The following is a 57,671-nucleotide window of genomic DNA, read 5'->3' as shown; positions in this document are numbered from 1 at the left end:
CCCGGAGTGGCTGGCCGAGAAGACCAAGGCGCCCACTGTCGAAGCAGGTCCGACCGACCTCGTGATCGATCCGACCAATCTGTGGCTCACGATCCACGAATCCATCGGACACGCCACCGAATACGACCGCGCGATCGGCTACGAAGCGGCCTACGCCGGTACGTCGTTCGCGACGCCGGACAAGCTGGGAACGCTGAAATACGGAACGCCACTCATGCACGTGACCGCCGATCGTAACGAAGAGCACGGCCTGGCCAGCGTCGGATTCGACGACGACGGCGTCGCCTCTCAACGGTGGGATCTGGTGGCAGACGGAACACTGGTCGGGTATCAACTAGACCGCGTGTTCGCGCCGAGGCTGTGGCTGACGCGTTCCAACGGCTGCTCGTACGCCGACTCCGCACATCACGTTCCCATCCAGCGAATGGCCAACGTCTCGCTCTCCCCCGACCCTTCTACGGACACCTCGACCGCAGACCTGATCTCGCGAGTCGAGAACGGCATCTACGTCGTCGGTGACAAGTCCTGGTCGATCGACATGCAGCGCTACAACTTCCAGTTCACCGGTCAGCGGTTCTTCAAGATCCGTGACGGAAAACTCGACGGTCAGGTGCGTGACGTGGCGTATCAGGCGACGACGACGGATTTCTGGGGCTCGATGGAAGCCGTTGGCGGTGAGTCGACCTGGCGCCTGCAGGGCGCGTTCAACTGCGGCAAGGCGCAACCCGGTCAGGTTGCGGCGGTCAGCCACGGCTGCCCGTCCGCTCTGTTCCGCGGAGTCAACATCCTCAATACTCGTTCGGAGGCTCAGCAGTGATCGATCCGCAGCAGGTCGTCGAGCGTGCATTGGCCGCGAGGACGGTAGACGAATCGTTGGTGATCGTGACCGATGCGAGTGAGGCGTCGCTGCGGTGGGCCAACAATTCGATGACCACCAACGGAGTTTCGCTGTCCCGGACGTGGACGGTGATCTCGATCGTGCGCGAGGGTGACATCGCGAAGGTGGGCACTGTCAGTTCCAGCAGTGTCGATCCGGAGCAGATTTCCGCACTCGTACAGGCAAGCGAAGAAGCTGCGCGCACAGCCACTCCGGCTGACGATGCGTCCGACCTGATCACGCAGTCGGCGGCAGAGACCGACTGGGACCTGCCGGCCGCCCTGACCGACATCGGTGTCTTTGCGCAGTTGGCTGCCGACCTGTCCACGGCCTTCGACAGTGACGACCAGTTGTTCGGCTTCGCTCACCACCAGTTGCACACCACCTGGCTCGGAACTTCGACGGGCGTGCGACGTAGAACGGCTCAGGCCACCGGCTCCGTGGAGATCAACGGCAAGCGCGGCGACGCCAGCGCCTGGGTCGGATCCGGAACTGTCGATTTCACTGACATTTCAGTGCCGAATCTTTTGTCGCAGTTGACCACTCGGCTCGACTGGGCGGAGAATTCGGTCAGTCTGCCTGCCGGCCGCTACGAGACGATTCTTCCGCCTTCTGCTGTCGCGGACCTGATGATCTATCTGATGTGGACCATGGAGGGTCGCGGCGCCGAAGAGGGCCACACCGCACTTTCCACCACCGGTGGTACCCGGATCGGCGAGAAGCTCGGATTGCCACTGACACTCACCTCCGACCCCGGCGCCGAGGGCTTGCAGTCCGCGCCGTTCGTGATCACGACGTCGTCGAGTGAATCCGTCTCACTGTTCGACAACGGTATGGAGATCGAACCCGTCGACTGGGTCCGAGACGGCGTCGTCAATGCGCTGGCGTACCCGCGCCACGCTGCACGAGAATTCGGTCGACCTGTCGCAGTTCCCGGCGACAATCTCATCCTGACCGGTGGTGACGACACCTCGATCGAGGACATGATCGCAGGTACCGAGAAGGGTCTACTGCTCACAACCCTCTGGTACATCCGTGAGGTGGATCCGACGACGCTGCTGTTGACCGGACTCACCCGTGACGGGGTGTATTTGATCGAGGACGGCAAGATCGTCGGCGCCGTCAACAACTTCCGTTTCAACGAGAGCCCGCTCGATCTCCTGCGGCGGGTCACCGAGGCTGGACGCACCGAGATCACGCTTCCCCGCGAGTGGAAAGACTGGTTCACCCGCACGGCCATGCCGCCCATGCGGATTCCCGACTTCCACATGTCCTCGGTCAGCCAGGCGCAGTGATGACGAAGGTCGTGATCGCCGGCGGCACCGGCGCTCTCGGCCGCCGAATCAGCGACGATCTCGCCGACCGTGGGTATGACGTCGTGGTCCTGACTCGGTCACCGAAACCCGGCGGGCACAGGCAGGTTCAGTGGGACGGTGTCACGGTCGGCGACTGGGCAGGAGAACTCGACGGCGCCGCGGTGATCAATCTGGCCGGCGAGTTGGTCGATCGCCGACCCACCCCGGCAAACATCGCACTGCTCACCAACTCCCGAGTCGATCCGACCCGCGCGCTGGTCGAAGCGTCGAAACTACTGGCGCACCCTGTTCCGGTGTGGATCCAAGCGAGCACGCTCGCAATCTACGGCGACGCCGGAGAGACCCGACTCGACGAGGCTTCCCCACTCGCTGACGGACCACCTCAGATGACCGACGTCGCAAAGGACTGGGAGGCAGCGGTCGAGGGAGCAAACACGTCACGAGTAGTGATCCTGCGAACCAGCGTCGTATTGGAGAAGGGCACACCGGCGCTAGAGCGACTCCTGTTGCTCGTACGTCTCGGTCTGGGCGGACGCGTTGCGTCAGGTCGACAATGGACAAGTTGGATTCACATCGACGACTGGCTGTCGATCGTTCGTTGGACCCTCGAACCCGATTCGGCTGCCTCGGGCGTGGTCATCGCGACTGCCCCGGATCCCGTCCGCAATTCAGAACTGATGGCCGGGCTGCGCAAGCACCTTCACCGGCCACCTGCGCCGCCGACGCCCGCTGTCATGGTCAGATTCGGCGCGTTCCTGCTGCGCAGCGACGCTGCCTTGGGCCTGACGGGTCGTCACGCCGTGTCGAAAGTGCTGACGGACAACGGCTTCCCCTTCACCTATCCGCGGTTCGATTCAGCGTTGGACGATCTGCTCGGCAACTGACGCGGTCAAGCTGCAGTGATGGCAAGTCCGATCGTTCCGGTCTTGCCGCGGCGCAGGAGACTGCCTTTCATGGTGATCCAGCCAAGGATTCCGTAGCGACGCGCGATCGCGTCGCGAGCATGATCGGTGCCCGGCGCGTCGAGGATCTCGGCGACGGCGGCAACCGGTTCACCCTTCGGATTTCCCCGCGCGTCACACGCGGCGACTGTGACCGAGGGGTTTCGCCTGATGCGCTTGACCTTGTAGGAATCGGTGACGGTCCACATCAGGAGCTTGTCGCCGTCCGGCGCGGCCCAGAGCGGCGTCGCCACCGGCGTTCCGTCCTTGCGGAAGGTCGTGAGTAGGACGTACTTGGCCTCGGAGACGCGCTTGAAGTCGGAGTTCACTCCTCGAGGATAGGGGCGGGAACCGCTCACTGGACACCGATGAGCCTCGGCGACTATCCGGCGACCTTCCGCAATCGGCTGAAGCATGCCACTTATGCACGTTTTATCCGGTTTCTGTGCGCATTCAACATGCCGTTTCGTCCCCAAACTCCATCTCGAGTTATTCTGAGGCAAATCGTCGAACTGGGGAGTCGAACAAACACATGCAGCGTCGTGACATGCAGCGTCGTGACTTTTTCAAAGCGGCCGGAGTGGGGGCAGCAGTTGCAGCCGCGACACCGCTCATGTCGACCTCGATCAGCCACGCCGCCCCCGCGCCTCTGCGTGCGCTACCGATGGGTGCCGATCACTACCGCGCACTCGTCCCCGAGTTGTTCGTACCCTCGCCCACTCCCCCGGAACATTCCGAAGCCATCGTCATCGGGTCAGGTTTCGGCGCCAGCGCGACCGCTCTCCGGTTGGCGCAGAGCGGCACCCAGGTCACCATCCTCGAACGCGGACTCCGATGGCCGCATGATCCGCAGCGGGAGATTCACACCTCCGACATGCTGGCCGACGGCCGCGGAGTTTTCCGGCGCACATCGTTCACCAACCTCACCGGACTCCCGGTGGTGTGCGACTACTTCAGCGGCGTCCTCGATGCCACCGACTACGAACACATCTCGGTCTGGCGCGGCGCTGCAGTCGGCGGTGGTTCCATCATCTTCACCGGCGTGATGATCGCGCCCGAGCGCCGATTCTTCGACGCAGTCTTCGGCAACTCCCTCGACTACGACGAGATGGCGTCCACCTGGTACCCCAAGGTGCGCCAGATGCTGCGTCTGAGCCCGTTGCCCGAAGATATTTACCAAACCCCGAATTTCGGCCACTCGCGTCGTTGGGATCAGGACGCTCGTCGTGCCGGATTCGATCCGCAGCGGATCGACGGGATCTGGAACTGGGACGTGGTGCGCTCAGAACTCGACGGCCGAACCCGAGCCTCGGCCACTGTCGGTGACAGCAACATGGGTAACTCCAACGGCGCGAAGTTCGACCTCACGCAGAACTACATTCCCGCCGCCGAAGCCACCGGACGAGCCACCGTCTGTTACGGACATCAGGTGCTCGCGATCAGTCGCGAACGTGATGGACGCTACGTCGTCGACGTCGAATCGACGGATCCGACGGGTGGCGTTCTGGCCCGGAAGACTCTTACCTGTGACCGTCTGTTCCTCGGCGCCGGTTCGATCGGCACGTCCGAACTGTTGGTACGTGCCCAGGCGACGGGCGCGCTGCCGAACCTCAACGAACACGTCGGTAAGGGCTGGGGAACGAACGGCGACGCCGGGATGGTGCGCTCGTTCGGCTTCAGTGACGGCACCGAGCAAGCCGCACCGTCGGCATCACGGATCGTCGACGAGTCGGGAATGCCCCTCTCCCTGGAAAACTGGTACGTCCCCGGGCTACCCGTCAACATCGGCATGCTCGGAACCTTGGGTATGACCCTCGATTCGCAGCGCGCCGACTTCGCCTACGACGGCGGCTCCGATCGGGTGGTGCTGAACTGGCCGAAGAACGGCAACGACGCCACCGTCGAGGCCCTGCGCGCCGTCCAGAACAAGATGGCCTTTGCCGGCACCACGCTGCCGTCCGCCTTGCCGTTCGCGAAGGACGTCAATTCCTCGTTCACCGCGCATCCCCTCGGCGGTGCGGTTCTGGGAAAGGCCACTGACGGCTACGGGCGAGTCAAGGGCTACGACGGCCTGTACGTGATGGACGGCGCTGCCATTCCGGGCAGCACCGGCACCGTCAATCCGTCACTGACCATCACTGCTCTGGCGGAGCGGAACATCGCTCAGATCATCAAGTCCGGACGCTGAAACACTTCAGCGCCCGGACCTGCCGGTGATTCTCGAGGTTTACTCCCCCTCGAGTTCGCCTTCGGTTTCGAGGTACACCTGACGCAAGCCGTCGAGTGTCTTCTGCTCGGGGTGCTCCCACATGTTGCGCTCGGCGGCTTCGAGGAGCCGCTCGGCGATTCCGTGCAGGGCCCACGGGTTGGATTGCGTCATGAACTTCTGGTTCTGCTCGTCCAGAACGTAGGTCTCGGCGAGCTTTTCGTACATCCAGTCCGCGACCACGTTGGTGGTGGCGTCGTACCCGAAGAGGTAGTCGACCGTGGCCGCCATCTCGAAGGCACCCTTGTACCCGTGACGGCGCATCGCGTCGAGCCAGCGGGGATTGACCACGCGCGCCCGGAAGACACGTGCGGTCTCTTCCGAAAGTGTGCGTGTGCGAACCGATTCCGGCCTAGTGCTGTCGCCGATATATGCCTCGGGCGACTTTCCGGTCAGCGCGCGCACGGTGGCAACCATGCCGCCGTGGTACTGGAAGTAGTCGTCCGAATCGGCGATGTCGTGCTCACGTGTGTCGGTGTTCTTGGCCGCCACGTTGATTCGACGGTAAGCACTGCGCATGTCGTCGGCTGCCGGGATTCCGTCGAGCCCACGGCCGTACGCGAAGCCGCCCCAGTTGGTGTACACCTCGGCGAGGTCGTCGTCACCGCGCCAGGTCTTGGAGTCGATGAGTTGCAGCAGTCCGGCGCCGTAGGTTCCGGGCTTCGAACCGAAGATACGGGTGGTCGCACGCCTGGCGTCGCCGTGCTCGGCAAGGTCGGCCTGTGAGTGGGCGCGCACGTAGTTCTGCTCGTCCGTCTCGTCCAGTGCCGCGACCAGCTGAACGGCGTCGTCGAGCAGTGCGAGCACGTGCGGGAACGCATCACGGAAGAATCCGGAGATGCGGACGGTGACGTCGATGCGCGGGCGGCCGAGTTCTTCGAGATCGATGACTTCGAGGTTGACGACGCGTCGGCTTGCTTCGTCCCAGACGGGGCGAACACCGAGGAGCGCGAACACTTCGGCGATGTCATCGCCGGAGGTACGCATGGCGGCGGTTCCCCACACCGACAGACCCACCGAGCGCGGGTATTCGCCGTGATCGGCGAGATAGCGAGCGGCGAGCGACTCGGCCATCGCCTGACCGGTCTCCCATGCCAAGCGTGAAGGAACTGCCTTGGGGTCGACGGAGTAGAAGTTACGACCAGTGGGAAGAACGTTGATCAGGCCGCGGAGCGGTGACCCACTCGGACCCGCGGCGATGAATCCGCCGTCGAGCGCGTGCAGGACCTGCTTGATCTCGTTGTCGGTCTGCCGAAGACGCGGAACCACTTCGGTGGCCGCGAACTGCAGGATCTTCACGACGGTCTCGTCGTCGCTGAGTTGTTCTGCCGCAGCGGGGTTCCAATCGGCGTCGTACATGCCGCGAACCAGTGCGTGCGCCTTTTCCTCGACGTCGTCGACACGGCTGCGCGACTCGTCGCCGTCTTCGCTGAGCCCGAGTGCTTCACGCAAACCGGGGACGCTCTGTTCGCCGCCCCACATCTGACGGGCACGCAGCATGGCGAGGACCAGTTCGATTTCGGCGTCGCCCTGGGGTGCACGGCCGAGAATGTGCAGACCGTCGCGGATCTGGACGTCCTTGATCTCGCACAGCCAACCGTCGACGTGCAGGAGCATGTCGTCGAACACGTCTTCTTCAGGCCGCTCGGCGAGGCCGAGGTCGTGGTCCATCTTGGCGGCACGCATCAGTGTCCAGATCTGCTGGCGAATAGCCGGGAGCTTGGACGGATCGAGTGCGGAAATGTTGGAGTGCTCGTCGAGCAGTTGCTCGAGGCGGGAGATGTCGCCGTAGCTTTCGGCACGGGCCATCGGCGGGATCAGGTGATCGACGAGCGTCGCGTGAGCACGACGCTTGGCCTGTGTTCCTTCGCCCGGGTCGTTGACCAGGAACGGGTAGATCAGCGGCAGGTCGCCGAGCGCTGCGTCGGTGCCGCAGTTGCTGGACATGCCGAGTGTCTTGCCCGGCAACCATTCGAGGTTGCCGTGCTTGCCGAGGTGCACAACGGCGTCGGCGCCGAATCCGCCGTTGTCCGGGGTGGCAGCGATCCAGCGGTAGGCCGCGAGGTAGTGGTGGCTCGGCGGCAGATCCGGGTCGTGGTAGATCGCGACAGGCTTTTCACCGAATCCCCGTGGCGGCTGGACCATGAGGACGATGTTGTTGAATCGCAGTGCCGCGATGACGATTTCGCCGTCCGGATCCTGCGAGCGATCGACGTACAACTCGCCGGGCGCTGTGCCCCAGTGTTCTTCGACTCCGCTGCGCAGTTCCTCGGGCAGGGTGGCGAACCAGTCGCGGTACTTCGCTGCCGAGATGCGGATCGGATTGCCCTCGAGCTGCTCGGCAGTGAGCCAGTCGGGATCCTGTCCGCCGGCCGCGATCAGGGCGTGGATCAGCGCATCGCCGTCCTTGGCCGCCAGGCCGGGAACTGCGTCAGGGCCGTCGACCGGACCGAGGTCGTAACCGGCAGAACGCATTTCGGTGAGCAGATCGATTGCGCTCGCCGGAGTGTCGAGGCCGACGGCGTTGCCGATACGGGCGTGCTTGGTCGGGTACGCCGAGAGCATCAGAGCAACGCGACGCTGGGTGGTCGGAATGTGACGAAGCTTGCCGTGACGGACTGCGATGCCGGCGACACGGGCAGCGCGCTCGACATCGGGGACGTACGTGGACAGCCCGTCGGAGTCGATTTCCTTGAAGGAGAACGGGACGGTGATGATGCGACCGTCGAACTCCGGCACCGCCACCTGCGTCGCGACGTCGAGAGGCGACAGTCCGTCGTCGTTCTCGTCCCAGGTGGCGCGGCTACTGGTCAGGCACAGCCCCTGCAGGATCGGGACGTCGAGTGCAGCGAGTGCGGCGACGTCCCAGGCTTCGTCGTCCCCACCAGCGGACGCGGTGGCGGGCTTGGTGCCGCCGGCAGCAAGAACTGTCACGACCATAGCGTCGGCGCGGCGGAGCGTGCTCAAAAGTTCGGCTTCTGCGGTTCGCAGAGATGCGCAGTAGATCGGGAGCGCGGTGCCACCGGCCTCGGCGACCGCGTCGCACAACGCCTGGATATACCGGGTGTTTCCGGCCAAATGCTGGGCGCGGTAGTACAGAACTGCGATGACCGGACCGCTCGCCGAGTCGAGATCGGGCGCGAAATCAGCGATGCCCCAGGAAGGCAGGTGAGCCGGCGGCTCGAAACCGTGGCCGGTGAGCAGGACGGTGTCGGAGAGGAAGTGGTGCAACTGTGCCAGATTCTGTGCGCCACCCTCGGCCAGGTAGTTGTGCGCCTCGGCAGCAACACCGGCGGAGACCGTCGAGCACTCCATGAGGTCGGCATCCGGCGCGTGCTCGCCGCCGAGAACGACTACGGGCAGTCCGGAGGCGAGGACCATCTCCAAGCCGTCTTCCCAACTGCGACGGCTGCCGAGAATACGAACGATCACGAGGTCGACGCCGTCGAGCAAGGGCGGCAAGTCCTCCGAGACCAGCAAGCGTGAGGGGTTGGCCCAGCGATAGGAGACGCCGTCGCCGGCTTCCTGGCTGGCGCGGGCGCTCAGCAGATCGGTGTCGGACGTGGAGAGCAGAAGAATCACGGGTGAAGCCTTCCTGGGGTTTCGCGCCCCGTGGCACAGATCTGTCATCGACGGCGGTTGAGGGTCTGACTTGTGTTTCCGAGCGGAAACACGTCCCGCTCGAGCAACACTCACAGTGGCGCGACCGCACCGGACTTTCACCGGTTTCCTCAACTGCCGTCACTGGTGGTGGTGATGCTACCGGTCCGCAGAAGGCACTCATGACAGGTCGTACCCTGGAGCCATGCCCACGGACCGTTCACAGCCAGACGCGTGCCCGGGTGCACTGCAAGTTCACCACGCCGCCGACGGCGCGCTGGCACGCGTGCGCCTACCCGGCGGACTCCTCACCCCGGTCCAATTGCAGACGCTCGCCGACGCAGCGCGCGATCTCGGCAACGGGCAGATGGAACTCACCTCGAGGGGCAACGTCCAACTGCGCTCGGTCTCGGACCCCGAAGCCTTCGCGGCGCGAATCGCGTCGGCCGGCCTGCTGCCGTCCGCGACGCACGAGCGAGTGCGCAACATCCTCGCGTCCCCACTGTCCGGCCGTATCGGGGGCGTAGCCGACATTCGTGAACTGGTCCACCGTCTCGATTCGGCGATCCAAGCGGATCAAGCATTGGCGGATCTGCCAGGGCGAACCCTGTTCACCCTCGACGACGGGCGCGGAGACATCACCGGGCTACGGGGCGATTTCGGACTCCATGCGCGCAGCGCCACCGAGCATTCACTGGTGCTCGCCGGTCACCACACCACTCATCTCGTCCAGGCGGACGACGCCGTCGAATTGCTCCTCGAGGCGGCTCGATCATTCCTCGACGTCCGCGACAAGCACTGGCGCCTGGCCGAGGTTCCGGACGGAATCGAACGCACCCTCGAGCAGCTGGGTCTGAGCGCCGAGTCCACCGGTGCTGCGGACCTCACGCCGGATGCACGGCCCACCATCGGCTGGCTCGAGCAGCGCGACGGGACCGTAGCCCTGGGCGGAGGCTTGCGATTCGGGCTGCTCGACGCTCGGCTGGCCGAGTTCCTGGCCGCCGTCGACAAGCCCGTTGTCGTGACGCCGTGGCGATCGGTGCACATCTTCGACCTCGACGAATGGGCTGCCGAGCAGGTAGTCCGGGTGTTGGCGCCGATGGGGTTGATCTTCGACGAGAACTCACCGTGGCTCGACGTCACCGCCTGCACCGGAAGCCCGGGATGCGAGAAGTCGCTCGCCGATGTGCGCGCCGACGCGATCACCGCGGTCGAGCAGGCAGAACTTCCGGTTGTCGGGCGCCAGCACTGGGCCGGGTGCGACCGCAGCTGCGGACGTCCCCGCGGGGACGTAGCGGATGTGATCGCGACGGGTGACGGTTACCGGGTGAATCCGCCCGATCGGTGATGCCTCTATCGTGTGGCACATGATCGAGTACATCCGTGACGGCGCGGAAATCTATCGCCAGTCCTTTGCCACCATTCGGGCCGAAGCCGACCTGAGCCGTTTCCCGGCGGATGTCTCGCAAGCTGTAGTGCGCATGATTCATGCAAGTGGCCAGGTCGATCTCGTCGACGACGTCGCCTTCACACCCGGTGTCGTCTCGGCTGCGCGCGCAGCTCTGCGCGACGGCGCGCCGATCTTCTGCGACGCCCAGATGGTGGCTGCCGGCATCACGCGCAAGCGTCTGCCCGCCGGCAACGACGTCATCTGCACCCTCGGCGATCCGCGGGTTCCCGTGCTGGCGTCGACCATCGACAACACTCGCTCGGCGGCTGCTCTCGAACTGTGGGGAGCCAAGCTCGAGGGCGCTGTTGTCGCGATCGGAAACGCACCCACCGCACTGTTCCATCTCCTGAACCTCATCGAAGCCGGCGCACCCCGTCCGGCCGCCATCGTCGGAGGTCCGGTCGGCTTCATCGGCGCTGCCGAGTCGAAGGAAGCCCTCATCGAACACGCCAGCGGGATCGATCATCTCGTTCTCCGCGGCCGACGCGGCGGCAGCGCGATCACCGCCGCCGTCGTCAATGCGATTGCGAGCGAAGTCGAATGAGTGCAGGCAAGCTCTGGGGTGTCGGTATCGGCCCCGGCGATCCCGAATTGGTGACCGTCAAGGCTGCCCGCGTCATCGGCGAGGCCGATGTGGTTGCGTTCCACTCCGCGCGGCACGGCAAGAGCATCTCCCGCGGAGTTGCAGCGCCGTACATGCGCGAAGGACAGATCGAAGAACACCTCGTCTACCCCGTGACCACCGAGACCGTTGATCATCCCGGCGGATACCAGGGCGCGATGGACGAGTTCTACGAAGCAGCTGCCGAACGGCTGGCAGTTCACCTCGCGGCCGGTCGAACCGTCGCGTTGCTCGCCGCCGGCGATCCGCTCTTCTACAGCTCCTACATGCACATGCACAAGAGACTGGCCGATCGCTTCGACGCCGAAGTGATTCCCGGCGTCACCTCCGTCAGCGCGGCATCTGCTGCACTCGGAAAGCCGCTGGTCGAGGGTGAAGAGATCCTCACGATCCTGCCCGGAACGTTGCCGCAGGCCGAGCTGACCAGGCGGCTCAAGGAAACCGACGCCGCGGCCATCCTCAAGCTCGGACGTACCTTCCCACCGGTCCTCCAATCGCTCGAGGATTCCGGTCGCCTCGGCGAGGCCCACTACGTCGAGCGCGCGAGCACCACACGTCAACGCGTCGAATCCGCTGCGGAGGTCGACCCGGACGGAGTTCCGTACTTCTCGATCGCCATCGTTCCGAGCCCGTCGAACAACCCTCGACCTGCGACCGAGTCTCGCGGCGAGGTGGTCGTGGTCGGACTCGGGCCGGGCGACACCGCCTGGACCACACCCGAAGTGGCGCATGAGCTTTCGTTGGCCACCGACCTCGTCGGCTACGGCCCGTACGTCGATCGCGTGCCGACGCGTCCGGGCCAGCGTCGCCATTCCAGCGACAACCGCGTCGAAGCGGAACGCGCCGCGATGGCGTTGGACCTGGCGAAGAACGGCGCCCGTGTAGCTGTCGTCTCCTCGGGTGATCCCGGCGTATTCGCCATGGCTGCAGCAGTTCTCGAAGTTGCCGCCGAAGACCAGTGGCGCGGGGTGCCGGTCCGCATCCTTCCCGGCATGACGGCGGCAAACGCTGTCGCCAGTCGCGTCGGCGCTCCCCTCGGGCACGACTACGCGGTGCTCTCGTTGTCTGATCGCCTCAAGCCGTGGGATGTCGTCGCGCGCCGTATCTCGGCAGTTGCAGCCGCAGACATGGCATTTGCGGTCTACAACCCGGCGTCGAAGTCCCGGACGTGGCAGGTCCAAGCCATGAAGGACCTCGTGCTCGAGCACCGCTCCCCCGAGACTCCCGTCGTCATCGGCCGCGATGTTGCCGGTGCCGAGGAATCAGTTCGCGTCGTGACCCTCGGCGAGCTCGAGCCTTCCGAGATCGACATGCGAACTCTGCTGATCGTCGGCTCCTCGATGACGACGGTCGTCGAAACCGGTTCGGGCCGTCAGGTGTTCACCCCGCGGCGCTACCCGGAGTGAACATCGCACAGCGATAGCATGGCCTCATGCCCGTCAACCGGACCCGGAAAGCCAGATACGCGCGTAGGCGCAAACGCCGAATGGATCTGATGGAGCACGACCTGTCCGTCGAGCAGTGGTCCGCGCTCAAAGCGGCCTGGGGTGGCTGCGCGTACTGCGGCGAGCCGGACGAGTCGCCGCAGCGTGACTGTGTGCTGGCGATCTCCCGCGGTGGGCGCTACACGCTCGACAACATCGCACCGGCTTGCCGCTCGTGCAATGCGAGCAAATGCAACAGCGAGGTCACTCTCTGGTTGCGGCGCAAGGGTTATGACGAGAAGGCCTTCCTCCTGCGCCACGCGGAGATAGGGATCGAGATGAGGGCGCAGTTCTCGGAGCAGTCGTGACGGCCCCGGACGAGTTGCGCCTGATTCTCGACGAGCTCATGGAGTTCGAACCTCTGTTTCACCGAACTCGAGTAGCGATGTCAAGCGCCGAGTTCGATGCGGTCGTCGACCCGGAGTTCCGGGAGATCGGAGCCTCCGGCGCTCGATACACCCGCGACTACGTGCAGTCGGCAGTCGCGAGCCGGCGACTCCGCGGCGAGGTGAACGACGCCGCCGAACTCGGGTGGAGGGTTGACCGACCCGCGCTGAGCCGGATTGCACCTGACACGTATCTGGTGACTTACCGGCTGGTGCAAGCGCAACGAGTTACCGAGCGATCATCCATCTGGCGGTTCACCGAGAATCGATGGAGCGTGTTGTTTCATCAAGGCACAGTCGTCGAAAGTGGTTTGGAAGCGTGAACAGCTCCCGACTCCGCCTCGGGAGAGAGAATTGCACGGTGTGGGCACTTACACCTTGCGCACTCCGCTGACCCACGGTGATACTAGATGCAGTATCAATATTGCATGGGGAAGAGAGACAAGCTGCTCGCGCAAATGCGGACCGCGCCGCAGAACGTCACCTACGACGAACTGTTCGCACTCTGCATCGATGTCTTCGGTCAGGCCAGGCAGAACGCCGGGTCTCACGCCAAGTTCCAGACGCCGTGGCCGGGACCACGCATCAACATTCAAAAGGGTTCGGGCGGTAAGGCCAAGCAGTACCAGGTAGGGCAAGTTCTGGCAGCAATCGAACGCATGGAAGGAGAATCGCGGTGATCCCCGCAGTGGAGCACTACACATACCGAGTCGAGTGGTACGAACCCGACGGAGAGTTCCTGGGAACCTGCACGGAGTTCCCTGGCCTGTCGTGGCTCGCGGATACTCAAGCAGCCGCCCTCGACGGCATCCGTACAGCGGTGGCCGAGACGCTCGCGGACATGGCAGAGACAGGTGAGCGGATCCCCGAACCGCTGAGCGAGCGCGGATATTCGGGCAAGTTCCAGGTCCGGATCACCCCGACTTTGCACCGCAAGCTGGCACGCGCCGCCGCCGAGGAAGGGGTTTCCCTCAACGCGTTGATCTCCGAACGTCTCGCGTCCGCGTGATCGACGGGGTACCGAGGGAAGGTCGATCTCGCACTAAGCCCAAGCGCTGGAGCGTGTTGTTCCAATCAAGTCACAGCGGTTGAAAGGGATTTGTAAGCGTGAACGAATCGATCCACAACCCCACCATTCCGCTTTGGGTGGACATCACCTTCACCGTCTTCGTTCTTGCCTGGATCTTCATCACGATTAGCGCGCTCGTGGCGATCGTGCGCACCGACTTCGACCGCTCGGGCGGCAAATTCTGGTGGTCGGCACTGGTGATCGCGGTGCCTGTACTCGGTGCGCTCGTCTGGTTGCTGTTCGGTCGACCCCCGCGTGACTCCAGGTCCCGAACCTGATCTACACCGACGGCCCGGCAGTAGTCTGAGTACGGTCCGGTGCTGTCACTCTGCGCGTATCAGGGGAGAACAACGAGATGAGACCACTTCGATACTCGATCAACGTCACCCTCGACGGCTGCTGCCATCACGAGGCGGGGCTCCCACCCGACGAGGAGTCGATGCGCTACTGGACCGCTCAGATGGAACGCGCCGATGCTTTGCTGTTCGGCCGGGTGACCTACGAGATGATGGAGTCGGCGTGGCGGAAGCCTGCAACGGGCGCGTGGCCTGACTGGATGGACGAGTGGGAGATCCCGTTCGCCGAGGCAATGGACCGGGCGAAGAAGTACGTCGTGTCGAACACGCTGAGCGGGGTCGATTGGAATGCCGAACTCGTGCAAGGCGACTTGGGGCCAGCAGTTCAGCGACTCAAGGAGCAGCCCGGCGAAGGCCTGTGGGTTGGCGGCGTGACACTCCCCCTGGCATTGGCAGACCTGGGACTGATCGACGAGTACGAGTTCGTTGTGCAACCGGTCCTTGCCGGACACGGACCGACGTTGCTCGCCGGTCTGCACGAGCGCATCCGACTCGAACTCGTCGATCGCCACGAGTTCCAGTCGGGTGCAGTCGCCGTGCGATATCGGCCCACTCAAATACCGCCCCCGGGTCAGGTATCGGACGGGTAGTCGACGCATGGCTGGACATGCGCGGTTGAAACACATGTCGTCGCCTCAGTTCGGACGCGAGAAGAGTTTCCAGTCTTGTTCGGTGTTCGGTATTGACCGGATACTCGGCACATCACGAGCATTAGCCACCGAAGTTCTCCGGACAATCCTCGACGAGATCGAAGCATCGAACTGGATCACGAACAAGGTCGTTCCGCCCGGCGGACCGTAAGGACCACTCGTCGCTATCGAACACTCTGGCCCCTTATTCCACGGGCACTGCACCTCGAGCTGTAAGCACCCCCGGTCGAGGGCCATGCTAGCGCGCACCCTCGCGCGCCTCAGTAAAAATGGCCAAGCTGGACGGCTACCGGCGAGCGAAGGATCGAAATCGCATCGGCGTCCGACACAGGCCGGCCGCCGATACGTGGTCACGTCAGCTCACAGGAGCGCTACCGCTCCCGCCGAGGTGGCGGGCGAAGAACCGAGCCGAACTGTCTCGCTCGTAGTCGGGCACGGGATAGTGCCTGCCCGAGTAGGCGTGCAGCGTCTTCTCCTTCGAACCGAAGGCATCGAACAACGCGACCCCTGACGTGCGGTCGTAATCCTTGTCGTCCCAAGGGATCCGGTACTCGACCGGGACCGTGAGCTTTCGTGCCGCTTCGATGAGGGAGTCGTCCACAAAAACTCCCCCGAAGCTCACGGCAGCGATCCTGGATTCGACCGGACCCAACATGAGCCCGGTCACGACCCCTAGCGACACGCCGCCGAAGCCGATCGGAGCGTCGGCGTTGACGTCGGGCAGCGTTTGCAGAGCGTCGATGGTCGCCTGCCATTCCGGCACTGCACGCTCCGCCAACGATCGGTTGTACTCGACGACGATCGGGGCGATCGGCTCGTGGGCCGCCCTAGCCTGGTGGATCGCCTCGACCCACTGTTCGTCCTGTGTGTTCCGCGGCCGGTCGCCGTGTCCGGGCGCGTCGATCGCGGCGACTGTGAACCCGTGGGAGCTCACACTGTGGAGTGCGCTGGCAACCAGTCCTGGTGCCTTCTTGTGCATGCCGCCGGAGTGCCCGGACAGCAGAAGGGGTGATTCGACAGATCCGGACGCGGGTGACCAGAGCACACCGGTGATGTCGTCCAGAGTGAAATGGCGTTCGACGACCCCGTTCAACGTCGTCTCGGAAGTGAATTCGATGGTCTGAGAATTGGATTGCATGGTGTTACCTTTCGGGATGCCTACTCGAGGCGCTCCCGGCGACACCTACGTCAATCGCCGATCCGTGAACACGAGTGGGAGCACCCACATGGTTACAGCGTTCATGGGTCTCACCTCCTGGCGTGTTGTCACGGTCTCGCACAAGCTATCAATCCGAACCGAAGCTCGTCCAATCATTTTTCCAGCGCGCCCGACAGCGGTCAAACCCGCGATCGGTCGACGCTCGCGCGGACGGCACGGATGTAGCGGCGCGTCACAAACGCCTGAACTCGACGTCCGATCGGAGCGCCGAGACGTACCCACCACGTTCCAGGCTTGGAGAATGCGACGATCTCGATACGAACCGCTTGGCTGGTCTCGTCGAAATGGACGACAAACAATTCCTCCCCGCATTCGGGGTGGCCTGCGCGGGTTCCGTACGCGAAGCCCTTGCGATTGGCGTCGTCGACGACATAGACGATCCGAACCGGGATAGCCACCGGGCCGAGTCCGAAAGTCGCATCCTGACCTGCCACCGCGGTCGGGGCTGCCGTACGGACGGTAAGACCGGCTCCGCGGTGCATTCCCCATTCCAGGACGGTACGAGCTGCAACCGCGAAATCTTCACGTCCGGATCCGACCGTCGCGATCTCGTGAACGTGGTGATAACCGGCGGGGAGAACGCCTGACGTCGCGCCCACCTCGAGGTACGTCAGTCCGCCCGGGCCGGACGCCATCACTGCTCGCGTCGGTGGCTGAGGATGTTGATCACGTGACCGTCGGGGTCGGTGGCGAAGAACCTGCGCACACCCCACGGCTCCTCGGTGACGGGATAGACGATCGTGTCGCCGCGTTGCACTGCGGCCTCGTACGCCGCATCGAGATCGTCCACCTCGACGGAGACGTCCGGCACGACGGGCGCATGAGCGTCGTGCGTCATGACGCTGATCTGCAAGGACGGATCCGTCGGCGAAGCCAACGTCACGATCCACCCGTGATCCATGACAACTTCGAGGCCCAGCACTTCGGTGTAGAAGCGCTGCGCGGCCTCGAGCGAACTACTCGACAGATCCGAAACTATCCGCGTAACGGCCATGTCCCGCAGGCTACGCCGCCGCCGGAGTCCACCGCGACTTGACGAGGCGCTCGATGTCACCGGAAAGTTCGTCGCTGACGATTCCCGGAAGCAGGATCTGCCACATCTCGTCGACACGATCCGGAAGGTCCGAGCGTCGGGTGAGTACGTTCGAAACCAGCTGTACTCCGGTGAATGCCGAGGGCATGAACCTGCCGAACGATTCTGCACTGACCGATTTTCGGATTTCACCTTCCGCCTGAGCTCTGGCGGTGAGATCGGTGATTGCCGAGATCCATTCGGCGTACGGTTCCACCGGCCCCTCGTACGTACTCAGTTCCAGCGTGAGGCGAATGCCCGCGCGAACGATCGGCTCATCAACGATCTGGCGTGCCATTTCGTGCGTGAGCATGATCATCTGTTCCAACGGGTCCTTGCCCGTCGCGGAAATCGCCTGCACCGATTCGATCGAGAGCCGATGCTGTTCGGCAATGATGAATTGCGCGAGCTCGTCCTTCGACGCGAAATGGAAGTACAACGCGCCCTTGGTAGTACCGGCCCCCGAGACTATGTCGGCCATGCTGGTGCTGCCGTAACCAGTCTTCTCGAACTGCGCGGCCGCGCCGGCAACGATTTGCTGCCGAGTCAGCTCGGCGCGTGCTTGCTTGACCACTGAATCCCTCTCGTCCTCCAAAGGCCCCCGCCCAGCAAACCCCACGGTTCGCGCCACACTCCAGCTATACCCAAAAACTTCACAATTGCCCCACATTACCAGCGCTCCTTCCATTGCTTCAATTACGAATGCAACAAAGGCGCTGGTCAGACGTCCGATTTAGAGGGAATCTCCTCTCCCCAACGTGCTTTCGTCAACCCGCGCACGGTCCACCAACTCTCCGACGAGGAGCGTCAACTCCATCATCTGGTCCGTGATTTCCTCACGCAACTGCGTTGCATCTGCCTCGGAAATCGCGCCGGACTTGGTATCGAAAGACATCAACAACTCGATATTGGTGCGAAGTGCAGTCAACGGAGCCAGAAGGTCCTGGCCCGCTTCGGTGATCAGACTTCTCTGGCGCGCCCGCGATTCCGACAACGTCCCGAGCATCCGATTGAAACTGACTGTCAACGACGCCAACTCGTCGTCGCCGGTCACCGGAATCGGCGCAAGATCATCCGTTTCGGCAACCCGCCGCGTTGCCGCAGTGAGTCGCGCAATTGGTCGTAATCCTGTGCGTGCCACAGCATCTCCGGCCGCGTAAGCGAGTGCGATACCGGCCGCCCCGAGTGCCGCCAACACCACTGCGAGTCGCTTGAGGACCGAACGTGTCGGCCCCAAGGATTGCGCGACAACCAAAGTTTGGCCCGCAACCGAGGGCTCGACAAGAATTCGATACGCATCGACGGTTGCGATCGTCTGCGACGAATTGCCGTCTGCGATCGACCTGATGGCGTCTGCGCTGGTGCTGAACGGCGGCAGACCGGGAGTCGCCGTCACCAATGCGCCGTCGGCAGTGAGAAGCCCCACCGCCTGGATGACCGCTGTATCCGCGCCGGCCGTCAATCCCAGAACCGGTGTGACACCGCCGAAATTGACGGTGTCGGTGATCGCGTCACTCGTGCGCTCGAGTTGTCGATCGACGTTGCCTTGCAAATACGCGTTGAACACGATGTACACCGCCGACGCCGACACGATCACCGCGATCGCCACCAGGCCTGCAGTCAGCAATTTCACGCGCGCATGGAGCGTCCGCACGTGAATTCCCGATGGTTTTCGACGGCTCATTCCGGGAACCGACACTCTCATGCGCGGTCCCGCAGTGCGGCGTCGAAAGATCCCAACATCCCTACAGGCCCCGGCTTCGGTGTCGAATGCCGGGGCGGTCGCCGGGATCGGTGGTCGTTCGACGACGATCACCGGGATCGACAATTTCCTGGCGGCGACGATCTTTGCGTACGTCTGCTCGCCGCCGCTGTTCTTGGTGATCACGACGTCGATGCCGTGAGTTCTCATCAGATCGACTTCCGCTTCGACGTCGAATGGGCCACGTGCGAGCAGCAATTGCGAGTGAGGTGGCAATGTCCCTGAAGGCGGATCGATGGAACGCACGAGAAACGAGACGTCCTTCACACGGTCGAACGCCGAAACTCCTTGCCTCCCGATCGTCAGAAAAGCACGTGAGCCGACCGTCGGCACCAATTCTGCGGCGTGATCGAGATTGCGTACCGGAAGCCAGGTGTCGCCGGGTTGCTCGCGCCACGGGGGGCGTCGGTACATGGCGTACGGAACGGAATTCGCGCGGCACGCGTCAAATGCATTTTTGGTGATGCGAGCGGCAAACGGATGGGTGGCGTCCAGCACTGCACGAATATCGTTGGCCGACAACCACTCCGAGAGCCCTTCGGCTCCCCCGAACCCACCGATGCGCACTTCCCCCTCCGGCCATCGAGGATCACGAACCCGGCCGGCCAGCGATGTGACAACTTCGAGGTCGGCTGAATCGGCCAACCGAGAAGCGATCACTCGACCTTCACCCGTGCCGCCGAGCAAGAGCACGCGACGACGAGTACCCGTCGGGGTCAGTGTGTGCTTCTCTCACGCGCCGCCGAGTAGAGATAGCTGTCCGGGAATCCTTCAGCAGTCAACACTCGGCCCACGATCACAACGGCCGTCTTCGTGATGCCGACTGCATGAACAAGTTCGACGATCGTCTTCAAAGTGCCTCGAACAACGATCTCCTCGGGCCGCGAGGCGAAGGCGACGACCGCCACAGGGCAGTCCTCGCCGTAATTGTCGGCCAACTCGGATGCGATCTGTTCGATGCGATGAGCGCCGAGGTGAACCACCATCGTTGCGCCGCTGCGGCCCAGGGACCGCAGATCCTCGCCCTCCGGCATTGCCGTCGACAAGGTGGAGACTCGGGTGAGAACAATGGTCTGCGAGACGCCTGGGACGGTCAGCTCACGCCTCAGCGCTGCGGCGGCCGCGGTAAATGCAGGAACACCGGGAATCATGTCGAAATCGACACCCGCGGCGTCCAGGCGACGAGCCTGCTCGGCTACCGCGCTGAAGATCGATGGATCACCGGAATGCAGACGCGCGACGTCCAGCCCGGCCGAATGCGCTTCGACAAGGATCGCGGTGATCTCGTCCAGGCTCAGGCGAGCAGTGTCCACGACCTGCGCCCCGACCGGGCACCACTCGAGCAACTCCGCTGGGACAAGGCTGCCGGCGTACAAGCACACAGGGCTCGCAGCGATGATGCGTTGCGCGCGGACAGTGATCAGATCTGCCGCACCGGGACCCGCACCGATGAAATGAACGGTCATTGTGTGGATTCCTCCGGCGTATCTGTGCCTGCGCCTGCAGACGGCTGACTTTTTGTGACGGACCATTGGACCACCGGAAGTTGCGGTCGCCAAACGTTGAACGCGCCCAAAGGCTCGGCGCGCTGCACCTGAAAGCGTCGCAGCGTCCCACCCTGGCGACTCATCCAGCCGAGCAGCAACGATTCGGACTCGGCGGTCACGGCGTTGGCAACCAGACGCCCGCCCACGCTCAACTGCTCCCAGCACGCTTCGAGCATTCCCGGTTGCGTGACGCCGCCGCCGACGAACACCGCATCGGGACGCCGAACCTCTTCCGCAAACGCCTCGGGCGCGGTCCCTTTCACTGCCAACGCAGGCACGCCGAGATTGAGTGCATTGGCACCGATCTGCGATACCCGGCTCGCCACTTTCTCGAATGCTGTTGCAGTGCAACGCGGGTGGGTTCTCATCCACTCGATGGCGACGGTGCCCGACCCTCCGCCGACGTCCCAGAGGTGTTCTCCCGGCGCCGGTGCGAGTGCACACAACGTCAATGCGCGGATCTCCTGCTTGGTCATCTGACCGTCGCCGACAAACGCAGCATCCGGTAGACCCGGGATTCGAGTCAGCCGCAACGGATGATCGACCGAGATGCACTCGACGGCCAGAACGTTCAACGCGTCCACGTCCTCGTCCGCGTGATCCCACTCGTCCGCCACCGTGACGGTCCGCGATTCCTCGGCCCCGCCCAGCTGGGCCAGTACAGTCAGAGTCGATCGTCCGAAGCCCGCGCCGGCCAACAGACGTGCCACCTCCCCCGGTGTCGAGCGCCCGTTGCTCAGAACCAAGAGGCGCGCGCCATCGACCACTGCCGCCAAGACGGTCGCCGAGTCTCGGTTCACCAGGCTCACGATGTCGACCTCGGCCGATGCCCATCCCATTCGCGCGCTCGCCAACGCCACCGACGACGGGTGCGAGATCACTCGCACGTTGTCCGCGCCGAGCAGCCGGACCAACGTGACGCCGAGGCCGTGGAACATCGGGTCACCGCTGGCGAGCACACATACTTTGCGGTCCGCGTTCTCGGCGAACATCGACGGCAACGCCGGAATCATCGGAGACGGCCAGGTGAGCCTGGTGGGCGCACGCCGTGCCCCGAGATGTGCCGCCGGGACCAAGTCCAGCTGGCGCGGCGACCCCATCAGGACCTCCGCACCGAGGATTGCACCCTGCGCGCTCTCGGACAGCCCTTCCCAGCCGTCGGCGCCGATGCCGACGATCACCACCGGGTGTGCGGTCATCGCGGCATCCGGCGCCAGATCGTCTGAGGCAGAAGCCGCATGACGAAGAACACCGGCTGCAGAATTCGCGGAACCCACACCCGAGTCGCCCCGGAGTTCAGTCCCCGTACGACGGCGTCGGCGACCTGCGACGGAGTGCTCGACATCGGGGCAGGCGACATTCCCTCGGTCATCTTCCCGATGACGAACCCTGGCCGTACCAGCATCAACTGCACGCCCGAACCGTGCAGCGCGTCGCCCAGACCGCTGGCAAAACCGTCCAAGCCGGCCTTTGCGCTCCCGTAGACGTAGTTGGCGCGGCGAACCCGAACGCCGGCGACGGACGAGAACACCACGATCTTTCCGGTTCCCTGTCGGCGCATGATCTCCGCGAGGTGCGTGAGGATGCTGATCTGCGCCACGTAGTCGGTGTGCACCACCGCGACCGCATGCGCCGCGTCGGTTTCGGCACGCGCCTGATCGCCGAGAATTCCGAAGGCCAGCACTGCAACCGAAATCCGACCGTGCTCGGCGACTACGGCCTCCAGGAGGTCTCCGTGCGTGTCGACGGCGTCGGCGTCGAACTCGACGGTGGAGACGCCGACCGCTCCGGCGTTCCTGAGCATCTGCTCCTGCTCCGACAGCTCGCCGCTGCGTCTGGCAGCCAGAACGATGTTGCGGCCCGGCGCGAGCCTGACCGCGATCTCGAGGCCGATCTCACTTCGTCCGCCGAGGAGCAGTACCGTCTCGATGTCATTCACGTTCGCACCCGCAGTCACCGCTCCAGTGTCCTGGATTACCGTCGTGGCATGACGCTCACCCCCTCCACCACGCCATCGGCACAGCAGACTCTCACCGAAGACGGGCTGAAGTTCGTCGGTGAATACCACCTCGCGACACTCACGACGTTGCGTCCGAACGGCACCCCACACGTCGTGGCCGTCGGGTTCACCTGGGACCAGGAAGCCGGAAAGGCGCGCGTGATCACCAGCGGTGGTTCACAGAAGGCGATAAACGCAGCGCGTGGCGGATACGCCGCAGTCAGTTCGGTCGACGGTGGTCGTTGGCTCACGCTCGAAGGGCCGGCACGCGTGCTCGCCGACGAGGACTCCGTGGCCGACGCCGTTCGGCGCTATGCCGAGCGGTACCGCCAGCCACGGGTCAACCCAGCGCGCGTGGTCATCGAAATCGACGTCACACGCATCCTCGGGTCCGCGGCGTTCAAGGAAAGCTGATCAGCCGAGGACAGTCAGGCCGTGCGGACGGTTGTTGAACGACTCGCAACCGTCGGCGGTCACGACAACGATGTCCTCGATACGGGCACCCCAACTGCCGCGGAAGTAGATTCCCGGTTCGATGCTGAAGGCCATACCTTCGACGAGTTCGATGGTGTTGCCCTCGACGATGTACGGCTCCTCGTGCACGGACAGCCCGATACCGTGACCGGTGCGGTGAACGAAGACCTCCGCAAGACCTTGTGCGGCAAGCACTTCGCGGGCGGCAACGTCGACGGATTCTGCGGATACTCCTGGCCGCACCGAATCGACGGCAGCCTGCTGTGCCGCTTCGAGTACCGCGAACTGCGCTGATACCTCGGCGGACGGCTGCCCCATGCTGTACGTGCGGGTGGAATCCGAGTTGTAGCCGGGCTCGACCGGTCCGCCGATGTCGATCACCACGATATCGCCGCTCTCAATCACCCGGTCCGAAACCTCGTGATGCGGATCGGCGCCGTGCGGGCCTGATCCGACGATCACAAACGCGGCCTCGGTGTGCCCCTCTTCGAGAATCGCCTCCGAAATTGCCTCGCCCACTTCGGCTTCCGTACGGCCGACGATCAAGAACTCGGCCATGCGGGCGTGAACACGGTCGATCGCCGCACCGGCCCGTCGCAACGCCTCGATCTCGGCGTCGTCCTTGACCATCCGCAATTCACGCAATACGCCGGTAGCGAGGATCGGCAACGCGCCCAAGGTGTCTGCGAGCGGGATCAGGTGCAATGCAGGCATCGCATCCGTCACCGCAACCTTGGCGCCGGTCGGGAGTTGCGCCGCCACAATCGCATACGGGTCGACACCGTCGACCCAGTCGAGGACGGTCAGCCCGAGATCGCCCACCGCCGATTCCTTCAACGACGCCAACTCCAAGCGAGGAAGCACGACAGACGCCTTCGCCGTGTCCGCAGCGATGACCAACGCGGTCAAGCGCTCGAACGAGTCGGCCCGAGAACCCGTCAGGTACCGCAGATCCGGGCCTGGAGTCACCACCAGACCGTCGAGTCCTGCTGATCGAGCCAACTCCGCGGCGCGAGCGATACGTGCGCCGTAGACGGCGCTGGAGAATCGGGAATCCTGTTCGGCTGGAGACGTCATGGCTTACAGGTTAGTGCCGACTGGCAGGATGGTGACCATGAGTGGGCCATTGCTTCTCCTCGACGGTGCCAGCCTGTGGTTTCGTGCGTTCTACGCGCTGCCCGAGTCATTCGTCGACCCCGACGGAAGACCTGTCAACGCCGTGCGCGGTTTCACTGACATGGTGGCTTCCCTGATCACCAAACACCAGCCGAGTCGTCTCGCGGTGTGCCTGGACTTGGATTGGCGACCGCAGTTCCGCGTCGATGCAGTCCCGACGTACAAAGCGCATCGCGTCGAAGAAGGCTCTGACGGTTCGTCCGAAGAAGTTCCGGACACGTTGACGCCTCAGGTCGACATGATCATGGACGTGCTCGCAGCAGCAGGAATCGCGACGGCGGGTGCCGTCGGACTCGAAGCCGACGACGTGCTGGGAACGCTTGCCGCCACCGAGCGCGAAGATCTCACCGTCGTCGTCAGTGGTGACCGAGACCTTCTGCAGGTCGTCACCGACGAGTACGTGCCCGTTCGTGTCCTCTACGTGGGCCGTGGCTTGTCCAAGGCAGAACTCTTCGGACCGGTCGAGGTTGCCGAGAAGTACGGAGTACCCGGTGATCGTGCGGGCGAGGCATACGCCGAACTCGCGGTACTGCGCGGAGACGCCTCCGACGGTCTACCCGGCATCAAGGGTGTCGGTGAGAAGACTGCGTCGACGCTGATGCTGCGCTACGGCTCGTTGGCCGGACTTCGCGCGGCCGCAGCTGATCCGGAATCCGACATGGCCAAGGGAATTCGCGCAAAACTCACCTCACCAGAGGCCATCGCTTACCTTGATGCTGCGTTGCCGGTAGTACGAGTGGTTCGCGACGCGGACGTTCAGTTCTCGAAGGACGACCAACTCCCGGCGACCCCCGCCGATCCCGCACGCTTCGAGGAAGTAGCGGCCTCGCTGAACATCGAGCGCTCGGCCGGACGGCTTGCCGCCGCGCTCGAGGCTGCGGCGGCAGGCCGTTCCGACCAGTAGAGCGTCAGCTCGGGCGGCTGACCTCGTACGTGCCGTTGTCGTCGACAAAAGTCACAGTCACGTTCGACTTCACACCCGCGATCGAAAGCGTGCAGGTGAACTTGTTGCCTGACTTGACTTCCTGGTCCGCGGGGCACTGAACGTTGCTCACGTTCTTTGCCCCGTAGGACTCGGTGACGATCTTCTCGACGCCGGCCTGAGCCGCGCTCTGATCGAGTGTGTTCTTGCCGAAGACACCGAACACCAGGGCCACCACGACAGCAGCAAGTACGACGAGAACACCGATCGCACCGAAGATCAAGGGCTTCTTCGACTTACCCGACTGGTTTCCGGGCGCACCGGGACTCGGGAACGGCTGAGCCTGGTTCCACTGATTCTGCTGTCCCGGCGCTTGGCCGGGAGCCGCGGCGCCCCATGCCTGCTGAGGTGCGGCAGCAGGCGGCTGACCCCAGGCCTGGGTCGCGTCAGGTGCCTGCTGTTGCCCGGGCTGACCCCACGGCTGAGCGGGAGGCTGCTGCTGGGGTTGTCCCCACGGCTGTTGCTGGCCGGGTTGTCCTTGTCCAGGTTGCTGCGGCTGACCGTACGCAGGCTGACCACCAGGCTGCCCGGGCTGGCCGTAGGCAGGTTGTCCCCACGGCTGTTGCTGGCCGGGTTGTTGACCGGGCTGCGGTGTTTGACCAGGCTGACCCCACGGCTGCTGCTGGCCGGGCTGCTGGCCGGGCTGCTGACCAGGCTGCTGACCAGGCTGCTGCTGACCGCCCGGCTGCTGAGGATTCTGCCCCCACTGCTGCTCGTTCGGCTGCTGCTGATCACCAGGACCCCATTGCCGATTCGGATCGTTCGGTCCGTAAGGCCCGCTCATGTTCGCCTCCCACTCGAAATACCAGTCTGCGAATCAAACCACATAGTTGCGGTCATGCTGCGTCGACAGCAACTACCCCGCGACGAATTGCAGCTACCGCCCGCGCCGCAGTCTTCGCGACGTCGGCATCCGTCGATGTCAGGCGGACCTGATCGAGGAGATCGATCACCTGACGACACCAACGTACAAAGTCACCCGCAGACAGCGCACGGCCTTGCACTCCGGCCGCGATCAGTGCGTCGACAAGCGAGTTCTCACTCGCCCAGTGATAAACGGCGGTGACGAATCCGAGATCCGGTTCCCGCGTCGGCGGCAGCTTGTGGCGAATCTCGTCCGACCGCAGTTCGCTCCACAATCGTTGAGTGTCGTTGAGGGCGTGACGAAGCGCCGCTGTCGGCACCCGATCAACGGTGTCGCCGTCCCGACGTGATTCGTAGACCACCGAGGAGACGACGGCCGCCAACTCGGCCGGGCTGAGACCTGTCCACGCCCCGGTCCGCAGGCACTCGGCGACCAGGAGGTCGCTTTCCGAGTAGATGCGGCTGAGTCGTCGTCCGGATTCGGTGACTTCGGGCGCTGCTTCGGCAGTCATGTATTCACGCTCTTTGAGTAGCGCAATGATGCGGTCGAACGTCCGCGCCAACGAGTTGGTCGTGGCCGCTGCCTTTTCCCTCATCGACTGCGTTTCCCGGGCCAGCCGGTTGTAGCGCTCACCGATCCGGCTCAGATGTTCACGATCGGGCCAGCTGTGGCACGGATGCGAGCGAATAGCGCGTCGCAAAGTAGCGACCTCGGCGTCATCGGACGCGCCCGCCTTGTGGCGCTTCTTCCGCCGGGGGGCACTGATCCCGGTACTACGCAACGCCGAGGCCAGATCGCGCCGGATCCTTGCGGTGTGGTGATCGACATGCTTGGGCAGGCGCATCTTTCCCAGAACGTCGGCTGCTTCCGGGAAATCACCCGAGGAGAGTCGGCCGGCCCACTGATCGGCAGTCAGAACCAGCGGACGCGGGTCCTTCGGATCGTTGTCCGGGACGAGGACCACTGCCACCCCGGAATGACGACCGATGGGAATTGCGATCACATCACCGCGGGCGAGTGCACGGAGGGACTCCACCGCATCTCCGCGTCGGTCTTCGCGGCCCTTACGTTCGAGCGCGCGCTCGCGCGCACTGAGCCGCTCACGCAACGACGCGTATTCGAAGTATTCGCCGTCCGCACCGCCGAGTTTCTCCTGCAAACCCTTCAGTGCTTCTTCGTTTCGCTCGATGCCACGCACCAGGCCGACCACCGAGCGATCCGCTTGGAACTGTGCGAAGGAACGCTCGAGCAGCTTCCGTGAATCGGCCGCGCCCATGCGTTCGACGAGGTTGATCGACATGTTGTACGAGGGGCGGAACGAACTGCGGAGCGGGAAAGTCCGGGTCGACGCCAAGCCGGCGACATCCGTGGGCTCGACCCCTGGCTGCCACAGGACCACAGCGTGCCCTTCGACGTCGATGCCGCGTCGGCCTGCCCGACCGGTCAGCTGCGTGTACTCCCCCGGTGTCAGTTCGGCATGCGATTCACCGTTGTACTTGACCAGACGTTCGAGGACCACCGTGCGTGCCGGCATGTTGATGCCGAGGGCCAGCGTCTCGGTCGCGAAGACCGCCCGCACGAGACCTTTGACGAACAGTTCCTCGACTGTCTGGCGAAATGCCGGCAACATGCCGGCATGGTGAGAGGCCAGTCCGCGTCGCAGTGCCTTGCACCAGTCCCGATATCCGAGAACTTCGAGATCCTCCTCGGGTAGTTCCCCGGTGTGTTTCTCGATGATGGTGTCGATCTCGCGAACCTGCTCCGGAGAAGTCAGATCCAGTCGGGACCGCAGGCACTGTGCAAGAGCCGCATCACAACCGGCGCGGCTGAAGATGAAGGTGATGGCCGGGAGCAGTCCGGACTGGTCCAGCTGCGCGATGACGTCAGGTCGTGGCAAGGGTCGGAAATCGTTGGAACTCTGGTAGCTGCCACGACGCCCGCGGCCACGCGGCTGCCAGCTCTCGACGCGTTCGAGAGCCTGACGCTGCTTGACGTGGCGAACCAGATCCTGATCGACGAGCACGGTCTTCGGCCCAGCCGCAGGATGACTGCGGCTGTCGAAGAGATCGAAGATCCGTCGACCGACCATGATGTGCTGCCACAGCGGGATCGGCCGCGTCTCGTCGACGACCACGGTGGTGTCGCCGCGGACGGTTTCCATCCAGGAGCCGAATTCTTCGGCATTGCTCACGGTCGCCGACAAACTCACCAGCCGAACATCCTCGGACAGGTGCAGGATCACTTCCTCCCACACCGCACCACGGAACCGGTCCGCCAGGTAGTGCACTTCGTCCATGACTACGTGCGAAAGCCCGCGCAGTGCCTCGGAATTTGCGTAGAGCATGTTCCGCAGGACTTCAGTGGTCATGACGACCACCGGTGCGTCGGAGTTGATACTCGAATCACCCGTCAGCAGGCCGACCTCGCTCGGGCCGTACCGCTCGACGAGTTCTGCGTACTTCTGATTACTCAACGCCTTGATCGGCGTCGTGTAGAAACACTTGCGGCCCGCCGCGAGAGCCAGGTGGACAGCGAACTCGCCGACCACGGTCTTGCCTGCGCCGGTCGGCGCGCAGACAAGGACTCCGTGGCCCGCTTCGAGCGCAACGCATGCCTTCACCTGGAATGGATCGAGTTCGAACTTCAGGCTGGACGCAAACGTGCTCAGTTCACTCTTGTTCATAACCACCTCGTCAGGGTTTCACACGCCGCCGACGTGGTGGCACGGCGCTCAGAGGGTGTCAGTGAAATCCTGACCGGGCGCGTTGTCGCCGCCGGTGTCGGATTTCTCCGCAACCGGAGCCTTGGACTTGGACTTACGTCCGAACAATCCACTCGATTCGGCCTTGGGTTTGGTCGGATTGTCGAAAGCCTCGTTCAGATCGGACGGAGACGAGATGGAGGACGCTTCCTCGTCGGACAGTGCGCCCCAGTCTTCACCGGCTCGCTTGGCCTTACGTTTGTCGTTGAGGCGAGCGATCTGAACAGCGACCTCGAAGAGAAGCGTCAGGGCCAGCGCGAGCGCCAGCATCGAGAACGGATCCGAACCCGGCGTGGCGACTGCAGCAAATACGAAAAGCCCGAAGATCAATCCTCGACGCCAGGCCTTCAAACGCTCGTACGTCAGAATGCCGGCAAAGTTCAGCACGACGACGAGCAGTGGAATTTCGAAGCTGACACCGAAGATGAGCAGCAGGTTGATGATGAAGCCGAAGTACTCCGAACCACTGAGCGCGGTGATCTGGACGTTGTCACCGATGGTCAGGAGGAAGTGCAAAGCCTTCGCCACGACGAGGTACGCCAGGATCGCGCCGAGAATGAAGAGAGCGGCACCGGCGGTGACGAATCCGACCGCGTATCGACGTTCTTTGGCGTAGAGGCCCGGGGTGATGAATGCCCACAATTGGTAAAGCCACACCGGGCAGGCAAGAACGATGCCGGCGGTGAGCGCCACTTTGAATCGCAGCATGAACTGCTCGAACGGCCCGGTCGCCAGCAATCGGCACGCGTCGTCGGTGCTGAGGTTGGCGCGACTCTCGGACGGAAGCTCGCAGTACGGTCCACGAAGCAGATCGCCCAGACTCTCGAGACCGAGTATCGAGTGTGAGTACCAGAAGAAGCCGAACGCCGTGGTGATGATCACGCCGAGGAATGCGAACAACAAACGAGTCCGCAATTCGTACAGGTGGTCGACCAACGACATGGTGCCGTCTGGGTTGACCTTCCGCTTGCGGTTACGCGGATCTAACGGAATACGCACTGTGCATCCTGGTCTTGGTCAGCAGACAACCGGGGTGAACGAATATTTCACCCCGGCTAGAACGCAGTGTGTACTAGAGCGGCTTGACTTCGGTCGGCTGCGCAACAGGTGCTGCTGCACCGTTTGCGACCACCGCGGTGTTGGCCGTCGGCAACTGTGCCGGAGCAGGCTGTGCGACCGGCGCGCTTGCGGGCGCCGCATCGTCGTTCTGCATTTCCTTGACTTCGCTCTTGAAGATGCGGAGTGAACGACCCAGACCGCGTGCTGCATCGGGAAGCTTCTTCGACCCGAACAGAATTACGACGACAACAGCGACAATCAGCCAATGCATCGGCTGCATTGCACCCATAACGACCTCCCATGATCAGATTCCTCGATGCTACCGGACACAACCGGCGCTCGGAGGTGTCAAAGCACTTACTTCAGCTACCTTTTACCTGTTTGTTTCCTGCGAACCCACTGAACGCGGAGTTTCCCCAACTTTTACGAACCGATTACGTCGTAGGCGTCGAGTGCCGCAACGGCCCTATCATGGACTTCGGAGACCAGTTCCGGCGGATGAAGGGCCCGAACTCCCTCACCGAATCCCAACACCAGCCTTGCCATCCATTCGAGTGTGCCGAAACTCATCGTCGCCTCGACCGACCCGTCGTCGTTCACGTGCTCGACGTCCATCGGGTAGTAGTCGAGCATCCACACCCACTCTTTGGTGATGAACAACCGTGCTTCCGGAAGGGAACCGTCGCCGCTGAACAACTCGAGATTCGAATCCTCCTCGAGGGCCTGCGGCGGCGGGTCGGCCGGCTCGTCGAGTTGGACGGCGGCATCGATCCGATCGAATCGGAACAACCGCACACCCTCGGCCTGACGGCACCAGGCCTGGAGGTAGCTGTAGTTGTCGACCAACACGATACGAACGGGATCGACGATGCGCTCGGAGACCGCGTCACGCGAGGCCGAGTAATACGTCAATCGCAGGGCGGTCTTGTCTGCGAGCGCGGCTCTGACCGTCGCGGCGATCGGGTCTTCGGCGATGTCCGGCGCCGGCGATGTATCCCGGCCCTGACCGATAGCTCGTGCCGCGGCCGAGCCTGCTGCGTCCTCGATCTTCGCGATAGCGCGCTGGGCCGACGACGGATCGACCATGCCCGGCATTTCCACCAACGACCGAAGCGCGATCAGCAATGCCGTCGCTTCGGTAGAGGTGAGGCGCAGCGGGCGATCGATCCCGGCCGAGAACGTGACCTCGATACTTTCCTCGGAGAAGGACAGGTCGATGAGATCGCCGGGACCGTACCCGGGCAGTCCGCACACCCACAGCTGATTCAGATCGGTCATCAGTTGAGTCGTGCTGACGCCGAGTTCCTCGGCGGCCTCGGCGGGACTGATGCCCGGATTCGCGATGAAGTACGGCACGAGGTTGAGCAGCCGTGCCAACCGCGATGACAGTCGATTGCTCATCAGTTGTCCCCCTGTCCGTCATTGCTGGTGGCCGGGCTCGCCGCGGCGGCGCGAAGCTTCGCGACGACCTCAGCACGCAAATCCGGTGGGTCCAACACCAGTGCATCCAAACCGTGACCGGCGATCAACCGAGCGGTCCATTCCCAGGATCGGACGGGAATGGCCAGCACGCTGCCATCACGATCGGTCAGCCGCCGATCGGACGACGACGTCGCAAGCCGCCGAAGCTCATGTGCGCGGCCGTCTGCGACCCAGACCGTGGCGGTTCCGGTGACGACTCCCGATCCGGTCACGCGGTCGACGACCTCGCGAAGATCAACACCTTCGGGTTTGTGAACCGAACCGGCCGGGCCGAACTCCCTGACATCGTCACCGATCCGGGAGAGCCGGAAGGTCCTCACCGCATCACGGTCGACGTCGTGCCCGACCAGATACCACTTGCCGTTGTGCGTGACGACGCCCCACGGCTCGACGGTGCGCTCGGTGAACGGTTCGTTCAATGCGCCGCGGTGCTGAAAATGAACTGCTCGTCCGGCGTCGACGGCTGCAAGCAGCTTGCCGAGCGCGGGCTCCGAACCCCGGGTGCGCGCGGGAATCGCCGTGACCGGCGCGGCACTGACTTCTGAGTCGACCTGGACGCCGGCCGCTCGGAGTTTGAGTAGTGCACTCTGGGCTGCCGAAATCAGTTCCGGCGACTCCCACAACTGCACTGCGACAGCAACCGCAGCAGATTCCTCGCTGGTGAGGTCAACGTCCGGAAGCTCATAGGCATTGCGATTGATCCGATACCCCTCGACCGTCGAGAACCGTCCTGCCAGACCGGTTTCCAACGGGACACCCAGGTCACGAAGTTCGTTCTTGTCGCGTTCGAACATGCGACTGAACGCTTCGTAGTTCGCGGAATCGTTGTACCCGGCCACACTGTCGCGGATTTTCTCCGCCGTGAGGAACTGTCTGGTGGACAGCAATGCGATCACCAGGTTCATCAACCGCTCGATTTTTGATGTCGCCACGCCGAAATCCTAGTGGCTATCCGATAACCGAACGCGCGCGGACACTTTCGTGCCCGGCGCGTCGCCGCAAAACAGACCTGCCGTGTTGTAAATCGTGAAAATGGGTGACCTACATCGAAGCGATCAAACGCTCGACACGCTCGTCGACGGAACGGAACGGATCCTTGCACAGCACCGTTCTCTGCGCCTGATCGTTGAGCTTGAGGTGAACCCAGTCGACCGTGAAGTCCCTGCCTGCGGCCTGGGCTGCAGTGATGAAGTCGCCTCGCAATTTAGCGCGCGTGGTCTGCGGCGGATTCTCGACGGCATCGTCGATCGTCTCGTCCTCGGTGACCCGCTTGACCAAGCCCTTGCGCTGCAGCACGTCGAAGACACCCCGGCCGCGTTTGATGTCGTGGTACGCCAAGTCGAGCTGCGCGATCTTGGGATCGGACAGGTCGAAACCGTGACGGTCCTGGTAACGCTGGAACAGCTTGCGCTTGATGACCCAGTCGATCTCCGTGTCGACCTTCGCAAAATCCTGAGCTTCGACGGCATCGAGGGTGCGACCCCACAGGTCGACTACCTGCTCGACCTGCGGGTCCGGTTCGCGGTTACGCAGGTGTTCGACTGCCTTGGCGTGGTATTCGCGTTGAATGTCGAGGGCACTGGCCTGACGACCACCAGCTAGACGGACAGGCTTTTTACCCGTCACGTCGTGACTCACCTCGCGGATGGCACGAATCGGGTTGTCCAAAGCGAAATCGCGGAACGAAACCCCGGCTTCGATCATCTCGAGCACGAGTGCTGCAGAACCGACCTTGAGCATCGTCGTTGTTTCGGCCATGTTCGAATCGCCGACGATCACGTGCAGTCGGCGGTACTTCTCGGCGTCGGCATGCGGTTCGTCGCGGGTGTTGATGATCGGACGCGAGCGAGTGGTCGCCGACGAGACACCTTCCCAGATGTGTTCCGCGCGCTGCGAGAGGCAGAACGTCGCGGCCTTCGGCGTCTGCAGCACCTTGCCGGCACCGCAGATCAACTGGCGCGTGACGAGGAACGGCAACAAGACATCCGAAATGCGGGAAAACTCACCGGCGCGCGCGACGAGAAAGTTCTCGTGGCATCCGTACGAGTTTCCGGCCGAGTCGGTGTTGTTCTTGAAGAGGTAGATGTCGCCGCCGATCCCCTCCTCGGCGAGTCTCGCCTCGGCGTCGATCAGCAGTTCTTCGAGCACTCGCTCACCGGCACGGTCGTGATTGACCAACTGGATGAGGCTGTCGCACTCTGCGGTCGCGTACTCCGGGTGCGAACCCACATCCAGGTACAAGCGGGCTCCGTTACGGAGGAAGACATTGGAGCTGCGACCCCACGACACGACACGACGGAAGAGGTAACGAGCAACCTCGTCGGGGCTCAGTCGCCTGTGCCCGTGAAAGGTGCAGGTAACGCCGAATTCCGTCTCGATACCCATGATTCGTCTCTGCACACTTCGACACTACAACCAGAATGCGAGGTTCACCCGTGTACTTCGATCGCGTCGTAAGTCACGACTCGACAACGTCGGGCGGCGGCATAGTGTGACGGTGTGAGCCTTATTCGCCGAAAAGTTGTCCGAAGCGACGTCAAAGTCATGGAAAGCACTGGAGCACTGCGCCCTTCCGTGCTCGACCCGACCATGCGGTTTCTCTCCAGAGCTGCCGATCACGGCGTTTTGTGGATGGTTGTCGCAGCCTTGCTCGCGATGATCGGTGGCCGCCCCAGGAGGGCAGCGGCACGTGGGATGCTCGCGCTGGCAGGTTCGAGCGCGCTGGCCAACGGCATACTCAAGCCCCTCTTCCCCCGCCGGCGCCCACCGGCGCGTGTCTGGCTGAGCCCGAAGCGAGGCGTCGACATTCCGACGTCGTCCTCGTTCCCCTCCGGGCATTCGTCTTCGGCCGCGGCATTCACCGCGGCAGTGGCCATGGAGTCCCCGGCGGCGGGCGCCGCACTCGCGCCACTGGCCGCAGCAGTGGCGTACTCACGCGTTCACAACGGAGTGCACTGGCCGTCCGACGTCTTCGCAGGCCTCGCGGTCGGCGGCGCAATCGCTGCCGGCACGCGTCGTTGGTGGGCGGTGCGGGACGAAGAACCCGCCGAACTCGGACCCGAGTGCGTGGTTCCCGCGCTCGCGCGCGGAGAAGGCTTGTTGGTCTTCACCAATCCTGGTTCAGGCTCCGAGGACGACGGGATCGTGGAATCGATTCGAGAACTGCTACCGGAAGCCATCGTCTACGAGTTCGACGCGGACATCGACTTCGACATGCAGATCGATGCCAAGATCCCCGAACTCTCGCCGAAAGCGTTAGGAGTATGCGGCGGCGACGGAACAGTGGTCACGGTCGCGACCGCGGCGACAAAGCACGAGCTACCACTTGCCGTCTTTCCCGGCGGAACGTTGAACCATTTCGCCCGCGACGTCGGGGCGGTGAATGTCGAGGAAACCGCACAGGCAGTCGAGTCCGGTCAGGCGGCATTTGTCGACCACGCGGTGGTGCGCACGGATTCCGGAGTGACTGCACGGTTTCTCAACACAGCCAGCCTGGGCGGATACCCGGACGCTGTGCGTCTGAGGGAAAAGTGGGAACCGCGTTTCGGTAAGTGGCCGGCCGCTGGTGCTGCAATGATCCGGGTTCTCGCAGCGGCAGAGCCGATGACTGTCACCATCGACGGGAAGCGGACCACCATCTGGATGCTTTTCGTCGGAAACGGGCGATACTCCCCCGCTGATCAGGTGCCGATGTCGCGCCCGGAGATGAACCGTGGACTGCTCGACGTCCGCTACTTGCGCGCGGACAAGAAGTTCTCGCGTTCACGCCTGCTGTTTGCTGCTGCCACAGGAACATTGGGCAGCTCGCGGGTCTACGTTCGCGAACTCGTGTCCTCGATGTCGGTTCGAGTGGCCGATTCACCGGTCGCCATCGCCACCGACGGTGAAGTGGTGGCAGACGCGCGCCGGTTCGATTTCGACACCGAACCGGGCGCGGTGGCCGTCTACAGAATCACTCAGTAACTCCAGACCTGCAGTAACTCCCAGACCGACGCAGCAACTACGAGGGTGCGTCGCCGTTTGCCGGCGGCGCGTCCTCAGTTGCTGCCGGAGTTGGAAGCATCTCTTCCAATGCCGAACCAGCGATTCTTTTGAACGCACGGCGTGGACGGTTGCTGTCGAGAACGGCAACCTCGAGTGCACTCACATCGAGTGTTCGCGGTTCCGCCTCAGTGGTTCCGGCCGGCGCCGGACCGCCCTTTTGAAGCGCCCCAACCGCGAGCCGCACCGCGGATTCGAGGTCGAGGTCTCGCTGGTAGGACTCGCGCATCGCCGTCACGATCGGTTCGGTTGTACCGCCCATGACCACGAATTCCTGCTCGTCCGCGATGGAACCGTCGTACGTGATCCGGTAGAGCTGAGCCGGCGTACTACTCCCGAAACGGCCGATCTCGGCAACGCAGATCTCGACCTCGTACGGCTTGGGCTGCTCGGTGAAGATCGTTCCCAAGGTCTGTGCGTACGCATTGGCGAGGGAACGCCCCGTGACGTCCCGACGGTCGTACGAGTACCCACGCATGTCGGCGTGGACGATGCCCGCGCGGCGCAGATTCTCGAACTCGTTGTACTTGCCCACTGCCGCAAATCCGAGACGGTCGTACAGTTCACTGACCTTGTGCAGCGCCCTCGACGGGTTCTCGGCGACAAAGAGCACTCCGTCGCGGTAGGTGAGAACGACGACGCTGCGTCCGCGGGCAATTCCCTTGCGCGCCAATTCCGAACGATCGCGCATGATCTGTTCGGCTGATGCGTAGTACGGCATCGTCATAGCGCAGACTCCCCTTCCGGACTCGCTGTCGCAGTACGAGCCGCGACGATCTCCCTTGCGATCTCGGCAGCCTTGGCCGTCGACAACTCCACGGCACCGGCCGAGGTGATGGTGACCGCTGTCGGATAGATCCCGCGTGTCAGATCAGGACCACCGGTAGCCGAATCGTCATCTGCCGCGTCGTACAGCGCCTCGACCGCGAACCGAAGCGCGGTGTCCTCGTCGATTCCCGGGGAATACAGCTTCTTGAGCGCCGATTTCGCGAACAGGGAACCGGATCCGACTGCGTGATAGCCCGCGCGCTCCTCGTATCGCCCACCGACGACGTCGTAGGAGACGATGCGACCGGCCCTCGACGGATCGACCGCGTCCAGGTCGTAACCCACGAGCAATGGCACGACCGCCAAACCTTGCATCGCTGCTCCGAGATTTCCTCGAACCATCGACGAAAGTCGATTGGCCTTGCCGTCGAACGTGAGTGGGACGCCTTCGATCTTCTCGTAATGTTCGAGCTCGACCGCGAAGAGCCGGACCAGTTCGATTGCGATCCCGGCCGTACCGGCGATACCCGCAGCCGAGTAGTCGTCCGTGACGTACACCTTCTGCACGTCACGGCTGGCGATGAGGTTGCCCATCGTCGCTCGGCGATCACCCGCGAGCAGAACTCCACCCGCATAGCTGATCGCGACGATGGTGGTGCCGTGCGGAGCTACGTCTCCCCCGCCCATGACAACACCTCCTGTGTCGGCGAAGCGGTTCTGCGGAAGATGCTCCGGTGCATGCACCCGAAGGTATTCCGAGAATGACGACAGATTCGAGCCGAAGCTCAACCGTGTGTCCCCGTCGGTGATCCGGGGCGCGCGATCCACCGTCACTGGCCGCCCTTCTGGACATAGGCACGGACGAAGTCCTCGGCGTTCTCTTCCAACACGTCGTCGATCTCGTCGAGCAGGTCGTCGGTTTCTGCAGCGAGCTTCTCACGACGTTCCTGGCCGGCACTGCCGTCGCCACCAGTGGTTTCGTCGTCTTCGCCGCCACCGGCACGCTGCGTCTGTTCTTGAGCCATCGCCGTCGACCTCCTTGTGTGAAGGGAGCTCTCGCGAGCATCCTGTTCGGCCCAGCAGAGTCGGTAACTGATCCCGCTCGGACCTTCACCCTACCGAGCGGCACCGTCAGGTGTGGAGAGACGCGACGGCGAGCCGCATCGGCTGTTTCAGTGAGTGAGCTGATCAACCAGTTCCGCGGCGCTGTCAACGGAGTCGAGCAACGCTCCGACGTGCGCTTTGGTACCTCGAAGCGGCTCTAGGGTGGGGATGCGGATCAACGACTCGCCGCCGAGATCGAAGATGACCGAATCCCAGCTCGCGGCCGCGATATCGGCACCGAATCGGCGTAAGCACTCGCCACGGAAGTATGCGCGAGTGTCGGTGGGAGGGTTCGTGACCGCGTCGAGAACCTGCTGTTCGGTGACAAGCCGCTCCATGGAGCCGCGAGCAACCAGACGGTTGTAGAGGCCCTTGTCGAGTCGCACGTCGGAGTACTGCAGATCCACCAGATGCAATCGCGGAGCCGACCACGCGAGTCCCTCACGATTGCGGAAACCTTCGAGCAGACGCAGTTTGGCCGGCCAGTCGAGGATGTTCGCGCACTCCATGGGATCGCGCTCGAGGAGATCGAGAACCATCGCCCACTTGGCGACGATATCGTCCGCTCGCGGATCACGATCCGCCTCGCGATCGAGGAACTTCGAGACACGTTCGAGGTAAATACGTTGCAGCGCAAGCCCCGTCAGTTCGCGACCGTCGGCCAGCGCAACGGTCTTGCGAAGGGTGGGGTCGTGGCTGATGTGGTGGACGGCTGTGACCGGACGTGCCAGTTGCAGATCGGTGAGGTCGACGCCCGCCTCGATCAGGTCGAGTACCAGCGCGGTTGTTCCCACCTTGAGGTAGGTCGACATCTCCGCGAGGTTCGCGTCACCGATGATGACGTGCAGCCGGCGGTACTTGTCCGCATCCGCGTGCGGTTCGTCGCGGGTGTTGATGATTCCGCGCTTGAGCGTGGTCTCGAGGCCTACTTCGACCTCGATGTAGTCGGATCGCTGCGAAAGCTGGAATCCGGCCTCGTCGCCGGACTGACCGAGACCCACACGACCGGAACCGCAGATCACCTGCCTGGACGCGAAGAACGGCGTCAAGCCGGTCACGATCGAGGCGAACGGGGTGTCACGCGAGCAGAGGTAGTTCTCGTGCGTGCCGTACGACGCACCCTTGCCGTCGACGTTGTTCTTGTACAACTGCAACCGTGGGGCACCCGGCACGCTGGAGGCGTGCCGCGCAGCTGCCTCCATCACTCGTTCGCCGGCCTTGTCCCAGATCACGGCATCGAGCGGGTCGGCGACCTCGGGGGCCGAATACTCAGGATGGGCGTGGTCGACGTACAACCGTGCCCCGTTGGTGAGAATCATGTTCGCGGCGCCGATCTCGTCAGCGTCGATGACCGGTGCGGGCCCGCTCATTCGCCCCAGATCGAAGCCTCGGGCATCTCGCAGCGGAGATTCGACCTCGTAATCCCAGCGTGTGCGCTTGGCCCGTGGCACGCCCGCTGCGGCGGCGTAGGCAAGCACCGCCTGGGTTGAAGTGAGAATCGGATTCGCCGACGGCTCACTGGGTGAAGATATTCCGTATTCGACCTCGACACCGATGATCCGCTGCATGACACAAGAGCCTATGTGATTGCGGCGCGGCACCCACAGGCGTGGCACAGTTGGAGGAATGCACCAACCTCTCACCGCAGACCTGAATCCCGCGGACGAGGTAGTCGCCGTGTACGACCGGACGGGTAATCCGATCGGCCGAGCACCACGTTCCGTCGTCTACTCGGGTGGGCTCTGGCACGCGAGTGCGGGCGTCCTGGTTCGCACCGGGGACGGCTCCCGCATCTACGTCCATCGCCGAACCGACACGAAAGCGGTGTTCGGGGGCTATCACGACTGTCTTGCCGGAGGTGTCGTTGATCCAGGTGAGACGCCGCAGGAAACCGCGATCCGTGAAGTCGGTGAAGAACTCGGAATCTTCGGAACAGCAGATCAGCCACTCCAACTGACGGAGATCGCTCGAATCTCCTGGGACGGCGAGTGGAACAACTCTCCGTTGCGCTGTCACCTGTTTGCGTTCGAACTCAGATACGACGGACCGATGGCACATCAACCCAGCGAGATCGCCGAAGGTTGGTGGTGGACGCCGAAAGAACTCGGCGCCCACCTGCAGGACCCGTCGTGGCCGTTCGTTCCGGACTCACGCGCGCTGCTGGCCGACTATTGCTGGAGCTGAACACCGCTGGAGTTGAACACCGCTGCGACTGAACACTGCTGCGACTGAACACTGCCGCGACCGTGATCAGCCCGGGGTGATCGCCGAGAGCCAAGCAGCAAACGCGCTGGGGTTGCGGGTCTGCGCGAGAACGCGTCCTGGGCCGGTGAAGTCGAAGACAAACCCTTCACCGGACTTCATCGACTGAATGGTGCGCCCCTGAACGGCGCGCCGCATGTTGAAGTTCATCCCGAGGTCGTAGGCGACCACGTGACCGGTATCGATCGTGACCGTCTCGCCTGGCTGCAAGTCGATGACGTCGATCGCGCCGTAGACGGCCAGCACTACTTCACCGTCGCCACTTGCCCGCAAACCGAATCCACCCTCACCGCCGAAGAGGTTGGACATGCCTCCCCACTTGGACTCGACGGTCACGCCGTAGGAGTTGGCCAACCAGGTTCCACGGTTGAGGAAGAACGGGCGATCGGACGTGATGGTCAGTGGGATCAGATCGCCGGGAAGCACGCCGGTCACGTCGACCCAACCACCTTGCGGCGGAGCGGTATACGTCGTGACGAAAAACGACTCCCCACTGAGCATCGACCGCTTGAGTCCCTGCAGGACGCCGCCCTGCGCCTTCGCTTCGAGAACTACGCCGGCGGAATGCGCGAGCATTGCCCCGCTCTCCACGCGCAGCGGTTCGCCGGGCGCGAGGTAGCAGCGAGCGACAGTGGACGACGGATTGTGTCGAAGATGTATCTGCACGGCGGGACTCTAAACCAGCACGACCGACCGGTCCAATCGCAACGGAGGGAACGGCAGCGACGCACAGATCGGGCCGACGACTCCCGAGGAGTGGCCGGCCCGATCGGTGTTCGTTTCGCTACAGGTACTGGCCCGTGTTCGACTCTGTGTCGATCGCGCGGCTGGCACTGGCGTTCTTACCGGTGACGAGAGTGCGGATGTAGACGATCCGCTCACCCTTCTTGCCCGAAATACGTGCCCAGTCATCAGGATTGGTGGTGTTGGGCAGATCCTCGTTCTCGGCGAACTCGTCGACGATGGAATCGAAGAGGTGCTGCACACGCAAGCCAGGAGCACCGGTGTCGAGTACCGACTTGATCGCGTACTTCTTGGCGCGGTCGACGATGTTCTGGATCATCGCACCCGAGTTGAAGTCCTTGAAGAACAGAACTTCCTTGTCGCCGTTGGCGTAGGTGACCTCGAGGAAACGATTCTCTTCGCTCTCCGCGTACATGCGATCGACGACACGAACGATCATCGCCTTCAAGCATGCGGTGCGATCGCCACCGAACTCGGCGAGGTCGTCCGCATTGATCGGCAGACCGTCCACCAGGTACTTCGAGAAGATGTCCTGAGCGGATTCCGCGTCGGGGCGCTCGATCTTGATCTTCACGTCCAGTCGGCCCGGACGCAGGATGGCCGGGTCGATCATGTCCTCACGGTTGGAAGCGCCGATGACGATGACGTTCTCGAGCCCTTCCACACCGTCGATCTCGCTGAGCAGCTGCGGAACGACCGTTGTCTCCACGTCGGAAGAGACTCCCGAACCACGGGTACGGAAGATCGAGTCCATCTCGTCGAAGAAGACGATCACCGGCGTCCCCTCGGACGCCTTCTCACGAGCACGCTGGAAGATCATCCGGATGTGACGCTCGGTTTCGCCGACGAACTTGTTCAGAAGTTCCGGGCCCTTGATGTTCAGGAAGTAGGACTTGGCGTCCTTGCTGTCCTGACCGCGAGCTTCGGCGATCTTCTTGGCCAACGAGTTGGCGACGGCCTTGGCGATGAGCGTCTTACCGCAACCAGGCGGCCCGTAGAGCAGTACACCCTTCGGCGGCCTCAGCGAGTACTCGTGGAATAAGTCCTTGTGGAGGAACGGGAGTTCGACGGCATCACGGATCTGTTCGATCTGACGCCCGAGACCACCGATGTCGTCGTAGTGAACATCCGGAACTTCCTCGAGAACCAGATCTTCGACCTCGGCCTTCGGGATGCGCTCGAAGGCGTACCCGGCCTTGGTGTCGACGAGCAACGAGTCGCCCGGACGCAGTTTCCTGGTCGGAGAATCGGCGTCGTACGCGATGATGTCGGCTTCGGGGTCGGCGAAGACGGCTGCCAACGGCGCTGCGAGCCAGACGATGCGCTCTTCGTCGGCATGACCGACCACCAGTGCGCGCAAGCCGTCGTCGAGTACCTCACGGAGCGTGCTGATCTCACCGACCTGCTCGTAGGTGCCCGCCTCGACGATGGTGAGTGCCTCGTTGAGGCGCACCGTCTGTCCGAGGGCAAGGGTGTCCGTGTCGATGTTCGGTGAACACGTCAATCGCATCTTGCGACCCGACGTGAACACGTCGACGGTCTTGTCCTCGTGTACCGAGAGAAGGACTCCGTAACCGCTCGGCGGCTGACCGAGTCTGTCGACTTCTTCACGAAGTGCGATGAGCTGCTGACGGGCCTCCTTGAGGGTGTCCATCAGCTTGCTGTTTCGGATGGACAGCGAGTCCACCTTCGACTCCAGCTCACGCACCTGCTCCGGCGATTGTGCAAGTTGTCGGCGCAGTACTTGTGCTTCCACTCGTAGCGCGTGGAGTTCTTCTGCTGCCGCAACCGAATCCGGGTTCTCTGTCGAGCTCATGTGCGTCTCCTCCCAGTGCGATCCATCAACGCTACCGGCATAAGGCCCCAAGTGTCGCCAGACACGGTGCGCGAGTGCGAATTCACACCTGAGTACGGACCGTGCCGACTGGTCTCGAGCCAGGTTTTGGTCATGTTAGCCTTGCCTACAAGATGGAGACAGCGCCTGTCTCTCTTTACAACGAAAGGTAACGCTGTGATCATCCGCAAGACTCTCATCAGCGCTTGTGCCGTCGCTGCCGTCCTGACCATGGGTGCATGCAGCTCGGACGACAACAAGGATTCGACGGCTGCCAGCTCGACTTCGGTCGCCGCCTCGAGCACCACGGCCAAGGCCTCGGCTTCCGCTACGACGCCTGCTGCCGCTGCCGCAACGGCTCCGACGGCCGAGGAGCTCAACGCTTCGCTCGTCGCTCTGATCGATCCGGCCAAGCCGATCGAGGAGAAGACCGCTCTGGTGGTCGACGGAACCAAGCGTCAGGCCAACATCGAGACGATGAGTGCTGCGCTGGGCGGTAACCCGGCCTACGCGATCACGTTCAACGTGGACAACGTCAAGGTCGACGGTCAGACCGCAACCGCAGACGTCGCCGTCGTCGACAAGAGCGGCGATCCGGTATCCGGATCGCCGCTCTTGTTGTTTTCGTATGACTACTTGGCTGCCGTGTTCGAGCCCTTGCCCGCGCGCCGCTGCGGCTTCGGGGTGACCGTTCCTTCGGCCAGACGACGAGCGCTCACGAGGAACGCGGTGTGGCCCTGCATCCGATGCTCGGGACGCACCGCCAATCCGACGACGTGCCAACCGCGCACGATCGATTCCCACGACCGTGGCTCGGTCCAGCATTCCTGCTCACGCATCGCTTCGACGACCTTCGAGAGCTGAGTAACGGTCGCGACGTAGACGATCAACACGCCGCCTGGCACGAGCGCCTTCGAGACGGCGGGCAGGACGTCCCATGGAGCCAGCATGTCGAGTACGACGCGATCGACCTTGCCGCCGTGCGCTTCCGGATCGAACTCCGCCAGATCGGCGATGGTCAGTTCCCAGTTCGGCGGACGTTCACCGAAAAAGGTCTCGACGTTGCGAACCGCGTGTTCGGCATGATCGTCGCGGACCTCGTAGGAGATGACCTTGCCCTCGGGTCCGACGGCACGCAGTAGTGAACACGTCAGTGCGCCGGAGCCGGCTCCGGCTTCGAGCACGCGTGCTCCTGGAAACACGTCGCCTTCGTGGACGATCTGAGCTGCGTCCTTCGGGTAGATGACCTGTGCACCGCGCGGCATGGACAGCACGTAGTCGACCAGTAGCGGGCGCAGGGCGAGGTAGGGCGTGCCGTTGACCGACTTGACGACGCTGCCCTCGTCGGCGCCGATCAAATCGTTGTGAACGATTCCGCCCTTGTGGGTGTGGTACTCGCGGTTCGCCTCGAGAACGATCGTGTAGTGGCGTCCCTTGCCGTCGGTCAGCTGGACCCGGTCGCCGACGCGAAACGGCCCCGACGGCCGCTTGCCCGGCGCAGTGAGATCAGCTTCCGGAAGCTCTTGTTCGGGAATCTCGGCGACAGCGGACTGCACAACCTCATCCACTTCGGTCGTGCCTTCTTCTGGTTGCAGCTCGTTCGCCATGCGCAGATGATCCCTGTTCGCTTGTTTCCGGTGTCCTCGCCACCGGCTCCGACGGAGTTGTCGGACCAACCGCATAGCCTGCCAGGTGTGAGCTCTGTCGAATTGCCAACCCCCACTCCAACGGGTGCAACATCACAGGAGCGCCCGCGTAGTCGGCCGGCGCTCTCTCCTTCGCGTGCGGGTGACTACAAGCAATGCCCCCTGCTCTACCGGTTCCGAGCGGTCGACAGAATTCCGGAAACACCTACCAGAGCCCAGGTCAGAGGAACCGTCGTCCACGCGGCCCTGGAAGCGCTGTTTGCACTCCCCACCGGTCACCGGGTTCCCGATCGCGCAGCCGAACTCGTCCGTCCCGCGTGGGAACGTGTCAGTGCCGAGTCTCCCGAAGCGGCTGATCTGATTCCGGAAGACGAGCTGGACGCGTTTCTCGGCGAAGTCGGCAAGCTCGTCGCGACGTACTACACGCTCGAAGATCCCACTCGATTCGATGCCGAGGCGTGCGAGGTCTACGTCGAGACCGAGTTGGAGAACGGCGTTCGACTCCGCGGCTTCGTCGACCGGATAGACGTTGCACCGACCGGTGAGGTGCGGGTGGTCGACTACAAGACCGGAAAGGCACCCCGCGAGTTCACCGAGTCCAAAGCGCTCTTCCAGATGAAGTTCTACGCGCTCGTACTACTGCGCACTCGCGGAATCGTTCCCGCGCAACTGCGCCTGATCTATCTGGCCTCCGGCTCGATTCTCACGTACGCCCCGGATCACGACGAGCTCATTCGATTCGAGCGGACCCTCTCCGCCATTTGGAAGGCGATCCTCGCGGCAGGTGCGACCGGAGACTTCAGACCCAAGCCTGGCAAACTGTGCGACTGGTGCGATCACAAGTCACTGTGCCCCTCGTTCGGCGGAACACCACCGCCGTATCCAGGTTGGCCGGACCTGCTGAGCACTGAACCTGTTGCTGCAAAGGAGAATTCATAACATGACGGACAGTTCGTACTACCGCTACCTCGGAACCACGGAGGAAGGGCACGAGCGGTTCGCGAGCACGCAGGCGACTGTCAGCATCTGGGGCCCGACACTGCAGCACGGTGCTCCCCCGTCGGCGCTGTTGGTACGAGCCCTCGAGCGGTGCGGTGCGCGCGACGAAACCCGTCTGACGCGCGTCGTCGTCGAGATTCTCGGGCCCATTCCGATTGCCGACCTCGAAGTCCGGTCGTGGATCGAACGCCCCGGTCGCCGAATCGAATTGATCGTCGCCGAGCTGTGGGCAACCACCGCCGACGGATCTGCCCGCGCGGTTGCGCGCGGTACGGCATGGCGGATGGAGACCGTCGATACCGGCGATGTCGTCCACGTAGTCGATCCCCCGCTCGAACCCCGTGACAGCGGCACCCCGGGCGTTCTCGAGGGTCTCTGGAGCGTCGGCTACCTCAAGACCCTCGACTGGTCCTGGATTGCTCCGATCGGGTGCGTGGGAACCGGGAAGGTCTGGGCGCGCCCCAAGCCCGAGCTGGTCGAGGGCGAGAAGATGTCTGCCCTCGAGCGTTTGTTCGCGGTGGCCGACATCTCCAACGGCGTCGGCGCCAAGCTCGACCCTGAGCACTGGACGTTCCTCAACACCGATCTCACGGTGCATATCTTCCGTGTGCCCGAGGGCGAGTGGGTCGGTGTCGCCGCCGAAACCACGACCGGTCCGGATGGCGTCGGCATGTGTGCGGGAGTGCTCTACGACGAGCAGGGCGCCGTCGGCCGTATCGCCCAGACTTTGCAGATTCGCGCCCGTTCCTGATTTCCAGGAACGGGCGCGAATGCGCGTAAATCTATTCAGACAGTGATCAGAAAGCGCGTACCGAGCGGATGTTCGACGCGAGGATGGCCTTGGCGCCGAGTTCCGCCAAGGCATCCATCACCTGGTTGTGTCCCTTGATCGGTACCATCGCGCGAACCGCGACCCAGTCGGGGTCAGCCAACGGCGAGAGGGTCGGCGACTCCATACCCGGAGTCATCTTGATGGCGTCGTCGAGGATGGTGCGCGGGCAGTCGTAGTCGATCATCAGATTCTGCTGCGCGAAGACAATTCCGCGTACGCGTTCGATGAGCTGATTGCGTGCGGGATCGTCCTGCGGAGCGCCGGTGCGCTCGATCAGGACACCTTCGGAATCGCAGAGCGATTCACCGAAAGCAACGAGGTTGTGTTGGCGGAGAGTACGACCCGACCCGACCACGTCGGCGATCGCATCGGCGACACCGAGCTGAATCGAAATCTCCACTGCTCCGTCGAGACGGATGACGGTTGCGTCGAGTCCGCGATCGGTGAGGTCCTTGCGGACAAGGTTCGGGTACGACGTCGCAATGCGCAGGCCGGACAGATCCTCAACGGCCCAGTCCTTGCCTGCTGGTGCTGCGTAGCGGAACGACGAACGGCCGAAGCCCAGTGACAGACGCTCGGATACGGGAGCGCCCGAGTCGCCGGCGAGATCACGACCAGTGATGCCGAGATCCAGCTCACCGGAGCCGACGTAGATCGCAATGTCCTTGGGACGCAAGAAGAAGAACTCGACCTGGTTGGCAGGATCGAGGACCGTCAGATCACGGGAATCGGTGCGTCGACGGTAGCCGGCCTCGCTGAGAATTTCGGCGGCGGACTCGGAAAGTGAGCCTTTGTTGGGAACTGCTACGCGCAGCATGGTGGATGTCCTTTCGGAAGGTGTGGGTGACGTGAGACGACATGAATCGGAAGCCCTGGACGAGCGAGATGGCGAACATCTCGCTGGTCAGCTCCGATCACAGATGTCGGTACACGTCCTCGAGGGTCAGTCCGCGACCGACCATCAACACCTGCGTCCAGTACAGCAGCTGGGAAATTTCCTCGGCTAGCTGCTCATCGCTCTGGTATTCCGCAGCGATCCACACTTCACCGGCTTCCTCGATGACCTTTTTGCCCTGAGCATGCACACCGGCGTCGAGGGCGGCGACAGTACCGGACCCCTCGGGGCGAGTAGCAGCACGCTCGGTCAATTCGGCGAACAAGGATTCGAAGGTCTTCACGGGTACACATTCTTTCACGAGGACGGAAGCGGTTTGCACACGCCCACGAACTGCGGTGTTCACAGGCCTGCGTCGAGGCTGCGCGAACTCACGAACCTGCGAGTCTGCCCGGTGATCGGATCCGGGTATTCCAACGCCCGCGCCAACAATCGCAACGGAGTCGAGAAGTCGCCGGGCACCGCGGGAAGGTACTCGGGGTAGTAATTGTCACCGACGATCGGGACGCCCAGCGAGTTGAGGTGCAGCCGAAGCTGATGGGTACGGCCGGTCCGTGGGAGCAACCTGTATCGGCCGAGAGTCCGGCCGGCCGAGTCGGTGATCGTCTCGATCAGTTCGATCGAAGTCTCACTGTTCGGCTCGCCATCGATCTCGGTAGCCGTCATCTCGCCGTGAACTTTGTTGATGCGGCTACGCACCGTGCGAGGGAAAGTCAGTTCCGGATCGAAGCCTGCAATCGCCTCGTATTCCTTGACGATCCGCTGCTCGGCAAAAAGTTCCTGGTACGGCCGTCGTAGGTCCGGTGTCACCGTGAACACGATGACGCCCGCCGTCATTCGGTCGAGGCGGTGAACGGGCGCAAGGTCCGGAAGATCCAGATCACGACGCAGTCGCACGACGGCGCTTTCGACGATGTGCGCTCCCCGTGGAATGGTCGCCAGGAAGTGCGGTTTGTCGATCACGAGTATGGAGTCGTCGCGGTACAAGATCTCGATCTCGTGCGGAACCGGAATCTCGGGGGCCGGCTCGCGGTAGAAGTACACGAAACGGGTCGGCTGGTAGGGCGTTCGGCTCGTGATCTTCCGTCCGTGCTCGTCGACGACGTCTCCGGCATTCACGAGGTCCGCCCACAGGTCCCGCTCCCCCGGGTGCTCGCCGATCAGATGCTCGAGGACGGTATGCGCCGACGACTCCGCCGGCATCCGCAGCCGGTCGGGTCCGAGACCGTTTCGGATCGGCAACGGAGCCTTGGGCACTGCTCAGTCCTGCTCGAGGTCTGGTGAACAACTCTCGCAGAGCAATTCGAGGGTGCGGCCGTCGCCGTCGATCCGATTGCGGTACCGCGGTGTCGGAGTACCACAATCGACACACACGCCGAGTGTCTTGGCTTCGGATGAGAACTCGATGTTCATCCGCTTGTCGAACACGTACAGGGAGCCGTCCCAGAGGCCCCGGTCGCCGAAAGTCTCGCCGTAACGGACGATTCCGCCGTCCAACTGGTAGACCTCGTCGAAGCCACGTGAGCGCATCAGCGAAGACAACACCTCACAGCGCACTCCGCCGGTGCAGTAGGTGACTACGGCTTTGCCCTTGAGATGGTCGTATTTTCCACTGTCGAGTTCGTCGACGAAATCGCGGGTGGTGGCGACGTCCGGAACTACCGCATCCCGGAAGCGGCCGATCTCGGCTTCGAAGGCGTTGCGGCCGTCGAAGAACACAACGTCGTCACCGCGACTGTCGACGAGTTCGTGTAGTTCCTTGGGCGCCAGATGAACTCCGCCACCGACAACACCGTTCTCGTCGACTTTCAGCTCGTCGGGGGCTCCGAACGTCACGATCTCCGAGCGGGCCTTGACGCTGAGGCGAGGGAAGTCGTTTCCGAGTCCGTCCGACCACTTGATGTCAGCGGTACGGAACGGCTCGTAGCCACGCGTTCCGCGGACGTATCGCTTGACATCCTCGATGTCTCCGCCGACCGTCGCATTGATTCCGTGAGGCGAGACGATGATCCGGCCCGTCAGGTTGTTGGACTCGGCCAGGCTGTGCTGCCACAGCTTGATCGCTTCCGGGTCCGCCAATGGCGTGAACTGGTAGAACAGAACAATTTTCGGAATAGCCACAGCAAATCCAGCCTAACGTGCCGCGCTCGAGTGAACGTCGTGAAGATCGTGAATGGACAAGTCCACCAGAGACTCTCGAAACACGCGTCCTGGACCCTCCGGGACATCGACCTCACACGGAACGACGAGCACCGCGCAACCCGCGGCGCTTGCCGACGCAGTACCGGTCGGCGAGTCCTCGATCGCGAGGCACTGCGCCGGTTCGAGTCCGAGCAGATGCGCTCCGCGCAGGTACGGATCCGCCGCCGGTTTTCCGTTGGGAACCTCGTCGCCGCACACCGAGTGGTCGAAGAATTCACGGCCGAGCATGCCGAGTGCCCGATCGACCAGTACTCGCTCGGTGTTGGTGACCAGTGCAGAACGCAGACCACCGTCACGCACGGTCGCCAGTGCATCGCGAGCACCCGGCCGCCAGGTCACGCCGTCCTCGAACAGATCGCCGACGCGGGTGTACATCCAGTCCTTCGCCTCGGCGACGGCATCGGGATGCTTCTCCAGGCCGAGCGCGTCGAACACCGTCGCCAGGGCGAAGGGGCTCGACGCACCGATGACGGCGATGCGTGTCGCTTCCGTCATCGGTCCGCCCAGGCGTAGGGACAACTCACGAAGCGCGATGTCCCACAGCTTCTCCGAATCGAGCAGGGTGCCGTCCATGTCCCACAGGACACCACCGAGGGTCGATTCGGATACCTCGGTCAACAACTCAGACATTGAAATACTTTGCTTCCGGGTGGTGCAGGACAAAAGCGTCCGTGGACTGCTCGGGATGCAGCTGCAGTTCTTCGGACAATTCGACGCCGATTCGCTCGGGTTCGAGCAACGCCACCAACTTGGCACGATCCTCGAGGTCCGGGCACGCGCCGTATCCGAACGAGTAACGAGCGCCGCGGTACTCGAGATCGAAGTAGCCCGCAACCTCGGTCGGGTCCTGCTCCGCGACGGTATGCCCCTCGGGGAGCACAAGCTCTTCACGAACGCGTCGATGCCAGTACTCGGCCAGAGATTCCGTGAGTTGGACGCCGATTCCGTGAACCTCGAGGTAATCACGGTACGAGTTCGACGCGAACAACTCGTTGGCGAAGTCCGCGATCGGCTGACCCATCGTCACCAACTGGAACGGAAGAACGTCGACCTGACCGGTCGCTTCTGCTTCCTTACGCGAGCGCACGAAGTCAGCGATGCACAGGAAACGGTCGCGATGCTGACGCGGGTAGGTGAACCGGAACCGTTCAGGTGCATCCGGTTTCGGTTCGGTGAGCACGATGACGTCATCGCCCTCCGAGATCGCCGGGAAGTAGCCGTACACAACCGCGGCGTGCGCGAGAATGCCCTCGGAAGTCAGCCGATCGAGCCAGTACCGGAGCCGCGGACGGCCTTCCGACTCGACCAGTTCCTCGTACGTCGGACCGTCGCCCTTGCGCTGACCGCGAAGGCCCCACTGGCCGAGGAAGAGAGCGCGCTCGTCGAGCAGCCCCGAGTACTCGGACAGAGAGATTCCCTTGACGATGCGCGAGCCCCAGAACGGCGGTGTCGGCACCGCAATGTCGGTAGCGACATCGGAACGCTCCGGCAGGACGACGGGAACCGCTGCAGCTTTACGCTTTTCGGCGATGCGCTTGGAACGCTCGTGACGAGCCTTACGCTCGGCAGCCTTCTCGCGAGCAGCGATGGCCTCCGGGCTGTCCGGCGCCGGGCCGCCGCCGCGCTTGGTCGTCATGATCTGGTCCATCAAGTTCAGACCCTCGAAAGCGTCGCGGGCATAGCTGACGTCGCCCTCGTACACCTCCTGCAGATCGTTCTCGACGTACGAACGCGTCAGCGCGGCACCACCCAGCAAAACCGGGAACTGTTCCGAGACACCGCGAGAGTTCAGTTCCTTGAGGTTGTCCTTCATGACCACTGTCGACTTCACGAGCAATCCGGACATGCCGATGACATCGGCCTTGTGCTCGATCGCAGCATCGAGAATGGTCGCGATGGGCTGCTTGATGCCGAGGTTCACGACGTCGTAACCGTTGTTACTCAAGATGATGTCGACAAGGTTCTTGCCGATATCGTGGACGTCGCCCTTGACCGTCGCAATGACGAGGCGGCCCTTGCCGTCGTCGTCCGTCGCTTCCATGTGCGGCTCGAGGAACGCAACTGCTGCCTTCATGACCTCGGCGGACTGCAGAACGAACGGCAACTGCATCTGTCCGGAACCGAACAATTCACCGACGGTCTTCATGCCCGAAAGCAGTGTCTCGTTGATGATTTCGATCGGGGACTTGACCGTCATTGCTTCGGTGAGATCGTCGTCGAGGCCGTTGCGCTCGCCGTCGACGATGCGACGCTCGAGCCGGTCGAACAACGGAAGTCCGGCGAGTTCCTGCGCACGGGACTCGCGCGCCGACGCAGCCGAGACACCCTCGAACAGAGCCATCAGCTTCTGCAGCGGGTCGTAGCCCTCGCTACGACGGTCGTAGACCAGGTCGAGTGCGGTTTCACGCTGCTCGTCCGGAATTCGCGCCATCGGCAGAATCTTGGACGCGTGAACGATCGCCGTGTCCAGACCGGCCTCGGTGCACTCGTGCAGGAACACCGAGTTGAGGACCTGACGTGCCGCCGGGTTCAAACCGAACGAAATGTTCGAGATACCCAGGGTGAAGTGCAGTTCCGGGTACGCAGCCTTGAGCTGACGGATGGCTTCGATGGTCTCGATGCCGTCGCGTCGCACCTCTTCCTGACCGGTGGAGATGGGGAAGGTCAAGGCGTCGACGATGATGTCGGACTCGGCGAGTCCCCAGTTTCCCTTGATGTCCTCGATCAGACGCTTGGCGATGGCGACCTTGGTCTCGGCGGTGCGAGCCTGGCCCTCTTCGTCGATGGTCAGGGCGACGACTGCCGCGCCGTGCTCCTTGACCAACGTCATGATCTTGTGAAAACGCGATTCGGGGCCGGCGCCGTCCTCGTAGTTGACGGAGTTGACAGCGCAGCGGCCACCGAGGTGTTCGAGACCAGCCTGCAACACGGCAGGCTCGGTGGAGTCGAGCATGATCGGCAGCGTCGAGGACGTCGCCAGACGGCTGGCCAGTTCCGACATGTCGGCGGCACCGTCGCGGCCCACGTAGTCGACGTTGAGGTCGAGCATGTGTGCGCCGTCGCGGGTCTGGTCCTTGGCGATGTCCAGGCACTTCTGGTAGTCCGCGGAGAGCATTGCCTCGCGGAAAGCCTTGGAGCCGTTGGAGTTCGTGCGTTCACCGATCATCAGGATGCTGGCGTCCTGCTCGAACGGCACCGCCGAGTACAGCGAAGAGGTACTCGGCTCGTGGATCGGGGTGCGCTGGGCCTTCTCGACCTGACGGACCGCGTCGGCGACCGCGCTGATGTGCTCGGGTGTCGTACCGCAGCAGCCGCCTACGAGGCCGAGTCCGAACTCGGAAACGAAACCACTGAGGGCTTCGGCCAATTCGTCGGCGGTCAGCGGGTACTCGGCGCCCTTGGGGCCGAGCTGCGGCAGACCGGCATTGGGCATGACCGACACCGGCAGCGTCGAGTACTTGGACAGGTGCCGGAGATGTTCGCTCATCTCGGCCGGCCCGGTGGCACAGTTCAGGCCGATCATGTCGATACCGAGTGGCTCGAGTGCCGTCAGCGCCGCACCGATCTCACTGCCCAGGAGCATCGTTCCAGTTGTCTCTACCGTCACGTGCGTGATGATCGGCAACCGCAGTCCGAGTTGCTCCATCGCGCGCTGACTGCCGAGAATGGCAGCCTTCACCTGAAGCAGGTCCTGGCAGGTTTCGACGAGGATGGCGTCGGCGCCACCGTCGATCATGCCGAGCGCAGCTTCGGTGTACGCGTCACGAAGGACTGCGTACGGTGCGTGTCCGAGGCTGGGGAGCTTGGTTCCCGGTCCCATCGAGCCGAGTACGAATCGGGCCATGCCGTCGCGGCCTGGTCCCATCTCGTCCGCTACTTCACGGGCGAGAGCAGTGCCTTTTTCCGCGAGTTCGCGGATCCGGTGAGAGATGTCGTAGTCGGCGAGGTTGGGCAGGTTGCAACCGAAGGTGTTGGTCTCGACGGCATCGGCACCAGCGGCGAAGTACGCACGGTGGATGTCTTTGAGCACGTCGGGACGGGTGTCGTTGAGGATCTCATTGCACCCCTCGAGGCCGAGGAAGTCGTCCAGGGTGAGGTCCGCGGCCTGCAACATGGTGCCCATCGCTCCGTCGCCGATGACAACGCGCTGTTTCAGCGCATCAAGCAGGGCAGAGTTAAATGGGGCAGACATGCCGTCCAGAGTAGTGGGCGCACCGACAAGCTCTGGCCGTAGGCTGGGTGGGTGAGTCCAAGTGAGTTCCCCGTCACTCCCGACGGCCCGGTCGATTTCGACGATTCCGCGGCCTTCGAGAGCCCTGACGGCTTTGCCGTCGACAGCAGCGACCGCCTCGAGGGCGACATCCCTGTCCTACGTGATCCCATCCTCGTTGCAGCTTTCGAGGGCTGGAACGACGCCGGTGACGCAGCCAGCGGTGCGGTCGAACATCTCGAGCTGATCTGGGATGCCCAGCCGCTCGCCGAACTCGATTCCGAGGACTACTACGACTACCAGGTCAACCGTCCCACGGTCCGTCAGGTCGACGGTGTCACTCGCGAAATCGTTTGGCCGGCAACACGTTTGTCGGTCTGTTCACCTCCAGGCAGTGAGAGCGACATCGTCCTTCTTCGCGGGATCGAACCCAACATGCGGTGGCGCAGTTTCTGCGAGGATCTGCTCGAGTTGATCGACCAACTGAACGTCAAGACCGTGGTCATCCTCGGAGCCCTGCTCGCCGATACTCCGCACACCCGCCCGGTGCCGGTCACGGGCACGGCGTACAGCAGCGAATCCGCGGCACGATTCAACCTCGAACAGACCCGATACGAAGGCCCGACAGGCATCACCGGAGTTCTTCAGGACGAGTGCGTTCGTGCTGGTGTACCCGCTATTTCGTTCTGGGCAGCGGTTCCGCACTACGTCTCGCAGCCACCCAACCCGAAGGCCACAGTGGCCCTCCTTCAACGAGTCGAGGATGTTCTCGACATCGAGGTCCCCCTCGGTGAACTCCCAGCTCAGTCGGAGGATTGGGAGGAAGCGGTCAACGAAATGACCGCGGACGACGAGGAAATCGGCGAATACGTGCGCACCCTGGAAGAGCGGGGAGACGCCGAAACCGACATCAGCGAAGCAATCTCCAAGATCGACGGCGACGCCATCGCCGCGGAATTCGAGCGCTACCTCAGACGGCGAGGACCCGGCAGCTTCGGACTGTGAGCAAGAACACTCCAGAAGAAGGTGGAAGTACACAGCGCCCACTGCGCCTCCGGCTTCAACTGATCGCGCTGTACGCCGGCGGGTTCCTCGGCCCGTTCGGCGGCGGCGTGGTTGCTTCGATCCTCCCCGAGATCGGTGACGATCTAGGGGTCGGACCGTCGGCGGCCGCCTCCTCCCTCACCGCGTACCTGCTCCCCTTCGCCGCTCTGATGTTGGTGTCGGGGACGCTCGGGACACGGTGGGGCAAGGTCCGGACGGTGCGGATCGCATACGGCGTCTACGTCTTCGCGTCGTTGGCATGCTTTCTCGCCCCGACACTCGAGATCTTCCTGGCCGCCCGGGTACTGCAGGGCTCCGCGAACGCATTCACCACGCCGCTGTTGCTTGCTTCGTTGGCGGCCGCAACTCCGCAGGCTCGATTGGGTCGAGCCCTCGGTGCCTTCGGCGCATTCCAGGCTGCAGGGCAGTCGTCGGCTCCGTTGATCGGCGGACTGGCGGCCGAATTCGACTGGCGTCTGGCCTTTCTCGTCATCGCAGTGGTCGCGGGCATCCTGGGAGCCGTCGGGCTCCCGAAGTCCGAAGCACCGGCAGCGACCACTCCCGCCCGTCTCCGCGATGCATTACGCCCCGAAGTGCTCCGCATCGGTATCGCTGCATTGCTCGGCTGGGGCGCCCTCGGTGGACTGAGCTTCCTGCTCGCCTTCCGCTTCGAAGACGAGTTCGGGCTGTCCCCCACCGTCCGCGGCCTACTGCTCACCGTCTTCGGCGTGGCCGGCATCCTCTCGGCCCGGCGCATCGGAATCCTCATCGATCGCATCGGCGCACGCTCCTCCGTGATGATCGGTGCACTGGGCGGAGCAGTTCTGGTCTCCGTCGTCGGCCTTGCCGGCTTGGTGCCGGTGATCGCGATCGCATGGTTTGTCGCAGGTGTCGCGAGCCAGTTCGTCCTTGTCGGCGTCAACGCGGCGGTGCTCGGATCCGCGGGGCCCAACCGTGGCGGCGCTGTCTCGGTCGTCCAAGCGATGCGCTTCGGCGGCGCCGCTCTTGCTCCCCTGGCCCTGACACCGATTTACGACTCTTCGCCTGCCGCGAGCTTCCTGATCCCCGCACTATTGCTCGCCGTCGTCGCTCCCCTGATCATGCCGAAGCAACGCTGATCGGTCTCGGCAGTTTCGAATTTGAAGTTGTGTAGGTAGTGAGTTTGTCGGCGAAAGCGACCACCGTTGTCGCGAGGCTGTCAGGGCGAACATTGTTCGGAAAATCTTGTGTTTCCGTCGTCGACAGATATTGATACCATTGGAACATGAGCGAATCTGAGTCGGAACCGGAACGGCCGATCGATATTTTTCGGCGATCGGTTGCCGTCATCGAAGAAAATTTGCCTCCTACCTGGTCTTTGTCGACACAGCGCTCCCCCGACCTGTCCGAGGCGCCACTCCGACTCGACCTCCGCTCCCCTGACGGCGCGGTGGCCAAATTCGGCGTCTACGCCGCTCACGGTGTCCTGAGCAGCGACGTTCCCGGTATCGCCGATCGCTTCCCCACCGGTCAACCCGGCTTCGTGTGCGCAAAATATCTGTCCGAGCCGGTCCGCCGGCAGCTCGATTCCCACGCGATCTCGTACGCAGACGCCACGGGCAACGTGTCGTTGACCGCTGATCGACCCGCCGTCTGGGTGCGTGGACGCGGAGCCGACGCCGATCCGTGGCGGGGGCCCGGACGTCCTTCCGGACAGTTGACGGGCGATCCGTCAGCTCGCGTCGTGCGTGCGCTTGCCGATTTCGCGGCGCCACTGGCGATCACTGCCTTGGTGCGCCTGGCCGGTGCGTCGACGGGAGCAACCTATCGGGTGGTTCAGACACTGTCGGATCGTGAACTGGTGACCAGGCTCCCCCGCGGTGGGATCGGTGACGTCCGCTGGCCGAAGATGCTTCGTGAATGGGCGGCTGAAGCCGGCGCCAAAGCGCCGACGCCTCACGGCTTTCACGCGCCGGACGGGTTGGAAGCACTCTTCGATCAACTGCGTCAGCTCAGCGGTCACATCTACGCCGGTACCGCCTCGGTGGCCGCGGCACCCTTTGCTCGGTACGCGCCCACTCGACGTGCCCACTTCCATGCCGACAACGTCGATCAGTTCGCCGACGCTCTCGGACTACGGCGGGTGGAATCCGGCGGTGACGTGTGGATCACCGCTCCCCTCTCACCGTCTGCCTTCGACCGATTGCTCACCCGCGACGGCATCCGCATCGTCGCCCCCAGCCAAGCGTTCGCCGATCTGCTGGTCGGCCCGGACTCCGACGAGGCGGCGGCCGAGCACCTGCTCACATGGATGATCGAGAACGAATCGCAGTGGCGACGCGCCGCATCCCCTGCTACGGATCGCCCGTAGGAAAAAGAGGGGGCGTCTCTCGCCTACCCTGTCATGGTGGAAGAAACGAGTGCGCCCGATTACGCCGCGTACGCCGACACCAATCGACTGAAGCTGTTTTCGTTCACGATCGCGGAAAAACGGGCCGAGTACCTCTGGGTACTTCGTGCCTTCGACCATGCTCGCGCCAACTACACCGTCCTGCTGCATGCCGGAGCCGTCGCGCAAATCCTCGAGAAGATCGGTGGATCGGATCCGGCGGCCGATCTGTCGGCAGCAGAGGTCACTCCCCTGTTGGATCAGCTCCATGTGTGGGAGATCCTCGAGCGCAGCTACGACGGCACCCGCGCGGCCACGCTGGCCGAGTACCGCAATCGCCACTTCGTCTACCAGTTCGGTCAGGCCGGATACCAGGTCTATCGATCAGTCGAGGACGTTCTCGCCGCACGCCTGGACTCGGCCTCGCTCTCGCGTCTCGCTCTGCCGGACCTGCTCGCAGACATGTCCGAACTCGCCGAGGCCAACCGAAGCTCCGACGGCGATCTGATCTTCCGCAAGCTCAAGCGCCTCGACTCGACACTCTCCGACATGGCCGATCGAGCCGCGCACTTCTATCTGACCCTCGGCGACCTCGTACGGACCACGGAGATCACTCCGCAGGCTTTCCTCACGCACAAGGACGCTCTGCTCACGCACATGCGGGAGTTCAGCTCCGATCTGGCGCGCTACGCCCCCAAGCTCAAGGAAGCGATCGAGCACGTCGAATCCACCGGGGTCGATCGCATGATCCGCCTCGCCGCCGCCAGTGACGAACGGGTGTTCGTCCCGATCACCGAACGCGAAGACGACTGGGCTGCGCGTTGGCGAGGATTGACCGCCTGGTTCGTCTCCGCGGAATCGGGGATCAGCGAGTCCGAGCGTCTACGTGAGGGCACGATGAGCGCGATCGCCGCGGTTCTGGCGCTCCTTCGCCGCGTCACGGAAACCCGTCGCGGCGGCGTCAGCCGCGAGAGCCAGCTCCGGCACCTCGCCGGCTGGTTCGCCGCCACGCCGTCCGAAGACGCAGCTCATGCTCTGTTCCAGGCAGTGTTCGACCTCGGCCGTCCACGCCACCTCTCGATGGTGCATCCGGACGCCGACATCATTTCTCACTCACGTTCGTGGTGGGAGGCACCGCCGGTCGAGATCGCGCGAACACTCGCCGAAACCGGCCGCCCGCCCTCACCAGGATTGCCGAGCAAGGTCGCCCGCAACGACGGCAGCATCCGCCGCCTACGCGAAGAGCAGTTGGCAGCGCAACGTACGCGCAGCGCCGCGGCGCAATCACTCGCGTCCAACGGCGTCTA

The 57,671-nt window shown here is 63.5% G+C and carries 55 protein-coding genes, 2 pseudogenes and 1 riboswitch (2 of these 58 cut by a window edge); of the genes and pseudogenes, 25 read left to right on the top strand and 32 right to left on the bottom strand.

Annotated elements, in window-relative coordinates; translation table 11 throughout:
* The 3 genes in view from AC1DWA_RS19800 to AC1DWA_RS19790 are tightly spaced (each overlapping or abutting the next) and all read left to right on the top strand, a layout consistent with a single transcriptional unit that may run on beyond the window.
* A protein-coding gene (locus AC1DWA_RS19800) for a TldD/PmbA family protein (RefSeq protein ID WP_060938574.1) crosses the window boundary here: on the top strand, positions 1-817 show its 3' portion. It extends 704 nt beyond the left edge of the window; 817 of the gene's 1,521 nt are visible here — the last part of the coding sequence; its start codon lies beyond the left edge, outside the window; the stop codon is at positions 815-817.
* Positions 814-2,172: a metallopeptidase TldD-related protein gene (locus AC1DWA_RS19795; protein ID WP_477846609.1), complete on the top strand. Its 1,359-nt coding sequence runs from the start codon at positions 814-816 to the stop codon at positions 2,170-2,172. Before AC1DWA_RS19800 ends, AC1DWA_RS19795 begins: the two co-directional genes overlap by 4 nt.
* Positions 2,172-3,077 carry a TIGR01777 family oxidoreductase gene (locus tag AC1DWA_RS19790; RefSeq protein ID WP_060938576.1) on the top strand — a complete coding sequence of 302 codons (906 nt, stop codon included), beginning with the start codon at positions 2,172-2,174 and terminating at the stop codon, positions 3,075-3,077. The genes AC1DWA_RS19795 and AC1DWA_RS19790 overlap by 1 nt, the downstream gene beginning before the upstream one ends.
* Positions 3,078-3,082: 5 nt before the next feature.
* On the opposite strand, the gene AC1DWA_RS19785 is transcribed toward AC1DWA_RS19790, so the two are convergent.
* Complete coding sequence (locus tag AC1DWA_RS19785; protein ID WP_058038797.1) at positions 3,083-3,463, bottom strand: PPOX class F420-dependent oxidoreductase; 381 nt, start codon at positions 3,461-3,463, stop codon at positions 3,083-3,085.
* Between the two features lie 218 nt (positions 3,464-3,681).
* Between AC1DWA_RS19785 and AC1DWA_RS19780 the strand changes: the two genes are divergently transcribed.
* A complete protein-coding gene (locus tag AC1DWA_RS19780) occupies positions 3,682-5,322 on the top strand; it encodes a GMC oxidoreductase (protein WP_037134397.1) in 1,641 nt (546 codons plus the stop codon).
* A gap of 39 nt (positions 5,323-5,361) precedes the next feature.
* Here AC1DWA_RS19780 and cobN read toward each other — a convergent pair whose 3' ends face one another.
* Positions 5,362-8,982 (bottom strand): cobaltochelatase subunit CobN, encoded by a 3,621-nt coding sequence (gene cobN / locus AC1DWA_RS19775; RefSeq protein WP_428689949.1) that lies wholly within the window; start codon positions 8,980-8,982, stop codon positions 5,362-5,364.
* A 49-nt stretch (positions 8,983-9,031) separates the two neighbouring features.
* Positions 9,032-9,143: riboswitch (adenosylcobalamin (AdoCbl) riboswitch) on the bottom strand.
* A 62-nt stretch (positions 9,144-9,205) separates the two neighbouring features.
* Between cobN and cobG the strand changes: the two genes are divergently transcribed.
* The 10 genes from cobG to AC1DWA_RS19725 all read left to right on the top strand — a co-directional run bounded on the left by cobG (position 9,206) and on the right by AC1DWA_RS19725 (position 15,168).
* A complete protein-coding gene (cobG, locus tag AC1DWA_RS19770) occupies positions 9,206-10,348 on the top strand; it encodes a precorrin-3B synthase (RefSeq protein ID WP_477846608.1) in 1,143 nt (380 codons plus the stop codon).
* Positions 10,349-10,367: 19 nt separating this feature from the next.
* Positions 10,368-10,994 (top strand): precorrin-8X methylmutase, encoded by a 627-nt coding sequence (locus tag AC1DWA_RS19765; RefSeq protein ID WP_007729839.1) that lies wholly within the window; start codon positions 10,368-10,370, stop codon positions 10,992-10,994.
* A complete protein-coding gene (gene cobJ, locus AC1DWA_RS19760) occupies positions 10,991-12,478 on the top strand; it encodes a precorrin-3B C(17)-methyltransferase (RefSeq protein ID WP_030536355.1) in 1,488 nt (495 codons plus the stop codon). Before AC1DWA_RS19765 ends, cobJ begins: the two co-directional genes overlap by 4 nt.
* Positions 12,479-12,504: 26 nt before the next feature.
* Positions 12,505-12,864, top strand: coding sequence for an HNH endonuclease (locus AC1DWA_RS19755; RefSeq protein ID WP_065455757.1), 360 nt, complete (start codon positions 12,505-12,507; stop codon positions 12,862-12,864).
* Positions 12,861-13,265, top strand: coding sequence for a nuclear transport factor 2 family protein (locus tag AC1DWA_RS19750; protein WP_054188253.1), 405 nt, complete (start codon positions 12,861-12,863; stop codon positions 13,263-13,265). The genes AC1DWA_RS19755 and AC1DWA_RS19750 overlap by 4 nt, the downstream gene beginning before the upstream one ends.
* Before the next feature lie 105 nt (positions 13,266-13,370).
* Entirely contained in the window at positions 13,371-13,622 is a 252-nt protein-coding gene (locus AC1DWA_RS19745) for a hypothetical protein (protein ID WP_172932870.1), read from the top strand.
* Complete coding sequence (locus tag AC1DWA_RS19740; RefSeq protein ID WP_223257807.1) at positions 13,619-13,951, top strand: type II toxin-antitoxin system HicB family antitoxin; 333 nt, start codon at positions 13,619-13,621, stop codon at positions 13,949-13,951. The genes AC1DWA_RS19745 and AC1DWA_RS19740 overlap by 4 nt, the downstream gene beginning before the upstream one ends.
* Positions 13,952-14,049: 98 nt before the next feature.
* Complete coding sequence (locus tag AC1DWA_RS19735) at positions 14,050-14,289, top strand: PLDc N-terminal domain-containing protein (protein WP_020907792.1); 240 nt, start codon at positions 14,050-14,052, stop codon at positions 14,287-14,289.
* A gap of 77 nt (positions 14,290-14,366) precedes the next feature.
* Positions 14,367-14,957, top strand: coding sequence for a dihydrofolate reductase family protein (locus AC1DWA_RS19730; RefSeq protein ID WP_047888154.1), 591 nt, complete (start codon positions 14,367-14,369; stop codon positions 14,955-14,957).
* Between the two features lie 82 nt (positions 14,958-15,039).
* Entirely contained in the window at positions 15,040-15,168 is a 129-nt protein-coding gene (locus tag AC1DWA_RS19725; protein WP_477916933.1) for a hypothetical protein, read from the top strand.
* A gap of 204 nt (positions 15,169-15,372) precedes the next feature.
* On the opposite strand, the gene AC1DWA_RS19720 is transcribed toward AC1DWA_RS19725, so the two are convergent.
* The 9 genes and pseudogenes from AC1DWA_RS19720 to AC1DWA_RS19680 form a co-directional block, all read right to left on the bottom strand.
* Positions 15,373-16,155 carry an alpha/beta hydrolase family protein gene (locus AC1DWA_RS19720; RefSeq protein WP_477846607.1) on the bottom strand — a complete coding sequence of 261 codons (783 nt, stop codon included), beginning with the start codon at positions 16,153-16,155 and terminating at the stop codon, positions 15,373-15,375.
* A gap of 200 nt (positions 16,156-16,355) precedes the next feature.
* Positions 16,356-16,871, bottom strand: coding sequence for a DUF1990 family protein (locus AC1DWA_RS19715; protein ID WP_477846606.1), 516 nt, complete (start codon positions 16,869-16,871; stop codon positions 16,356-16,358).
* Positions 16,871-17,230 (bottom strand): VOC family protein, encoded by a 360-nt coding sequence (locus AC1DWA_RS19710; protein WP_042951939.1) that lies wholly within the window; start codon positions 17,228-17,230, stop codon positions 16,871-16,873. The genes AC1DWA_RS19715 and AC1DWA_RS19710 overlap by 1 nt, the downstream gene beginning before the upstream one ends.
* A gap of 10 nt (positions 17,231-17,240) precedes the next feature.
* On the bottom strand, positions 17,241-17,882 hold the full coding sequence (locus tag AC1DWA_RS19705) for a ScbR family autoregulator-binding transcription factor (RefSeq protein WP_019748499.1): 642 nt from the start codon (positions 17,880-17,882) through the stop codon (positions 17,241-17,243).
* 159 nt (positions 17,883-18,041) lie between these two features.
* Positions 18,042-18,992: a HAMP domain-containing protein gene (locus tag AC1DWA_RS19700; RefSeq protein ID WP_229757156.1), complete on the bottom strand. Its 951-nt coding sequence runs from the start codon at positions 18,990-18,992 to the stop codon at positions 18,042-18,044.
* A gap of 30 nt (positions 18,993-19,022) precedes the next feature.
* Positions 19,023-19,763, bottom strand: a pseudogene (locus AC1DWA_RS19695) (cobalt-precorrin-6A reductase); the annotation flags it as partial.
* 23 nt (positions 19,764-19,786) lie between these two features.
* Positions 19,787-20,536: a precorrin-4 C(11)-methyltransferase gene (gene cobM / locus AC1DWA_RS19690; protein WP_477846604.1), complete on the bottom strand. Its 750-nt coding sequence runs from the start codon at positions 20,534-20,536 to the stop codon at positions 19,787-19,789.
* Positions 20,533-21,816, bottom strand: a complete 1,284-nt coding sequence (locus tag AC1DWA_RS19685; protein WP_047888149.1) for a bifunctional cobalt-precorrin-7 (C(5))-methyltransferase/cobalt-precorrin-6B (C(15))-methyltransferase — start codon at positions 21,814-21,816, stop codon at positions 20,533-20,535. Before AC1DWA_RS19685 ends, cobM begins: the two co-directional genes overlap by 4 nt.
* Positions 21,813-22,574, bottom strand: a complete 762-nt coding sequence (locus AC1DWA_RS19680; protein ID WP_020969664.1) for an SDR family NAD(P)-dependent oxidoreductase — start codon at positions 22,572-22,574, stop codon at positions 21,813-21,815. Before AC1DWA_RS19680 ends, AC1DWA_RS19685 begins: the two co-directional genes overlap by 4 nt.
* A gap of 30 nt (positions 22,575-22,604) precedes the next feature.
* Between AC1DWA_RS19680 and AC1DWA_RS19675 the strand changes: the two genes are divergently transcribed.
* On the top strand, positions 22,605-23,030 hold the full coding sequence (locus tag AC1DWA_RS19675; protein WP_019748505.1) for a PPOX class F420-dependent oxidoreductase: 426 nt from the start codon (positions 22,605-22,607) through the stop codon (positions 23,028-23,030).
* Here AC1DWA_RS19675 and AC1DWA_RS19670 read toward each other — a convergent pair whose 3' ends face one another.
* Positions 23,031-24,167, bottom strand: a complete 1,137-nt coding sequence (locus AC1DWA_RS19670) for a M24 family metallopeptidase (protein ID WP_020969665.1) — start codon at positions 24,165-24,167, stop codon at positions 23,031-23,033.
* A 37-nt stretch (positions 24,168-24,204) separates the two neighbouring features.
* On the opposite strand from AC1DWA_RS19670, the gene AC1DWA_RS19665 reads away from it, so the two are divergent.
* Complete coding sequence (locus AC1DWA_RS19665; protein ID WP_020969666.1) at positions 24,205-25,170, top strand: 5'-3' exonuclease; 966 nt, start codon at positions 24,205-24,207, stop codon at positions 25,168-25,170.
* Between the two features lie 4 nt (positions 25,171-25,174).
* Here the strand turns inward: AC1DWA_RS19665 and AC1DWA_RS19660 are convergent, their stop codons facing one another.
* The 7 genes from AC1DWA_RS19660 to pafA form a co-directional block, all read right to left on the bottom strand.
* Complete coding sequence (locus AC1DWA_RS19660; protein WP_477846603.1) at positions 25,175-26,032, bottom strand: DUF4333 domain-containing protein; 858 nt, start codon at positions 26,030-26,032, stop codon at positions 25,175-25,177.
* A gap of 52 nt (positions 26,033-26,084) precedes the next feature.
* Entirely contained in the window at positions 26,085-28,796 is a 2,712-nt protein-coding gene (locus AC1DWA_RS19655; protein ID WP_020969668.1) for a DEAD/DEAH box helicase, read from the bottom strand.
* Positions 28,797-28,844: 48 nt separating this feature from the next.
* Positions 28,845-29,873 (bottom strand): twin-arginine translocase subunit TatC, encoded by a 1,029-nt coding sequence (gene tatC, locus AC1DWA_RS19650; RefSeq protein ID WP_019748510.1) that lies wholly within the window; start codon positions 29,871-29,873, stop codon positions 28,845-28,847.
* Positions 29,874-29,946: 73 nt separating this feature from the next.
* Entirely contained in the window at positions 29,947-30,222 is a 276-nt protein-coding gene (gene tatA, locus AC1DWA_RS19645) for a Sec-independent protein translocase subunit TatA (protein ID WP_003944836.1), read from the bottom strand.
* Positions 30,223-30,356: 134 nt separating this feature from the next.
* Entirely contained in the window at positions 30,357-31,334 is a 978-nt protein-coding gene (locus tag AC1DWA_RS19640) for a helix-turn-helix transcriptional regulator (RefSeq protein WP_021333486.1), read from the bottom strand.
* Positions 31,334-32,347: a helix-turn-helix transcriptional regulator gene (locus AC1DWA_RS19635; protein WP_019748512.1), complete on the bottom strand. Its 1,014-nt coding sequence runs from the start codon at positions 32,345-32,347 to the stop codon at positions 31,334-31,336. The genes AC1DWA_RS19640 and AC1DWA_RS19635 overlap by 1 nt, the downstream gene beginning before the upstream one ends.
* A gap of 109 nt (positions 32,348-32,456) precedes the next feature.
* Positions 32,457-33,815 carry a Pup--protein ligase gene (gene pafA / locus AC1DWA_RS19630; protein WP_007729869.1) on the bottom strand — a complete coding sequence of 453 codons (1,359 nt, stop codon included), beginning with the start codon at positions 33,813-33,815 and terminating at the stop codon, positions 32,457-32,459.
* Positions 33,816-33,959: 144 nt separating this feature from the next.
* Here pafA and AC1DWA_RS19625 point away from each other — a divergent pair, with 144 nt between their 5' ends.
* Complete coding sequence (locus tag AC1DWA_RS19625; RefSeq protein ID WP_021344323.1) at positions 33,960-35,378, top strand: phosphatase PAP2 family protein; 1,419 nt, start codon at positions 33,960-33,962, stop codon at positions 35,376-35,378.
* A gap of 37 nt (positions 35,379-35,415) precedes the next feature.
* On the opposite strand, the gene prcA is transcribed toward AC1DWA_RS19625, so the two are convergent.
* The 4 genes from prcA to dop form a co-directional block, all read right to left on the bottom strand.
* On the bottom strand, positions 35,416-36,183 hold the full coding sequence (gene prcA, locus AC1DWA_RS19620; RefSeq protein WP_019748514.1) for a proteasome subunit alpha: 768 nt from the start codon (positions 36,181-36,183) through the stop codon (positions 35,416-35,418).
* Positions 36,180-37,058, bottom strand: coding sequence for a proteasome subunit beta (gene prcB / locus AC1DWA_RS19615; RefSeq protein ID WP_019748515.1), 879 nt, complete (start codon positions 37,056-37,058; stop codon positions 36,180-36,182). The genes prcA and prcB overlap by 4 nt, the downstream gene beginning before the upstream one ends.
* Positions 37,055-37,249 carry a ubiquitin-like protein Pup gene (locus AC1DWA_RS19610; protein WP_003944925.1) on the bottom strand — a complete coding sequence of 65 codons (195 nt, stop codon included), beginning with the start codon at positions 37,247-37,249 and terminating at the stop codon, positions 37,055-37,057. The genes prcB and AC1DWA_RS19610 overlap by 4 nt, the downstream gene beginning before the upstream one ends.
* A gap of 147 nt (positions 37,250-37,396) precedes the next feature.
* Complete coding sequence (dop, locus tag AC1DWA_RS19605; RefSeq protein ID WP_019748516.1) at positions 37,397-38,896, bottom strand: depupylase/deamidase Dop; 1,500 nt, start codon at positions 38,894-38,896, stop codon at positions 37,397-37,399.
* Positions 38,897-38,954: 58 nt separating this feature from the next.
* Between dop and AC1DWA_RS19600 the strand changes: the two genes are divergently transcribed.
* Positions 38,955-39,512 carry an NUDIX hydrolase gene (locus AC1DWA_RS19600; RefSeq protein ID WP_020969670.1) on the top strand — a complete coding sequence of 186 codons (558 nt, stop codon included), beginning with the start codon at positions 38,955-38,957 and terminating at the stop codon, positions 39,510-39,512.
* A gap of 66 nt (positions 39,513-39,578) precedes the next feature.
* On the opposite strand, the gene AC1DWA_RS19595 is transcribed toward AC1DWA_RS19600, so the two are convergent.
* Positions 39,579-40,256, bottom strand: coding sequence for a TIGR00266 family protein (locus tag AC1DWA_RS19595; RefSeq protein WP_003944961.1), 678 nt, complete (start codon positions 40,254-40,256; stop codon positions 39,579-39,581).
* A 118-nt stretch (positions 40,257-40,374) separates the two neighbouring features.
* Positions 40,375-42,150, bottom strand: a complete 1,776-nt coding sequence (gene arc / locus AC1DWA_RS19590; protein WP_003944870.1) for a proteasome ATPase — start codon at positions 42,148-42,150, stop codon at positions 40,375-40,377.
* Positions 42,151-42,282: 132 nt separating this feature from the next.
* On the opposite strand from arc, the pseudogene AC1DWA_RS19585 reads away from it, so the two are divergent.
* A pseudogene (locus AC1DWA_RS19585) lies at positions 42,283-42,735 on the top strand (MTB12 C-terminal domain-containing protein); the annotation flags it as partial.
* A 65-nt stretch (positions 42,736-42,800) separates the two neighbouring features.
* On the opposite strand, the gene AC1DWA_RS19580 reads toward AC1DWA_RS19585, so the two are convergent.
* Entirely contained in the window at positions 42,801-43,724 is a 924-nt protein-coding gene (locus tag AC1DWA_RS19580) for a tRNA (adenine-N1)-methyltransferase (protein WP_007729892.1), read from the bottom strand.
* 138 nt (positions 43,725-43,862) lie between these two features.
* On the opposite strand from AC1DWA_RS19580, the gene AC1DWA_RS19575 reads away from it, so the two are divergent.
* Both AC1DWA_RS19575 and AC1DWA_RS19570 read left to right on the top strand, forming a co-directional pair.
* Entirely contained in the window at positions 43,863-44,753 is an 891-nt protein-coding gene (locus AC1DWA_RS19575) for a RecB family exonuclease (RefSeq protein ID WP_370627683.1), read from the top strand.
* Position 44,754: 1 nt separating this feature from the next.
* The gene (locus AC1DWA_RS19570; RefSeq protein WP_003944950.1) at positions 44,755-45,564 is read left to right on the top strand and encodes a thioesterase family protein; all 810 of its coding nucleotides are present in this window, start codon (positions 44,755-44,757) and stop codon (positions 45,562-45,564) included.
* 46 nt (positions 45,565-45,610) lie between these two features.
* On the opposite strand, the gene hisG is transcribed toward AC1DWA_RS19570, so the two are convergent.
* From hisG to metH, 6 genes are all read right to left on the bottom strand, one after another.
* Positions 45,611-46,462 (bottom strand): ATP phosphoribosyltransferase, encoded by an 852-nt coding sequence (gene hisG, locus AC1DWA_RS19565; protein WP_003944905.1) that lies wholly within the window; start codon positions 46,460-46,462, stop codon positions 45,611-45,613.
* A gap of 97 nt (positions 46,463-46,559) precedes the next feature.
* Positions 46,560-46,823 (bottom strand): phosphoribosyl-ATP diphosphatase, encoded by a 264-nt coding sequence (locus tag AC1DWA_RS19560; RefSeq protein WP_003944933.1) that lies wholly within the window; start codon positions 46,821-46,823, stop codon positions 46,560-46,562.
* A 59-nt stretch (positions 46,824-46,882) separates the two neighbouring features.
* Entirely contained in the window at positions 46,883-47,743 is an 861-nt protein-coding gene (locus tag AC1DWA_RS19555) for a pseudouridine synthase (protein ID WP_229757176.1), read from the bottom strand.
* Positions 47,744-47,800: 57 nt separating this feature from the next.
* Entirely contained in the window at positions 47,801-48,661 is an 861-nt protein-coding gene (gene trhO, locus AC1DWA_RS19550; RefSeq protein ID WP_003944828.1) for an oxygen-dependent tRNA uridine(34) hydroxylase TrhO, read from the bottom strand.
* A gap of 12 nt (positions 48,662-48,673) precedes the next feature.
* On the bottom strand, positions 48,674-49,372 hold the full coding sequence (locus AC1DWA_RS19545) for an HAD family hydrolase (protein WP_020907815.1): 699 nt from the start codon (positions 49,370-49,372) through the stop codon (positions 48,674-48,676).
* Entirely contained in the window at positions 49,365-52,934 is a 3,570-nt protein-coding gene (gene metH, locus AC1DWA_RS19540) for a methionine synthase (protein WP_020907816.1), read from the bottom strand. Before metH ends, AC1DWA_RS19545 begins: the two co-directional genes overlap by 8 nt.
* 168 nt (positions 52,935-53,102) lie before the next feature.
* On the opposite strand from metH, the gene AC1DWA_RS19535 reads away from it, so the two are divergent.
* The 4 genes from AC1DWA_RS19535 to AC1DWA_RS19520 form a co-directional block, all read left to right on the top strand.
* Positions 53,103-53,957 carry a PAC2 family protein gene (locus AC1DWA_RS19535; protein ID WP_223257810.1) on the top strand — a complete coding sequence of 285 codons (855 nt, stop codon included), beginning with the start codon at positions 53,103-53,105 and terminating at the stop codon, positions 53,955-53,957.
* On the top strand, positions 53,954-55,114 hold the full coding sequence (locus AC1DWA_RS19530) for an MFS transporter (RefSeq protein WP_020969675.1): 1,161 nt from the start codon (positions 53,954-53,956) through the stop codon (positions 55,112-55,114). Before AC1DWA_RS19535 ends, AC1DWA_RS19530 begins: the two co-directional genes overlap by 4 nt.
* A gap of 146 nt (positions 55,115-55,260) precedes the next feature.
* Entirely contained in the window at positions 55,261-56,346 is a 1,086-nt protein-coding gene (locus tag AC1DWA_RS19525) for a helix-turn-helix domain-containing protein (RefSeq protein ID WP_019748530.1), read from the top strand.
* A gap of 33 nt (positions 56,347-56,379) precedes the next feature.
* Positions 56,380-57,671 carry the 5' portion of a TIGR02677 family protein gene (locus AC1DWA_RS19520; RefSeq protein WP_019748531.1) on the top strand. Its footprint extends 214 nt past the window's final position, so 1,292 of the gene's 1,506 nt are visible here — the first part of the coding sequence; its start codon is at positions 56,380-56,382; its stop codon lies beyond the right edge, outside the window.

This window comes from Rhodococcus sp. P4_F3_2 (genome assembly GCF_056401335.1).
The sequence above is the reverse complement of the archived record's forward strand: the minus strand, read 5'-3'. Positions and strand labels throughout refer to the sequence as shown.

Excerpts from the sequence above, each read along its gene's own strand:
- arc (WP_003944870.1), bottom strand. The coding sequence starts at position 42,150 with ATGAGCTCGACAGAGAACCCGGATTCGGTTGCGGCAGCAGAAGAACTC.
- prcA (WP_019748514.1), bottom strand. The coding sequence starts at position 36,183 with ATGACGATGCCGTACTACGCATCAGCCGAACAGATCATGCGCGATCGT.
- AC1DWA_RS19745 (WP_172932870.1), top strand. The coding sequence starts at position 13,371 with ATGGGGAAGAGAGACAAGCTGCTCGCGCAAATGCGGACCGCGCCGCAG.
- AC1DWA_RS19665 (WP_020969666.1), top strand. The coding sequence starts at position 24,205 with ATGAGTGGGCCATTGCTTCTCCTCGACGGTGCCAGCCTGTGGTTTCGT.
- tatA (WP_003944836.1), bottom strand. The coding sequence starts at position 30,222 with ATGGGTGCAATGCAGCCGATGCATTGGCTGATTGTCGCTGTTGTCGTC.
- AC1DWA_RS19700 (WP_229757156.1), bottom strand. The coding sequence starts at position 18,992 with ATGAGCCGTCGAAAACCATCGGGAATTCACGTGCGGACGCTCCATGCG.
- AC1DWA_RS19545 (WP_020907815.1), bottom strand. The coding sequence starts at position 49,372 with ATGTCTGAGTTGTTGACCGAGGTATCCGAATCGACCCTCGGTGGTGTC.
- AC1DWA_RS19525 (WP_019748530.1), top strand. The coding sequence starts at position 55,261 with ATGAGCGAATCTGAGTCGGAACCGGAACGGCCGATCGATATTTTTCGG.
- AC1DWA_RS19720 (WP_477846607.1), bottom strand. The coding sequence starts at position 16,155 with ATGCAATCCAATTCTCAGACCATCGAATTCACTTCCGAGACGACGTTG.
- AC1DWA_RS19755 (WP_065455757.1), top strand. The coding sequence starts at position 12,505 with ATGCCCGTCAACCGGACCCGGAAAGCCAGATACGCGCGTAGGCGCAAA.
- AC1DWA_RS19710 (WP_042951939.1), bottom strand. The coding sequence starts at position 17,230 with ATGGCCGTTACGCGGATAGTTTCGGATCTGTCGAGTAGTTCGCTCGAG.
- AC1DWA_RS19625 (WP_021344323.1), top strand. The coding sequence starts at position 33,960 with ATGGAAAGCACTGGAGCACTGCGCCCTTCCGTGCTCGACCCGACCATG.
- AC1DWA_RS19780 (WP_037134397.1), top strand. The coding sequence starts at position 3,682 with ATGCAGCGTCGTGACTTTTTCAAAGCGGCCGGAGTGGGGGCAGCAGTT.
- cobM (WP_477846604.1), bottom strand. The coding sequence starts at position 20,536 with ATGACCGTTCATTTCATCGGTGCGGGTCCCGGTGCGGCAGATCTGATC.
- dop (WP_019748516.1), bottom strand. The coding sequence starts at position 38,896 with ATGCAGCGGATCATCGGTGTCGAGGTCGAATACGGAATATCTTCACCC.
- AC1DWA_RS19715 (WP_477846606.1), bottom strand. The coding sequence starts at position 16,871 with ATGGCGTCCGGCCCGGGCGGACTGACGTACCTCGAGGTGGGCGCGACG.
- cobG (WP_477846608.1), top strand. The coding sequence starts at position 9,206 with ATGCCCACGGACCGTTCACAGCCAGACGCGTGCCCGGGTGCACTGCAA.
- AC1DWA_RS19660 (WP_477846603.1), bottom strand. The coding sequence starts at position 26,032 with ATGAGCGGGCCTTACGGACCGAACGATCCGAATCGGCAATGGGGTCCT.
- AC1DWA_RS19790 (WP_060938576.1), top strand. The coding sequence starts at position 2,172 with ATGACGAAGGTCGTGATCGCCGGCGGCACCGGCGCTCTCGGCCGCCGA.
- AC1DWA_RS19730 (WP_047888154.1), top strand. The coding sequence starts at position 14,367 with ATGAGACCACTTCGATACTCGATCAACGTCACCCTCGACGGCTGCTGC.
- cobJ (WP_030536355.1), top strand. The coding sequence starts at position 10,991 with ATGAGTGCAGGCAAGCTCTGGGGTGTCGGTATCGGCCCCGGCGATCCC.
- AC1DWA_RS19685 (WP_047888149.1), bottom strand. The coding sequence starts at position 21,816 with ATGACCGCACACCCGGTGGTGATCGTCGGCATCGGCGCCGACGGCTGG.
- AC1DWA_RS19670 (WP_020969665.1), bottom strand. The coding sequence starts at position 24,167 with ATGACGTCTCCAGCCGAACAGGATTCCCGATTCTCCAGCGCCGTCTAC.
- AC1DWA_RS19640 (WP_021333486.1), bottom strand. The coding sequence starts at position 31,334 with ATGAGCAATCGACTGTCATCGCGGTTGGCACGGCTGCTCAACCTCGTG.
- AC1DWA_RS19610 (WP_003944925.1), bottom strand. The coding sequence starts at position 37,249 with ATGGCTCAAGAACAGACGCAGCGTGCCGGTGGCGGCGAAGACGACGAA.
- hisG (WP_003944905.1), bottom strand. The coding sequence starts at position 46,462 with ATGCTGCGCGTAGCAGTTCCCAACAAAGGCTCACTTTCCGAGTCCGCC.
- AC1DWA_RS19555 (WP_229757176.1), bottom strand. The coding sequence starts at position 47,743 with ATGCCGGCGGAGTCGTCGGCGCATACCGTCCTCGAGCATCTGATCGGC.
- AC1DWA_RS19675 (WP_019748505.1), top strand. The coding sequence starts at position 22,605 with ATGACGCTCACCCCCTCCACCACGCCATCGGCACAGCAGACTCTCACC.
- metH (WP_020907816.1), bottom strand. The coding sequence starts at position 52,934 with ATGTCTGCCCCATTTAACTCTGCCCTGCTTGATGCGCTGAAACAGCGC.
- AC1DWA_RS19600 (WP_020969670.1), top strand. The coding sequence starts at position 38,955 with ATGCACCAACCTCTCACCGCAGACCTGAATCCCGCGGACGAGGTAGTC.
- AC1DWA_RS19570 (WP_003944950.1), top strand. The coding sequence starts at position 44,755 with ATGACGGACAGTTCGTACTACCGCTACCTCGGAACCACGGAGGAAGGG.
- AC1DWA_RS19765 (WP_007729839.1), top strand. The coding sequence starts at position 10,368 with ATGATCGAGTACATCCGTGACGGCGCGGAAATCTATCGCCAGTCCTTT.
- AC1DWA_RS19655 (WP_020969668.1), bottom strand. The coding sequence starts at position 28,796 with ATGAACAAGAGTGAACTGAGCACGTTTGCGTCCAGCCTGAAGTTCGAA.